This is a genomic window from Gordonia sp. Swx-4 (genome assembly GCF_030316175.1).
Classification (GTDB): Bacteria; Actinomycetota; Actinomycetes; order Mycobacteriales; family Mycobacteriaceae; genus Gordonia; species Gordonia alkanivorans.
In genome coordinates this window covers 1,835,705-1,891,944 of sequence record NZ_CP128197.1, presented here as the reverse complement: position 1 = coordinate 1,891,944, position 56,240 = coordinate 1,835,705, and the positions used below count along the sequence as shown (strand labels likewise).

Here is a 56,240-nt window from a genome sequence, read left to right as displayed (position 1 = left end):
GGTGTCGCCTCCGGGAGAAGGCCTGCTCTACACCGGGATCAAGAGCTACGTGCTGAACATGTCGCAATCGCTCGACATGGAGCTCAAGCCATTCGGAATCCACGTGACAGCACTGTGTCCGGGCTTCACCCACAGCGAATTCCATGACGTCATGGGCACCCGCGACGCCGCAGACCGACTGCCGGGATTCCTGTGGCAGCAACCCGAAGACGTCGTCCGGGAAGGTTGGGCTGCGGTCTCCGCGGGAAAACCCGTCTGCATCCCCGGTGTCGTCAACAAGGTGTCCGCGGCAGCCATGCGCCCCATTCCCGGACGTATCGGCTACTTCCTCGGTCGCACACTCAACCCCTTCAAGTAACCGCGGTGCGCGACTGTCGGCGACCGGACGTGAACGGACCCGCCGGGAGCGTGATTGTCCCGTGACCGCACCGGGTAGTCATCTCGGCATGAGCACTACCGACACCGATGCCACCGTCGCGGCCCTGATGGCGCGCGCCGGACGGACCTACGCCGAGGACGCGGGGATCGCGCTGAAGGACACCCCGTCGCCCCTGTTCGAACTCCTGGTCCTGTCGCTCCTGCTGAGCACGCGGATCTCCGCCGACATCGCCGTCGCCGCAGCTCGCGAGCTGTTCGCCGCCGGGTATCGCACGCCCGAGAAGATGGCTCGGGCGTCGTGGCAGAGCCTCGTCGACGCGTTGGGCCGCGGACACTACAAGCGCTACGACGAGAGCACCGCCACCCGACTCGGGGAGGCCGGCCGGAAGGTCCTCGACGACTACCACGGGGATCTCCGCGAACTCGCCGCGAAGGCCGAGCCCGACTCGGATGCCGCCGCGAAGCTGTTGCAGGAGTTCACCGGCATCGGTCCGGTCGGCGCCGACATCTTCCTGCGCGAGGTGCAGTCCGTGTGGGATTGGGTCGCACCGCATTTCGACGAACGGGCCCGCGCCGCCGCCAAGGACCTGGGGCTGCCCGACGACCCCGGCCGTCTCGCGGATCTCGCCGACGGGAAGCCCGAGGTACTCGCCGCCGCGCTGGTGCGGGCGTCCCTCGACAAGGACCTGCTCGGCGAGGTCCGATCCGCGTAGACGCGGCCTATCCTGGGGTGACGGTCACAGGCGCGCCACGTTTGAGCACTTCCGCTTCCGGATACTCCGGGGAGGATCCGCGCCGTGCCCCGGCCGCGGACCGCGACGAGGAGGAACCCTGGTGTCAGCTGAGGCGATCGCTGCCGATCCGACCACTCCCGGGGTCTTTCGCACCCCGACGCTGCCTCCGGCACGTGGTCCGCTGTCCCAGGCCGTGATCGATCTGCTGAGCAGTGATCCCGAGTCGGCATCGGTCACCGATGTACCCGCGGTGGTGCACGACGCCGATCCGTATGGGGACGACCTCCAGCTGGCCCTGTACATCGCCTACGAGATGCATTACGTCGGTTTCGCCGAGGTGGACGTCGCGTGGGAGTGGCAGCCGGCGTTGCTGTCCCTGCGTGCCGGTCTCGAGCGACGATTCCTCGACGCCCTCCACCGCGACGTACCCGCGGCTGCCGAGAACCAGTCCGTGCAGTCGGAGATGGACGAACTCTGCATCGAGGATCTGGACGGCGACGGCGCGTCGTACTTCCTCCGTGACAACGGGACCTGGGAGCAGTACCGGCAGATGTTCGCCCTGCGATCGCTGTATCACCTCAAGGAGGCCGACCCGCACGCGTGGGCCATCCCACGACTCCGCGGGCAGGCCAAGGCTTCGTTCGTCGCAGTCGAGTTCGACGAGTTCGGCGGCGGCCGCGGCCGCGCGGTCCACCAGGAGCTCTTCGCCGACCTGCTCCGCGCGTCGGACCTGTCCGCCGATTACCTCGGCTACCTCGACACCGTCCCCGCCGCCGCCCTGACGCCGGTGAACCTCATGTCGCTCTTCGGTCTCCACCGTCGCTACCGCGGTGCAGCGGTGGGTCATCTCGCGGCCACCGAGATCACCTCGTCGCCCGGTTCCCAGCGACTCCTCGCCGGACTCGAACGGCTCCACGCGCCCGAGGCGTGCCGGCACTTCTACCGCGAACACGTCGAGGCCGACGCGGTGCACGAGCAGATCCTGCGCACCGACGTCGTCGGCGACCTGGTCCGGCAGGACCCGAGTGCCGAGGCCGACGTGATCTTCGGAATCCGCGCGTTCTTGTTCGTGGAAGACGCGCTCGAGACGCACGTGATGAGTGCGTGGGAACGCGGCGAGAGCGCCTTCCCCGGCGTTTAGGGGAATTCCGAGAGAATCAGTCCGCTGCGCGCCTGCGGCGCTTGCGGTGGCTCGTGTCGCACAGCGGGTAGTTCTTGCTGCGCCCGCACGCGCAGATGGCCACCATGAACCGGTCGGACTGCACGTGACAGCCGTCGGGCAGTTCGATGTCGACCGGTCCTTCGACGAGCACCGGTCCCCCGCGTACCACCCGTACCGCGGTGCGTTCGGCGCCCGCGCCGTTCTCGGTCTGCGCCACGGTGACGTCCTCCAGGGTCATGCCGAATGCTCCGCACCAGCAGTGTGACCCTCTGACCGGCTCCCGTCGACCTTCAGTTCGCCCGGGGCGACGGCAGCGATCCCGACCAGTCGTTCGACGCGGCATCCGCGCTCGAGCAGTCCGCGTTCCTCGAGCCACCCGGCGCGAGCGGTCATGACCGGGCCGAACGGGATGAAGCGTTCCGAGACGACCTCGGCGTGCAGACCGCCGGCCCGAAGACCCCGCAGCGATGCCTCCTCGTCGGCGAACTCGGAGTGCACCAGCAGGAACGTTCCGCCGGGACGCAACAACGTCGGGACGTGCGCGCACAGGAGATCCAGCACGGCCCGTCCGTCGAGGCCCGCGTCCCACGCGTGCGACGGTCCCGCCGGGTGGTACCGGGGATCGTCGACCGGGGGCGTCGGCACGTAGGGCGGATTGCAGGTCACGACGTCGTACTCACCGACGTGGCGCGTCAGATCACCGTGTTCGACGGTGATGGACACCCCTGCCGTCACCGCCGCTCGGCGAGCGTAGGCAACCGCATCGGCGGAGGCGTCGACGGCGGTGACCTCGGCTGCGCCCCGGCGGGCGGCGGCGATCGCTATCGCACCACTACCGGTACACAGGTCGAGGACGCTCTTGCCGTCCACGCCCAGCGAACGCACCATGTCGATGAGTAGTTCGGTGTCCTGCTGTGGCAGATAGACCTCGCCGACCGAAGAGGCGGCGACCCCGGGGGTGGCGAGGGGGGCCCGCGGCGTTGCGGGCGATGCGGATGTCAGCGTCACCAGTGCATCGTTCCCGCGGGCAGCGATCGTGAAACCTCAGCCGGGCGTGGCCGAGGCCCGATTCGGCTCGGTCACGTCGATGTCGGCCTCCCGCCACACGTCGCGAAGAGCGTCGGCGCCCTTGAGCCGCACCCAGGCCGCCTCGTTCGCGGTGATCGGCACCGCCCGGAGCAGACGGACGGGGTCCATCGGGTCGGGCAGCTCGACCTCCCCGAGTTCATCGGCGGACAACAACACCGCGGTGCAGGTGGCACCGTCCCACAGCGGTTCGCCCAGATCGACAAGGGCGTCGGCGTCGAGGATCAGTCCCTCGACCGCCGGCGCGGCCGCCAGCGTCGCCAAGCGCTTGTGCAGGCCCGGGAGCGGCGAGCCCGCGCGCATCCGGACCACGAGTTCGGCCCGCGGCCCTTTCACCGGATCGGCGTGGAGATCGGTCGGGTCCGCCATCGGATGGCGTGCGCAACCGGACGTCACATAGACCAGTTCATCGGGGGCTTCATCGCCGAGCACGAATCGCAGTACATCGATGGGCTCGACGCCGAGGAACGTCACCGACGCCCGCTGTGGTTCGGCGCCCAGCCGATCCCGGAGATGTTTCCCGACGAGGTCGGTCACCGCTTCAGTCACGTCCGACAGGCTACCGAGAAGACTGCGACCGATTTGAGCCCTCGTCTAGCCTGGAGCAATGGTCCGGGTTCTGGCGGTCGCCGACGAGGTGGTGGACTCTCTCACCTACGGCGTCGGAATCGAGGGGCGCCCCGACCTCATCCTCGGCGCCGGCGACCTCCCGTTCGACTATCTCGAGATCCTGTCGTCACTGTGCGACGCACCGTGCGTCTACGTTCCCGGCAACCACGACCGTGAACTGCGGGGCTACCGTCGCGGGCGCACCGGCTGGACCCGCGCGGGCCTCCCCACCGAGGACCCGGGTCCGTGCGGCGGCATCAACGCCGACGGGCGCACGGTGACGGTCGCCGGACTGCGGATCAGCGGACTCGGCGGCAGCCGCTGCTACAACGGCGGGACCAACCAGTACACCGACATCCAGCAGCGTCTGCGATCGATACGCCTGCGCTGCGGGAACATCCTGTCGAAAACGGCCCTGGCGAACCGGGGCGGCACCGACATCCTGCTCACCCACAGCCCCGCACGCGGCGTCGGCGACGGCGACGACACCCCGCATCAGGGTTTCGACTGCTATCACCCGCTCGTCCGCGCATTGCGCCCGACGCTGCTCGTGCACGGGCACGTCCATCCCTACGGCAGCCGCCCGCGCGACCTACCCATCGGCGAGACGACGACGTCGATGAACGTCGTGGGGTTCTGCCAGTTCGACATCGATCCGGCGACCCGGAAGGTGGACATCGTGAGGCGCAGACATGGCGCGTGACACCGGATTCCCCGAGGCCGACGCCGAATACGACTTCGCCCGGCTACGACGCCAGGCCGAACGTGCCCGGCTCGCACAGTGGTTCATGCGGCAGCCGGCGGACGTCAACACCATCCTGCCCTTCGACGAGGTGGTCGCCGCGCTCGGCGCCACGGGCAAGACCGTGATCGGCCTGCAGGTCGTCGAGGTGTCCTCGATCGTCGGAAGCGTCGACCGCACCAAGGATTTCGACCGGTACTTCCGTCCCACCTCGTCGCACATGCGGGAGCGGTGGCAGCGGATCGCCGCCGCCCAGCGTCGCGGCGAGTCGGTGCCGCCGGTACAGCTCTACCGGGTCGGGTCGATGCACTTCGTCATCGACGGCCACCACCGCGTCTCGATCGCCATCGCGCGCAACCTGACCACGATCGACGCCTACGTGACCGAGATCCACACGCGCATCTCACCGGAGGGCATCAACGCACCGTCGGACCTGATCCTCAAGGACCACCGCCGGCTGTTCCTGTCGCGGGTTCCGCTCGAGGGCGCGCAGGCCGAGGCCATCAAGCTGACCGACGCGTTCGACTACGCCGAACTCGCGGAGAACGTGGAGGCGTGGGGTTTTCGGCTCTCCCAGGAGCTCGGCGAGTTCCTGAGTCGCACCGAGGTCGCCCGACGCTGGTTCGGTGAGGAGTTCCTGCCCGTCGTCCGAATGGCCCGCCGGGCCGGCATCCGCGACGACCTGACCAGCGACGCCGAGCTGTACATGTGGGTGGCCTGCGAACGCTATCGCCTGGTGCGCAGGCACGTCTGGGACGAGAAGGTCTTCGACGAACTGCGCGACCACTCCGACCGTAGACGGCGGTAGTGGTCGCGCAGCGACGCGATGCAGACGGAGATCAGCGGCGGCGCAGCGACTCTCCCGAGCTCTGGTCGAAGACCGCCACCTTCGAGGCGTCGTAGAACAGCTCGGCGGTCGAACCGCGGGTGACCTTCGAATCCGGCGACAGGCGGGCGATGAGCTGGCTGCCCCCGAGGTCGGCACCGGAATCGGCGGACAGCTCGGCGAGCGCATCGCTCGACGCCCGGTTCGACCCGTTGCCGATGCTGAAATAGGCGTAGATGTCCGAGCCCATCGACTCGAGGACGTCGATGTTCGCGGTGAACGTCGCACCCTGCCGGCGAGTGGTGTCGTCGACGAGGGAGGCATCCTCGAGGTGCTCTGGGCGGATGCCGATGAGAACCTCGCCGCTGCTTCCGACGTCACCCGCCCGCGAGACCACGGCGCGGTGATCGTCGAGGGCGATCGTGCCGATCGCGGTCTCGATGCCGTCCGTGCCGAGGCGTCCGGACAGGAAGTTCATCGCGGGCGAACCGATGAACCCGGCGACGAACACGTTGGTCGGGTTGTTGTACAGCTCCTGCGGCGTGCCGATCTGCTGGACATGCCCGCCACGCAGCACGACGACGCGGTCGCCGAGGGTCATCGCCTCGGTCTGATCGTGCGTCACGTAGACGGTGGTGGTCCCCAGTCGCTGCTGCAGCTGCGCGATCTCGGTACGCATCTGCACGCGCAGCTTGGCGTCGAGGTTCGACAGCGGCTCGTCCATGAGGAATGCCTTGGGCGAGCGCACGATCGCGCGGCCCATCGCCACACGCTGACGCTGACCGCCGGACAGGTTGGCCGGCTTGCGGTCCAGGTACTGCCCGAGATCGAGGATGCGCGCGGCCTCGTCGACCTTGGCGGCGATCTGATCCTTCGGCAGCTTCTGAAGCGTCAGCGGGAATGCGATGTTGTCGCGCACCGACATGTGCGGGTAGAGCGCGTAGCTCTGGAACACCATCGCGATGTCGCGGTCCTTGGGTGCGCGTTCGTTCACGCGCTCCCCGCCGATCCGCAGCTCGCCGGAGGAGATGTCCTCGAGTCCCGCGATCATGTTGAGCGTCGTCGACTTTCCACATCCCGACGGTCCGACGAGGATGACGAACTCGCCGTCGCCGATCTCGATGTCGACCCCGTGGACCGCGGTGGAGCCGTCCGGGTACTGCTTGGTGACCTTGTCCAGAACGATGTCTGCCATGGGTTATCCCTTCACGGCGCCGGATGTCAGACCGGCCACGATTCGACGTTGGAAGAACAGCACGAAGATGATGATGGGGATGGTGATGACGACCGCGGCGGCCGAGATCGAACCGGTCGGTTCCTCGAACTGCGAGCTGCCGGTGAAGTTCGCGATGGCCACCGGGGCGGTGATCGCTCGTTCGGTCGAGGTCAGCGACAGGGCGAGGAGCAGATCGTTCCAGGCGAAGATGAACACCAGGATCGCGGCGGTCACGACGCCCGGCGCGGCCAGCGGCGCGATCACCTTGCGGAACGCCTGCCAGGGGGTGGCGCCGTCCATCTTGGCCGCCTTCTCCAGCTCCCAGGGGATCTCCCGGAAGAAGGCCGACAGCGTGTAGATCGCCAGCGGCAGCGCGAAGGTGATGTACGGCAGGATCAGGCCCGGCCAGGTGTCGAAGAGTCCCAGTCGACGCTCGATGTTGAACAGTGGTGTCACCAGCGAGATCTGCGGGAACATCGCGATCAGCAGCGCTGCCCCGATGAGGACCTTCTTGCCGGGGAACTCCAGGCGTGCCACGGCGTAGGCGGCCATGGTGCCCAGGATCACCGCGATGAGGGTCGTGATCAGTCCGACGCCGATCGAGTTGATCAGCGCCGAGGTGAAGGCGCTGGTCTCGAAGATGGACTTGTAGTTGTCGAGGGTGAACTCACTCGGGATGAACTTCCCGTCGGTCACGCTCGACGCCGGCTTGAACGACAGGCTGATGATCCACAGCAGCGGGATGAGTGCGTACAGGATCACCAGGATGTTGGCGATCGACCACCACGCCTTGGTTTTTCCGCTCGAATTCACCGGATTACCTCCCCTCGTCGTCGGAACCCGGTGCGGCGGTGCCGAACCCCTTGATGAACACGAACGCGATGATCGCCACGCAGACGAAGATCAGGATCGAGATCGCCGATCCGACGCCCAGATTGAATGCGCCGAACAGATTGTCGTAGCCCAGCATCGACACCGAGTAGGTGTTGTTGGACCCGCTGGTGAGCACGTAGATGTTGTCGAACACGCGGAACGCGTCGAGTGTGCGGAACAGCAGCGCGACGAGGATGGCGGGCTTCATCAGCGGAAGGATGATGCGCCACAGGCGCGTCCACGCACCCGCGCCGTCGACCTGTGCGGCCTTGAGCAGGTCGTCGGGCACCAGGGCCAGACCTGCCAGCAGCAGCAGCGCCATGAACGGCGTGGTCTTCCAGACCTCGGCGAGGACGATGATCGCCAGCGACGGCCACTGCTCGGTGAGTGGCGCGCTGCCGTCGGGCAGCAGGTTCGCCAGGTAACCCGTGCCCGGCGTCCACGCGTAGTACCAGGAGAATGCCGCGGCCACGGTCACGATGCCGTAGGGGATCAGGACCACCGTGCGGATCGTGCCGCGTCCGAAGATGGTGCGGTGCATGACCAGTGCGATGGCCATGCCCAGGACGAGCTCGATGAGCACCGACACGACCGTGATGCCCACGGTGACTCCGAATGCGGTCCACCAGTAGTTGTCGGTCAGCACCGTCGCGTAGTTCGAGAACCACACGAATTCACGCTCGCCGGGCGCCGACAGACTCATCTTGTTCAGCGACAGCCAGACGGCGTAGATGATCGGGTAGCCGGTCACCAGCAGCATCATCAGCGCGGCCGGCGCGACGAGCCAGAACGCGAGTCGCCGCTCGGCGGTCTTGCCCTCACTGCGCTTGCGGGCCTTCGGTGCGGCCTCGGCACGGGGTCGTTCGGCGACCGCGGTGGCGGCGCCCGATGACGGTGCGACGCCGACGGATCCGGGACTCTCCCCCACCGGGTTGGTGTATGTCGACGCCGACGGGTTCGAACCGGAAGATGCCTCGTGGCGGCCTCCGGGAGGAGCCTTCCACAGCTCGTCGGAATGGACCGGAGGGTTGTCACCCACGATCGGTATCGGACCGGTCTGGGCCGGGGCATCGTCGGGCAGCGCGTGACGGCCCGCGCGGAACGTGGACTCGTCCGCGGAGTCGTCCCCGTTCGGCCTGCGCCCGGGTGTGTTGTCGTCGGTCACGGAACCAACCCTTCCCCGTCGATTGCCTTCTGGACGGCCTCGGCGAGTTCGTCCACCAGTGTCTCCGGATCCCACGCCCCGACCGGACTCAGCTTTGCCTGCAGCAGCGTCGAGATCGCCTGGTAGTCAGGTGACTTCGGTCGGACCGCGGCGTGCTCGGGCTGCAGCTGCCGCTTGATCTCCTCCGCCATCGGGTAGGCGAGGCGGAAATCGGCGTCGTCGTAGATGGATTCGATCACCGGCGGCGGACCCGCGTTGAGCGAGAAGCTCTTCTGCGAGGCCTCGCTGGTGATGCACTCGGCGGCCTGCCAGGCCAAGTCCTGCTGCTCGGAGGTGCTGGCGACGGCGATGTTGATGCCACCGAGGGTCGTCTTCGTCGGCAGGCCCTCGAAGCCCGGGTACGGCGCGAAGTCGAAGACCTTCTGCATCTCACGGTTGAGCGGGATCACGTCCCGGTCGGACGGCGGATTCGCGCTGTCGGCGTACAGGTTCGCGTACTTCGTCAGGTCGAGGAACGGCACGGCGCCGGCGACCGCGTTCTCGCGCATACCGGGGAACACGAAGGGCCAGTTGACCTCATAGAGGGCCTTGCCGCTCTCCATGCCCAGGCGGGCCGCCCCCTCGTCGGAGTTGGTCAGCGACGGGTCGGCGCCCGGTGCGGTGGCCACCGCCTTGAGCGTCCGGAGTGCGCGGACCGTGGCGGCGCGATGTTCCGGGGTGTCGTTGAGCGTCACCTGGTCGGGGTTCTCGGGGTCGACGACCTGGCCACCGGCGCTGACGAGCACCGAGTTGAACCAGACCATCAGGCCCTCATATTGCCTGCCCTGCACCATGATGTAGGTCGGTCCGCCGTTGCGGCCGCTGACCAGTGCATCCTCGAGCATCCCGTCCCACGTCGAGGCGGGACGGGAGCGGTCGACCTTGTCCTCCAGGACATCCTTGCGGTACCAGAGCAACTGGGTGTTGGTGGAGAACGGGATCGCGTAGAGGCGTTCGCGCTCATCCTCATCCGTCTTCCACACCGCGGTGTCGAGGGGGCCGCCGAGCGAGCGCGCCGAGACCTCCGCGGCCATCGCGTCGGGCACCGGAACCATCCAGCCCGCGTCGGCGAACTCCGCGGTCCACACCACGTCCATGCCCATCAGGTCGAGCCCGGAGTCGTTGCCCGCGAGGCGACGGGCCAGCTGCAGACGCTGATCGTCGGCGCCCTTGGGCAGCGGGGTCGTGACGACCTTGTAGGCGCCGCCGGAATCGGCCGAGCACTTGTCGCCGATCGCGGCGAAGGTGTCGGCGCCGTCGGCGGGGGGATAGAAATTCAGTACGCCCGCTTCATATCCCGAGCCGCACGCGGACAACACGGGAAGCGCCGCCGCCGCGGCGACGGCCGCCGCGAGGACCTTCCGCCTTACGCGACTTGTGGTTCGAGAACCGGGCGGGCCGCCCTCCGATCGCCGGGAACCCCCCGATCGGCCAGTGCGGCCCGTTCCATCATCAGTGCTGACCCTGCTCCGCACGCAGCCTCCTCGATGTCGTACGCGGCGGACACCCGAGGTGCTCCGCCGTGAGCGTCCGAGGTGCAACGCTATACGGCGCGATTCGTGACATGCAACACATTCGGCATGGGCGTGCCACTCCCCCGCCGATCGTGATCGCCCCGTGTCCCTCTAGGACTCGAGTCTCACATCGTGAGGCGGGCGAGCATGTCGCGCGCTTTCTCTGCACTTTTCGGATCGCACAGGACGTCGTAGCGTCCGGCGACCAGCTGCATCGTCGACGCGAAATCGCGCTGTCCACGGGTCGCCGCGTACGGAATCGTCGCCGAGATCACACCGAAGACCATGCCGCCCACGATGCCGGCGATGATCGGCGCCAGCGGCGAGCCGGTGAAGACCAGCGCGACGAGGCACCCGAAGAAGAAGCCGAGCCAGGCACCGGACACCAGACCGCCGCCGATCACCTTGCCCCACGTGAGGCGTCCGATGACCCGCTCGACCTGCATGAGGTCGACACCCACGATCGTGACGTCCTGGACCGTGAAGTTCTCGTCGGACAGGTAGTCCACCGCACGCTGAGCCTCGGCGTAGGTGCTGTAGGAGCCGATCGGCCAGCCCTTGGGCGGGGTCGGCAGGCCCGGCGTCTCCCGGCTCGGGCGCATGGGATTCGTCATTTTCGGGACCTCCCCTTGTGGAAGTGAATCGACGGGCGTCGCGGCTGATCCACCGTCGCCGACGACGTTCGTCGAACCGTTGGCACTACCCTTACTCCCATGTCGTCGGTGAGCAAGGTGTTCGTGGCCAGATTAGTCGGGTTGGTCGTCCTTGGTCCCGACGGTGAGTCCATCGGGCGGGTCCGTGACGTGGTGATCTCGATCCGATTGTCGGGTCAGCAACCGCGCGCGCTCGGCCTCGCCGTCGAATTGACCACCCGCCGAAGGATTTTCGTTCCGATGCTGCGCGTGACCGGCATCGAGCCGCGCGCGGTGACCCTCAACACCGGAACGGTGAGCCTCCGGAAGCTGCATCTGCGCCCCGGCGAGGCCCTGGCGATCGGCCAGATCCTCGACACGCGGGTTCGCGTGACCGATCCCGACCTCCCGGAACTCGCCGACGCCGATGTGACCGTGGTCGATCTCGGCATCGAACGCACGCGTACCCGGGACTGGGTCGTGTCGCGTGTGGCCGTCCGCGCGGGTCGTCGCGGACTGCGCCGGCGTCACGAGACCCACGTCGTGGAATGGTCCAGCGTCCAGGGCATCACGCAGTCTTCTCTCGACCTCCCGGGACAGGGCGTCGCCCAGGCGCTGATGCAGTTCGAGGGGATGCGTCCGGCGGACGTGGCCAACGCCCTGCGCGAGCTGCCGCCCAAGCGGCGCGGCGAGATCGCCTCCGCGCTCGACGACGAACGGCTCGCCGACGTCCTCCAGGAGCTGCCGTCCGACGACCAGAAGGCGATGCTCACCGCGCTCGGCCGCGACCGGGCGGTCACGATCCTCGAGGAGATGGACCCCGACGACGCCGCCGACCTGCTCGGCGAGCTGCCCGACACCGAGGCCGAGGCCCTGCTCGAGGAGATGGACCCGGAGGAATCCGAACCGGTCCGCCGCCTGCTGTTGCACTCCCCCGACACCGCCGGTGGTGTGATGACCTCCGAGCCGATCATCGTCACCGCGTCGACGACGATCGCCGAGGCACTCGCCCGCGTCCGAAACCCCGACCTCACCCCCGCCGCGGCGAGCATCGTGTTCGTCGTGCGCCCCCCGACGTCGACACCGACCGGCAAGTACCTGGGCTGCGTCCATCTGCAGGCACTCCTGCGGGAACCGCCCGCCCACCTCGTCGGCGGCATCCTGGACACCGACCTCGCCCGGTTGCACCCCGAAGACTCTCTGGAGACGATGACCCGCTACTTCGCGACCTACAACCTCGTCTGCGGCCCGGTGGTCGACGAGGCCGGCCACCTGCTCGGCGCCGTCAGCGTCGACGACCTCCTCGACGAGATCCTGCCGCGCGATTGGCGTGAGACCGAACCCGAGGACATCGACCGGCCGGCCGGCACCAACGCGCAGGTGAGGATCCGATGAGCGAACAGGGCGGGCGCAAACTCGACGTCCCGAGCACGCGGCGCACCATCTCGTTCAATCTCGACTCCGACGTGGTCGGGATGTACAGCGAACGTGTCGCCCGGTTCCTGGGCACCGGGCGGTACCTGCTGATCCAGACCGTCATCGTGATCGTGTGGATCGCGCTGAACCTGGTGGCGGTGACGATCCGGTGGGACCCCTACCCGTTCATCCTGCTCAATCTGGCGTTCTCCACGCAGGCGGCCTACGCCGCCCCGCTGATCCTCCTCGCCCAGAACCGGCAGGAGAACCGCGACCGCGTCGCGCTGGAGGAAGATCGGATGCGGTCGGCCCAGACCAAGGCCGACACCGAGTTCCTCGCGCGCGAGCTGGCCGCGGTCCGCCTGGCCGTCGGCGACACGGTCACGCGCGACTATCTGCGCAAGGAACTCGACGACCTCCTCGACGAGCTGACCGAACGGCTCGCCGCGCGCGCGGCAGACAGCTCGGACGATGCGGACGGCGACGACCGGTTCCACTGAGCGAACCGTCTACCCGGTCCCGTCCAAAGACCGCTCGACATCGCATCGTTATGTCACTCCAGTAACTTCTCTCACATGAGTTTGCCGCTGTAACTTTCCGCATCTCAGCGACGAAGTGAGTGATGTCGAGCAAATGCGGAGTTCGCCATTGGGTCATCAGACCCAATATGTATGGTGGGTCACAGTTCGGCCGGAACCGGATGTCGGTCACACGACACCGACCCGGTCGGGTGTATTCGCTCTCGGCTCCAGGCCGTGTGGCTCGGAGCGGGCAATCACTGCGTCCTCGGGGGCAGACGTGTGGTGTTTTGACAACGGAGTACATGTGATCGTGCAGTCGGGAACGAAGAATCGGATGGCGAGTCATCCGCGGGGACCGGCGGTGGACCGCCGAATGACGGCGGCGGGCCGCCCCGTAAACGGGCGCACAGCACACGACGGTGGCCGTCGGTGAGCCCGCTCAACCTGGTGCGGCGCCGTCGTGGGCCGCAGCGTCCCCTGCACTTCCCCCGCCGGGCCGCGACCATCGTCGTCGGTGGCGCCCTCGTCGGCACCATGGTTTTGGGTACGGCGTCGTCGAGCGCACACGGCGTGCTCGCCGCCGCAACCCCGGAACGATCCGAGGCACCGGTCGTCGTCGCCGACGTCGTGCCGGGTTCACCGGTCACCCTTCTCGGTTTCGCACCTCCGCCGGAGAAGCCGGCCGCCGCACTGCCCGCACCTCAGTTCCGGCTCGCGAACGATCTTCCCTCCGGTCCTCTCGGCATCCCCGGCGTGGTCCTGCAGGCCTACAAACTCGCGGCCAACCGGGTCGGCGCCGAGAGTCCGCAGTGCAAACTGCCCTGGTTTCTCCTCGCCGGTATCGGCCGGATCGAGTCGAACCACGCGAGCAACGGCTCGGTCGACCAGTACGGCACCACGGTCAACACGATCGCCGGTCCCGTCCTCGACGGTTCGCTGGCCGGCAACGCCGTCATCAAGGACACCGACGGTGGCCGCATCGACGGCGACTCCGCACATGACCGCGCCATGGGGCCGATGCAGTTCATCCCCAGCACCTGGGCGTCGTGGGGCTCCGACGCCAACGGCGACGGCAAGGCCGACCCCAACAACGTCTTCGACGCCACCTACTCGGCGGGGCGCTACCTGTGCGCCGGGGTCAGCGACATCATGGGTGAGGGCACCCGCGTCGCCGCGGTCCTGCGGTACAACCGGTCGATGGAGTATGTGGCGAACGTGCTCGGCTGGGCGGGCGCCTACGCCACCGGCGTGATGCCGACCAACCCGATCCCGGAGGCCAAGCGCAAGGCGTCGAGCTCCAAGAGCAAGAGCAAGTCGAGTTCCTCCTCGTCCTCGTCCACGCCGCCGTCGGGACCGTCCTCGTCGTCGCCCTCGGTGCGCAAGCCGGCCCCGCCACCGCAGAACTGCTTCATCGTCTGTCTGCCGACGATCACCCTGCCCGGGCAGGCACCGCCGCCGACCAAGAAGCAGGCACCGATCACCAAGAAGACGCCGCAGCCGCAGTCGCGCGCCGGGGTGCCCGGTCCCGCGACGACACCGGTGCCCGTCCGCTGATCCGTCACCTCGCGGCCGACCCCGGGACCACCACCGGGGTCTGCCGGTGACGCCGGTACGCTGGAGCAGATGACTACAGGAGTTGCGCCCACGGAATCGGCAGTTCGCGCCGCTCTGGGCAAGGTCAAGGATCCGGAGATCGGCAAGCCCATCACCGACATCGGGATGGTCAAGTCGGTCACGATCAACGACGATGCGAGCGTCGACGTCGGGATCTACCTGACGACGTCGGGATGCCCTCTGCGCACCGAGATCACCCAGCGCGTGGAGAAAGCCGTCGCCGATGTCGCCGGTGTCGGCGCGGTCCGCGTCGAACTCGACGTCATGGACGACGAGCAGCGCACCGAGTTGCGCAAGAAGCTGCGCGGGGACAAGGCCGAACCGGTCATCCCCTTCGCCCAGCCCGGGTCCCTGACCCGCGTGTATGCCGTCGCCTCCGGTAAGGGCGGTGTCGGAAAGTCCAGTGTCACGGTCAATCTCGCGACCGCGCTCGCCGAGCGCGGACTCACCGTCGGTGTCCTCGACGCCGACATCTACGGCCATTCCGTCCCACGGATGCTCGGCAGCGACGCCAAGCCCACCCAGGTGGAGCGGATGATCATGCCACCGATGAACCACGGCGTGCGGTTCATCTCCATCGGCCAGTTCACCGACGGCAACACCCCGGTCACCTGGCGCGGGCCGATGCTCCACCGCGCACTGCAACAGTTCCTCGCCGACGTCTACTGGGGCGATCTCGACGTCCTCCTGCTCGACCTGCCGCCGGGCACCGGCGACGTCGCGATCTCCATCGCACAGCTGATCCCCGGTGCGGAGATCCTCGTCGTCACCACCCCGCAGCAGGCCGCCGCCGAGGTCGCCGAGCGCGCCGGTGCGATCGCACTGCAGACCCGCCAGAAGATCCTGGGCGTCGTGGAGAACATGTCCTGGCTCGAGCTGCCCGACGGCACCCGCATGGAACCGTTCGGTTCGGGTGGTGGCGAGAAGGTGGCCGAGCGTCTCACCCGTGCGGTCGGCGCTCCGGTGGAGCTGTTGGGACAGGTGCCGCTGGAGACCGCTCTACGCGAGGGCGGCGACGCCGGGGTCCCGGTGGTGCTGTCGGCCCCCGACTCCCCCGCCGGATCGGCGCTGCGCGCGATCGCCGCGAAGCTCGCCGTGCGCAAGCGCGGACTGGCCGGGATGAGCCTCGGGCTCGATACCGTCCGCCACTCCTGAGAGTTCAGGTCAGGTCGCGTCCCAGTCGGAGACGGCGGGACGGCCACCCGACCGGCGCTGGACCGGCGCGCTGCCCGAGGACGGCTCGGCCGGAGGTGTGTCGGTGTTCTTGTCGAGCGACATCGGCGCCGATACCGGCTTGATCGGCGGCACCGGGGTGGTGCTGCGATCGACGGTCGTGGCGTCCTCACCCAGCCGGAACAGCGAGTCGTCGCCGTCGAGCAGATGCTTGGTGACGATCGAGCGCGGCGTCATCCCCCGCAACTCGTTGAGGTCGGCGAGGGGTTTGCGCAGGTCTTCGAACTCCGGCCCCAGTTCGTCCTTGAGCTGGTTGGTGGCACCGGTCGCGTAGTCGCGGACCTTGCGCAGCGACTGCATCGACCAGGACACCGCGCCGGGGAGCCGTTCGGGTCCGAGGATGACGAGGGCCGCCACGATCAGGATCGCGATCTCACCCCATCCGATACTGCTGAACATCTACCTCGTCCCGGTGTCAGTCGCTCTGCGGCGTGATCGTGCCGTTGAACGTGCGCCCGTCCCGCCAGTACTGGAACGGGACTTCCTCACCGATCTTCGCGGTCCGGACCGCGACATTCAACTCGTCGGCGCTCTCGATGGGCCGTCCGTTGAACGAGGTGACGACGTCGTTCTCGCGGACCCCCGCACGTTCGGCGGGTCCGCCGGACACCACGTTGCGCACCTGCGCGCCCAGGACCCGCTCGTTGCGGACCGAGCTCACGTTGATGCCGATCTGGGCGTGGTTGACCTTGCCGTCGCGGATGAGGGCCTCGACGATGGGCTTGGCCTCGTCGATCGGGATGGCGAAGCCGAGGCCGATGGACCCGCCGCCGGCACCGAGCCGACCAGCGGTGTTGATACCGACCACCTTGGCGTCGGCGTTGACCAGCGGGCCGCCGGAGTTGCCGGGGTTGATGGAGGCGTCGGTCTGGATCGCGTCGATGACCGCATCGGTGTCGGACTCGGCGTCGGGCGTGAGGGCCACCGCACGGTTGGTGGCGCTGACGATGCCGCTCGTCACGGTCCGGTTCAGGCCGAGTGGCGATCCGAAGGCGACGACCTCCTCGCCGATCTGCAGATCGGCGGAACTACCGAGGACCGAGACGGTGGGATTCTTCACGTTCTCGACCTTGAGCACCGCGAGGTCGGTCTTGGGATCACGGCCGACGATACGTGCGGCGACGCGCTGCCGGTCGAAGAAGATGACCTCGAGCTTCGCGCTCTTGTCGTTCGCGGCCATCGAGATCACGTGGTTGTTGGTGAGGATGTACCCCGCCTTGTCGATGACGAAGCCCGAGCCGGTCGAGTAGGCCCCGGACGCGCGCACGTCGATGGCGACGACGGACTTCTCGACGGCCCGCGCCACCTCGGCGACCGACGAACGCGGTGCCGATCCGTCGCCGGAGTCGTCGGTCGACAGCTCCACCGAATCGGTGGTCAGCGGGGCCGCGACCTCGGCGGTCCAGCGTCCCATCAGACCGCCGACGAGAGCGATGAGCAGGGCGATGATCGCGAGCGTCGCGAGCGCGCTCCAACTGATTCGGTTGCCCAGCAACACATCCCGAACACCGAGCTTGGGTCCGGGGTCGGTGGCCGGCGCCGACGACGCGGTCGGCAGTGCCGGGTCGACGAGCCGCGCCGGGCTCTCCGGATCACGCCAGGGGTCGTTGCCCCGCGGCTCGTCCTCGGCCTGGCCGTAGGAGGCGAGCGGGTCGCGCTGCAGTGTCTCGTCGGAACCCGGCGGCCGGCCGAAGGCCTCGGCGAGCACCGGGTCCGGATCGGCGACGTGCGGTTGCGGCGCGGAGTGACTGCTCGGCGTTGTCGCGAATGAGCCGCGCACCCCCGAGGGGCGGCCGAAGACCTGCGCTGTCGACGGCGACACCGGAGAGTGCCTCGGGCGTCCGGGCGTCAGGCGTTGCGTGTTCGGGGGTTCTTCGCGGCGCGCGAACTGCGCGTCACCACCGGGAGTCGAGGTGTCCTCGCCCTGCGGTCCGGTTCCGTCGGCCACGTTCACCGACCCCGACGGCGGAAGTTGCGGCCGCGGCCCGTGTCGCGCATGAGCGGGTTCGCGGGCGGGCGCATCGTGTCGCGGGCGCCGGGGATGCCGTCGGTCGGGGTGTCCGAGCCGAGATCGACCTCGCGGGTCGGGATCTGGGAGAGCGCGCCGAGGAGCGACGCGGGCACCGACACCTGGCCGGACTCGCGGAGTCGGGTGCGGGCCAGGGACTGGGCGTCGACGGCCGCCACGCATTCCGGGCAGAGCGCGAGGTGATGGGAGGCACGCGCGTGCGCCGACATGCCGAGTTCGCCGTCGACGAAGGCGGCAACCGCCTCGGGGGCGAGATGTTCGGTGGGTGCGAATCGGCGTCCGCCGGCGGTACCGGGCGCGCGATAGCCGCGATTGGGCAGGAACGACGAGGGGGCCGGAGTCCAGGAGTCGGCGCTCCACGAGGATCGCCGACGACGAAGATTGGGAGTCGGGGGCTCGACACCGCCGCCCCGGGTCGGACGCCCGCGATCGCCGTCCATCATCGTCGGTCACCCCTCTCCACGACGTGTCCGCCGCAATCCGCTTTCAGCCTTTGCCGAGTCTGTTCGCCACGGTACTCACCGTCGGCGGACCGTGCCGCCACATGTGGCGTGACCGTGCCCGCACGCAACGTCTCAGCTTATCCGAGTCAGACAACGACGCACGTCGACTCGTGGTTCCCCGGCTCCGCGGACGAGTTGTCCGAGGTGAGGCGTCCGACTATCGACCGACGCGGAGCGGCATGTCAGCTGTGCGCCCCGATGGCGACGGAACGGCTGCTGGTGTGCCCCTGGGCGGCGAGGGCGTCGCGGATGCTCTGCCGGCCACGGTGGATGCGGCTGCGGACGGTGCCGAGCTTGACGCCCAGCGTCGCGGCGATCTCTTCGTAGGACAGCCCCTCGATGTCACAGAGGACGACCGCGGCGCGGAAGTCGGGCGCGAGCGAGTCGAGGGCGAGCTGCAGATCGGGATCGAGGTTGGTGGCGTCGAAGATCTGCTGCGGGTCGGGGGTGTCGGCCGGCACGCGGTCGTACTCCTCGGGCAGCGCCTCCATGCGGATCTTGCTGCGGCGGCGGACCATGTCGAGGAACAGGTTGGTGGTGATGCGGTGCAGCCAGCCCTCGAAGGTCCCGGGGCGGTAGTTCGACAGCGATCGGAACACCCGGATGAAGGTCTCCTGGGTGAGGTCCTCGGCGTCGTGCTGGTTTCCCGACAGCCGGTAGGCCAGGCGGTAGACGCGGTCGGCGTGCTCGCGTACCAGTTCGTCCCATGACGGCATCAGCAGTTCGTCGCCGGTGGCGTCGAAACCGGCGGTGCCCGCCGGAACGGCAGGCACGTCGTCGATGGAATCGCGGGAATCGGTCATGGTGGGTGGTCGGTTCCTCTCTCGTGAACACAGCCCGGTGACCCAGAGCACTCACCGTGTGGAACAACGTCGCACCGATCGGGTATTCCCCATTCGGCCGACGTTCACACCGACCTGGAACGGAAATACCGTCAACCGGACGCCCTTACCCTCTCCTACCGGAGTGTGGTCGCCGTATGAGTCGGCTGAGTGTTCCCTGAGGATGTGAAGCGACCCGGATTCGCGCAGGTCGGCGTGCCATGTCCGAGTTGGCCCGACCGGCGGTTAACCTCGACGCGTGACCGAGTCAACCCCGTCCGCCGGCCCCGATCTGATCGCCTACGCCGAGTCGGCGATCGTCGAGGACGATGCCGTCATCGCCGCCCGTGCCCGCGCCGAGGAACTGGGCGCCACGTCCGTGAGCCCTGCGGTCGGTGCGCTGCTCGCGCTTCTGGCCCGTACCGCGGATGCCAAGGCGGTCGCCGAGATCGGGACCGGCACCGGCGTCAGCGGCCTGTGGCTTCTCAACGGCATGGCCGCCGACGGCGTCCTGACCACCATCGACCCCGAGCCCGAACACCACCGCGCCGCGCGGTCGTCGTTCGCCGGGGCCGACATCTCGCCCGGCCGGACACGACTCATCAACGGCACGCCCACCGACGTGCTGCCGCGCCTCTCCGACTCGTCGTACGACCTGGTCTTCATCGACGGCCCGCTGCTGGATCTCCCGCGTTTCGTGACCGAGGCGGTCCGCATGCTGCGCGACGGCGGCGTCGTCGTGGTGCACAACGCGACCGCCGACGGCACGGTGGGCGACCCGTCCCGCACCGACCCGCCCACCGCCGCTGCCCGCGAGGCGGCCCTGCTGATCGCCGACGACGAGCGCCTGCTGCCGGTCGTGATCCCACTCGGGCCCGGCGTGCTGGCCGCCGTCAAGACGCGCTGACCCGGACACGAACCGGGTTCTGGGGCCTCAGACGTCCGTCGAGAAGCGGATTCCGTTGTCGGGGATCTCGATTCCGGGCCACACGCGGGCGCCGCGCAGGAGTTCGCAGCGCGCACCGATGTCCGCGCCGTCGCCGACGACGGTGTCGCGGATCAGTGCCCGCGGGCCGATGCGTGCGCCGAAACCGATGATCGAACGTTCGACGACCGCGCCGGCCTCGATGACCGCGCCGTCGAAGACCACCGCGCCGTCGAGGCGTGCGCGGGGGCCGACTTCGGCACCGCGGCCGACGACGGTGCCGCCGATGAGCAGGGCACCCGGGCCGACGCCCGCACCCTCGTGGACCAGCGACTCACCGCGCCGGTCGCCGAGTGCCGGTGACGGGGCGATGCCGCGAACCAGGTCGGCCGAGCCGCGGACGAAGTCCTCGGGGGTGCCCATGTCGCGCCAGTAGGCGTGGTCGACGTGGGCGTGGACGTGCTTGCCCTCGGTGAGCAGACGCGGGAACACCTCGCGCTCCACCGAGACGGGCACGCCGTACGGGATCGATTCGATGATCTCGCGCTTGAAGACGTAGGTGCCGGCGTTGATCTGGTCGGTCGGCGGGTCCTGCGTCTTCTCCAGGAAGGCTGTGACCCGACCGTCGGCGTCGGTCGGCACGCAGCCGAACGCGCGCGGATCGCTGACCCGCACGAGGTGGATGGTCACGTCGGCGTCGGCCTTGCGGTGGCTGTCGATGACGTCGCGGACGTCGGTGCCGCCGAGTACGTCGCCGTTGAAGACGACGATGGTGTCGGCGGTCAGCTCGTCGAGCACGTTGCGGATGCCGCCGCCCGTGCCGAGCGGCTCGTCCTCGGTGACGTAGCGCAGGCTCAGGCCGAGCTTGGAGCCGTCGCCGTAGTACTCGCTGAACGTCTCGGCTTTGAAGGAGGTGCTGAGGACGACGTCGCGGATGCCGGCGGCGTGGATTCGCGACAGCAGGTGGGTGAGGAAGGGCAGGCCCGCGGTGGGCAGCATCGGCTTGGGCGCCGAGAGGGTGAGCGGACGGAGCCGAGTGCCCTTGCCGCCGACGAGGACGACCGCCTGGACGTCCCCGGCGACCGGACCCGATCCCCCGACGGATTCACTCCCCACCGAGTCGCGCACGGTGTACTGATCCACTTGATCGGTCCCTTCTTCGTGATGATCGGTACTCACTTCAGCACCTATCCGTTGTTTTCGCTCGTCGGGGTGTTCTGAGCCGACAATGCTCGGCGGGCGGCCCGTACCGCGAGGCGGGAGCGCACGGCCAACCCGGCCCGCAGCGCGAGCCGCAGCGGAGCGCGTAGGACGCCGGTGTTGCGGTCGGCCTGGAACCGGTATGCGCTCTCGTGGTGCGCGGGCAGCATCTTCTCCGGGTGCCGGCCCGCGCTGTGGCCCTTGGTGTGCACGATCTCCGCCGAGGGGACGTAGACGTTCTGCCACCCGGCCTTGCCGAGGCGGTCGCCGAGGTCGACGTCCTCCATGTACATGAAGTAGCGCGGGTCGAAACCGCCGACGGCGTCGAAGGCCTTGCGGCGCATCAACAGGCACGAGCCGGAGAGCCAGCCGACGGCACGTTCCGACGGGGCCTCGTCGTCGGCGCGATAGGCCGCGGTCCACGGGTTGGACTTCCACACCGTGCCGAGGATGGCGTGACCGGTACCGGAGACGAGGTCGGGGACGCGACGCGCCGACGGGTAGACGGTGCCGTCGGGTTCGCGGATCAGCGGTCCGAGGGACCCGGCACGCGGCCAGCGGTGCGCGGCGGCGAGCAGCTCGTCGATCGAGCCGGGCTTCCACTCGACGTCGGGGTTGGCGATGAGCACGAACTCGATGCCGGGATCGAGTTCGGCGACCCCGCGGTTCATCGCACGCCCGTAGCCGAGGTTGCCGCCGGTCCGGACCAGCGTGACGGACTCGTAGTCCTGCTCGGCCTTCTCGGGTGCGCCGTCGTCGGAGCCGTTGTCGGCGATGATGACCTGCGGCATCACGTCGGTCACGGCGTCGAGACTGCGAAGGAATGTCGCGAGGTGATCACCGGAGGAGTAGGTCACCGTGACGACGGCTAGCTGAGCGGGCACCGGCTCAGGGTAACGAACCCTCTGACTCGGCGATCGACGCGTGCAGCGCGGCACGCCAGTCCCGCAGCGGGGTCAGCCCTGCCGCGGCCCAGGAACGCCCGGACAGCACCGAGTAGGCCGGGCGCGGTGCCGGGCGCGGGAACTCCGCCGTGGTCGTGGGCAGTACGCGTGACCGTTCGGCGCCGACCTCCTCGAAGACGGCTGCGGCCACGTCGAACCAGGTCGCGCGGCCCGCGTTGGTGGCGTGCAGGACGGCTCCGGCGACCTCGGCGCGGGGCCCGGCGGCCACGAGTTCCCACAACCCGTCGGCGAGGTCGATGCAATAGGTGGGTGAACCGAGCTGGTCGTCGACGACCGACACGGTCTCGCGCGCCTGCTCGAGACGCCGCATCGTCCCCACGAAGTCGCGGCTCTCGGGCCCGCCGGTGTACACCCAGGCGGTGCGCACGACGGTGGCGCGCGGGTCCGCATCGAGGACGGCGCGTTCGCCCGCGAGTTTGGTGGCCCCGTAGACGGTGGCCGGTTCGCCGCTCACGTCGTCGGGTTCGTAGCCATCGGGACGGTCTGAGGCGGGTGCGGCACCCGGGAACACGTAGTCGGTGGAGACGTGGATCAGCCATGCCCCCGCGGCGGCGGTGTGGGCCGCGAGCACGGCGGGACCGGTGGCGTTGACGCGGCGGGCGCCGTCGACGTCCGACTCGGCGCCGTCGACGTCGGTGTAGGCGGCGCAGTTGACGACGACGTCATCGGGCCCGAGGTCGCCGAGCGCGGCCGCAACCGACGGCTCGTCGGCGATGTCGATGTCGGCGGAGGTCAGGGATCGACACACCACGGAGTCGGGCGCCTGGGCCGACCTCCCCTGGAGTGCGGTGCCGAGCTGACCGCCGGCGCCGACGATGTACACGGTGGGGGTGCTGGGCGTGACGCGCATGCGCACCATCGTGCCGCAGACCCTGGTGGGCCACGACTCCACGGTCATCCACGTGACGACCGCTACTCGACTCCTCGGCGTTGCGTTCTCGGATTCCCGAATCACTTCAGTAGCCTGACGACAGCACAACACCAACTTTCACTTCTGCACCGACAATCCCATGGCGCGGACCTACCGGCGCCACCGTCGAGCAGCATGACGAACTCGAAAGGGACCGCTGACCAGTGGATTCACCATCCGACGGCGCACGTGGGCGGCCGCGTCCCCGGCGTGCGGTACCGCCGGAGCCGGGCAGCCGGCGCACTCCGGATGCCGACAACGGCCGACGGCCGGTGCGCGGCGAACGCGCTGGTGAACCGGGGCGGCCTCCCCACGGTGCCCGCCCGCGTCCCGTGGACGCCGAGGCGGCCGGTCCCCGACGCCGCGTGGTTCGGCGTGCTCCCGAGGCACCGACGCGTGCCGATTCCGCGGAGCGGGCGCGACGCCAGCCACCTCCGGAACGTATCCCCGCCCGCGACGCCGAGGGCATGCCCCGACGACGCCCCGGCGAGGAGCGTGATCCTCGCCGGCGTGTCCCACCGCAGGATCCTGCGTCCCCCCGCCGTCCGCGTCGTGCCGACGAGCCTCTCGGTCGACGCTCGTCCGGCGAGATCCACACGCGCTCGAAGCCCGCCGAACGCCGGCGACCCGCACCTGAGGACCCCACACCTCGGGACACCGCCCGCAAGCGTCGACCCCGTCCCGACCCCGGGCAGGCTCCCGCGAAGAAGAGCGCCGCGAAGAAGGCAGCCCCGACGAAGGCAGCCGGACCGCGGAAGGCAGCGTCGCCGAAGTCGCCCGCCCGGAAGGCAGCCTCTCCCAAGGCGACTGCCGGTGAGGGCACGGTCGAGACCGGCTCCCCCGAGAAGGGCGCGCCGAAGTCCGGAACACCGAGGACGGGCGCACCGGCGACGCCGCCGACCGCACCGCCCGGCACCTCGACGCGCCCTCGCGCCGGTTGGGCGTCCGGAGCCGGCTGGGGCCGCGCGCTGATCGCGATCGCATCGGTCGCCGTGCTGCTGTGCACCGGCTACGCCTGGAACACGATGTCCGATCTGGAGACTCGCATCACGCAGCTCGGTGGACTCGGCCTGGGCGGCGCGAAGGACGGCGCCGTCGACATCCTGTTGGTGGGCACCGACTCCCGCACCGACGCGAAGGGCAACCCGCTCTCGCCGGAGGAGATCAAGCTCCTCCGTTCGGGCGAGGAGGTCGCCACCAACACCGACACCATCCTGTTGGTGCGCATCCCCGAAGACGGTTCGTCGGCCACCGCGATCTCGATCCCGCGTGACTCGTACGTCGACGTTCCCGGAATCGGCATGAGCAAGATCAACGCCGCCTACGGCACCACCCGCGAAGGCGTGCGCGCCCGTGCCGTCGAAGCCGGGCAGTCACCTGAGGAAGCGGAGAAGGAAGGCACGCTCGCGGGCCGGAAGGCGTTGGTGGACACCGTCACCAACCTCACCGGCGTCCAGGTCGACCACTACGCGGAGGTCGGTCTGCTCGGTTTCGTCCTGCTGACCAATGCGGTCGGCGGCATCGACGTCTGCCTCAACGCACCGGTTCGGGATCCGTTGAGCGGCGCCCGATTCCGCAAGGGTGTCCAGACGCTCAACGGCCCCCGCGCGCTGAGCTTCGTGCGCCAGCGCCACGGACTCCCCCGCGGCGACCTCGACCGCATCACCCGTCAGCAGGCCTTCATGGCCTCGCTGACCCAGAAGGTGCTGTCCGCAGGCACTCTCACCGACCCGGGCAAGCTCTCCGAGATGCAGAACGCGGTGGCGCGCTCCATCGTGATCGACGACGGCTGGAACATCATCAGCTTCGCCGAGCAGCTGAAGGACCTCAGCGGCGGGCGGGTGAAGTTCGCGACGATCCCGATCGTCACCGAACAGGGCTGGAGCGAGGACGGTCTGCAGTCCGTCGTCGAGGTCGACCCGCAGGCGGTGAAGACCTACACCAGCGATCTCCTCACGCCCAAGCAGACGGGCGGTGACACCCAGCGCGGCGACTTCAAGGTCGACGTCGTCAACGCCGGCACGATCGACGGACTCGGGTCCAATGTGGCGAACATCCTGACCAACAAGGGTTATCAGTCCGGTGAGACCTCCAGCGGCAAGGCCGACACCAAGGACTCGGTGGTCTACGCCAAGGAGAACGGTGACGCCGCCCGCCTGCTCGCCAAGGACCTCGGCGGCGTGAAGGTCGTCGAGGACCCGAAGCTCGCCGACGACCGACTCAAGGTGATCCTCACCAACACCTACGCCGGTCCGGGCGGGCTCGGCGACACCGGTGACCAGACCGACAACACCCCGGCCAGTGAGCGCGTCGGCAACAAGCGGCCGCCGATCACCGCCGGGAACGAGGGGCCGATGTGCGTGAACTGAGCACTCATGACACCGTCGCCGACGCGATCTTCGGTGCGGTGACCGATCATTCGCGTCCGCTGCTGACCTACTACGACGAGGCGACGGGCGAGCGCACCGAGCTGTCGGCGGCCACCCTCGGCAACTGGGCGGCCAAGACCGCCAACTATCTGGTGGACGAGATCGGCGTGGACGCCGGGGATGTCGTCGTGGTGGACCTGCCCGAGCACTGGCAGACCGCCGGAATCCTGCTCGGCGCACTGTGGTCCGGCGCCGATGTCCGCATCCCGGGACCGGACGCCACCGCGGCCGCGTCGGAACCGCTGGTGGTCTTCACCTCTCGCGACCGTCTCGACGACCATCCCGATGCCGACGAGGTCGTGGTGGCATCACTCGATCCGTTCGCGCTGCCCCTGCGGGATCTCCCGCCCGGGATCGGCGACTACGGCAGCGTCGTGCGGGTGCACGGCGACCAGTTCGTCTCGCGGTCCCCCGCCGTCGAGGCGCTCGACGGCACCCCGACGGCCGAGGTGATCTCCGAAGCCCGCACGGTCGCCGAGCGCGACGGCATCGCCGCCGGTACCCGCGTGGTGTCGACGCGCCCCTGGCACACCGCGTCAGGCGTTCTCGCCCACCTGCTCGCACCGATGATCGCCGGAGGCAGTCTCGTGCACGTCGCCAACGCGACCGCGGAGCGGGTGACCGCGATCGCCGAGGTCGAGAAGGCCGGCGTCGTCTTCGCCGAATAGCTGCAAATGCCGCACGGCCCGCAAGATCGGAGCTGATACGGCACAGTGGGGACATGCGACTACCTGACGCACTGGCCCGATTCAACAAGATCGTCACCAATCCGATACAGCGGATGTGGGCACCTCACCTGCCACCGTTCGCCATGGTCGAGCACGTTGGCCGCAAGTCCGGGAAGACGTATTCGATCCCGGTGCTGGCCTGGGTCGACCGGGACAAGCTCACCATCGTTCTCACGTACGGCAGGCACACCGACTGGGTGCGCAACGTGCAGGCGGCCGGTTCCTTCGCCATCGTCCGCAAGGACAAGCGTTATCGGGTCACCGGGCCCCGCGTCGTGCCGTCGGACTCCCCCGACCTCGCCGGCGGCGCCAAGATCTTCGCGATGCCCTTCGAGTCGGCGCTCCTCGGCACCCTCCACAAGGACTGACCCGCGATGGCCGACGATCCGCTCGACGACTTCACCGCGGAGGACGTAGCGCTGCGCGGTGACACCCGCCGCGTCTACCGCAAGGGCACGGGCCCCGCGGTCATCGTGATCGCCGAGATGCCGGGCATCAGCCCGAAGGTCGCGAATGTGGCCCGACGCATCGCAGATCTCGGCGCCACGGCCGTCATGCCGTCGCTGTTCGGCGTCGACGGTCAGGACCCGCGACCGGACAATCTCGGCCGTGTGGGAGCGGTGCGAAACATGCTGGGCACCATCGCCAAGACCTGCATCACCCGCGAATTCACCATCCTCGCAACGGGAAAGACATCACCGGTCGCAGCATGGCTGCGCGAACTCGCCGCCCGCGAGCACGACCGCTGCGGCGGCCCCGGGGTGGGCGCGGTCGGGATGTGTTTCACCGGCGGCTTCGCGCTCGCGATGGCGACCGACGAACGGATGCTGGCGCCGGTGCTCTCGCAGCCGTCGTTGCCGTTCGCGGTGCTTCCCGGGCGCGCCCGCGCGATCGACGTCGACGCCGCCGATCTCGCCAAGGTGCAGGCGCGGTGCGCTCGCGGTCTCGAGGTGATGGGTCTGCGCTTCGCCGGCGATCAACTCTCGCCGCGGTCGCGATTCGCCTATCTCCAAGAGCTTCTCGGCGACTCGTTCATCGGGATCGAACTCCCCGACGACGCGGCGAACCCGGATTCGATGTTCCCCCGGCCGCATTCGGTGCTGACCGAGGACCTCTACGACGAACCCGGACAACCCACCAGGGAGGCGTTCGACCGGGTGCTGCACTTCTTCACCGACAAACTCGGTCTGCAGCCCACCACTCCGGAATCGCCTGCCGGACAGGGCTAGTCGCCGAGCAGTTCCTGCTGCAGGGCGGCATCCTTGTCGAGGACCATCTGCTCGAGGCCCTTCTGGAAGGACACCATCCGTTCCTGCAGGGCGGGGTCGGACGAGGCGAGGATGCGCACGGCGAGCAGACCGGCGTTGCGCGCGCCGCCGACCGAGACGGTCGCGACGGGCACGCCTGCGGGCATCTGCACGATCGACAGCAGCGAGTCGAGTCCGTCGAGGTGACGCAGCGGCACCGGCACACCGATGACCGGGAGCGGGGTCGCCGAGGCGACCATGCCCGGAAGATGCGCTGCCCCACCGGCTCCCGCGATGATGACCTCGATACCGTTGGCGGCGGCGCCGGCGGCGTAGTCGAGCATTCGCTGCGGGGTGCGGTGCGCGGAGACGACACCCACCTGGAACGGCACGTCGAATTCGGCGAGCGCCTCCGCGGCGGCCTTCATCGTCGGCCAGTCGGAGTCGCTGCCCATGATCAGGCCCACGCGGGGACCCCGGAACTCTGCGGTCTCACTCATGAATGCACATCCCATCCGTCGGTCCACGTCGCGTGCGACATCCACTGCGCGGCACGCTCGGCGCGCTCACGCACCGATTCCATCGATTCACCCTGGCGGCCGACGACGTTCACGTGGCCGATCTTCCGGTCGCGACGCTCGCCCTTGCCGTACAGATGCACCTTCGCCTCGGGCATGCGCGCCATCAGGTGGTGAAGACGTTCGTCCATGGACATCTCCGGGGCGGTCGGCGCGCCCAGGATGTTGGCCATCACGGTCAGCGGCGAGGTCGGTGCGGTGTTGCCCAGCGGGTAGTCGAGGACGGCACGCAGATGCTGCTCGAACTGCGAGGTGACCGCGCCGTCCATCGTCCAGTGACCGCTGTTGTGCGGACGCATCGCGAGTTCGTTGACGACGAGCTCGCCGTCGACGGTCTCGAAGAGTTCCATCGCCATGACGCCGACCACACCGAGTTCGTCGGCGAGCCGCAATGCCATCTGCTGTGCCTGCTCGGCGACCGCGTCGGAGAGATCCGGTGCGGGTGCGAGGACGACGGCGCACTGGCCGTGACGCTGGATCGTTTCCACGACCGGCCACGCCGCGCCCTGCCCGAACGGGGACCGGGCGATCATCGCCGACAGTTCGCGCCGCATCGGCACCTTCTGCTCGGCCAGCAGCGCCGGAGCATCGGACGGGTACTCGTCGAAGACCGCGAGCGCCTCGTCGGCGCCGTCGACCAGCCAGACCCCACGGCCGTCGTAGCCGCCACGGACCGCCTTGATGACGATCTCCCAGTTGTTGGCCTCGCCGAACTCGATGAGACGTGCGCGGGCGGCGGCATGGTCGCCGGCGAGATCGGCGAACGCCGGTACCGGCAGACCCAGCTCGGCCAGGCGAACGCGCATGGCCAGCTTGTCCTGGGCGAAGTGCAGCGCCTTCGACGGCGGCAGGACCGCCACCCCGTCGGCTTCGAGTGCCTCCAGGTGGCGCAGCGGCACACCCTCGTGGTCGAAGGTCAGTGCGGCGGCACCCGCGGCCGCGCGGCGGAGGTCGTCGAGTTCGTCGTGCGAGCCGAGGACGATGTCGGCGCTCACCTGTGCGGCGGGATCGGACTCGGATGCGGCCAGGACACGCAGACACTGTCCGAGGGCGATCGCCGCCTGATGGGTCATCCGGGCGAGTTGTCCGCCACCGATCATCGTGACCTTCGGCATACCCGACGCCGCCCCGGCAGTGCGCGCCGTTTCAGGAGTGGGTGGCACCGTGGAATTCGAGGTCACAGGCCCGGGCACAGGCGCTCCATCCGGCTCGCGTGGATTCACGCGAACCATCGTGGCACGTCGGGTCGGTCATCCGCACAACCGCCCGGAGAACTGTCCCCGGTGTTTTGTTTCGTACACTCAGATCTTGTGCCATTGATCGACGAGCTGATCGCTCGCCTCCCAGCGCCGGTCCGACGGCTCGTGATGCGGCACCACGAACTCATCAAGTTCGCGATGGTCGGCGGCACCACGTTCATCTTCGACCTCGCCATCTTCTACAGCCTGAGCCTCACGATCCTCGAGACCAAGCCGGTGATCGCCAAGGTCATCGCCGGTGTGCTGGCGACGATCCTCAGCTACATCCTCAACCGCGAGTGGGCCTTCAAGAACCGCGGCGGCCGGGAACGGCACCACGAGGCGCTGCTGTTCTTCATCATCAGCGGGATCGGCGTCATCCTCCAGGCCGCACCGTTGTTCGTCGGGAACAACGTGTTCGACATGCGGTCCAACCTGAGTGTGTCCGAGGTCGTGGTCGTCGACTTCATCCTCGGTTACGTCATCGGCAACCTGATGCAGATGGCCTTCCGGTTCTGGGCGTTGCGCAAGTTCGCGTTCCCGGAGGAGCTCCTGCGCGGCGGCGATGCCGGGTCCACCGACCTGCACCCGACGCTCGCCGAACTCAACGATGAGGAACTCGGTCACGCGTGACGTCGGTGTCCGAGTCGTCCTGGCCCGGATCCTCCTGCTCGCCCGGCTCCTCGCCGTACCCGCTGGCATACCGGGCCGGGACGACGATCGCGAAGACCGGGGGACGTCGCACGGTGAGTTCCAGTCGTCCTCCGTCGGCCTCGATCAGCGCCCGCGCCAGAGACAGTCCGACGCCGCTGCGACCGGCGCCCGGCCGCTTCCCTGCCGAGAAACCGCGCCGGAAGATGTGCGCGGAGATCTCGTCGGCCACCCCCTCGCCCTCGTCGGCGACCGTGATACGGACCAGTTCGCCGGCCTGCAGCGTGCTCACGTCGATCCGACACATCCCGCGGCCGTGCTGTAGGGCGTTGTCGACCAGCACGCTGACCGCCTCGCGAAGCCGCCCGGACTGCGAGGTGAGTGCCTGCGGCGCCCCGTCGACCTCGACGGTCAGCTGACGGCCCTGTGCCTCGAAGGCGTGGCGGAAATCCTCGACCAGCGTGGTGAGCATCTCCCCGACGTCGATGAAGTGCGGAGCCGGTTCGTCGGCGCGCGAGGCCTCCACCAGTTCGTCGAGTTCGGTGGCGAGTCGTTCGACCTGATCGAGCGCGGCCTCCGCCTCGGTGACCACTGCCGGGTCGTCGTGCAGCGTCAGCTCCTCGAGTCGCAGCTGGATGGCGGTCAGCCGGCTGCGCAGCTGATGCGATGCGTCGCCGGCGATCTCGCGTTCCCGCTCGAGTCGCAGTGCTTGCGCGGTGTTGGCGTCGGCGAGCGCCCGAGACACCCGGTCGAGTTCGGCGATGCCGTACATCTTCCATTCGGTGCGGAAGTCGGCGCGCCCGAGCGTCGCCGCCCGGTCGGCGAGATCGGTCAGGGGGTCGACGATCCGGCCGGCGGTCACCGCGGCCACCACCGAACCGCCGATCACCGAGGTGAGGACGACCAGCAGGACGATCCCCGTCGCGGTCAGCTGGTCGTCGCGGACCTTGTCGCGCGGGATGGACAGGGTCAGCGTGCCGGCAGCGCCCAGGCCGATGGATTCCGACAGCCGGGGACCCCCGATGTCAGCACCCACGACCATCCGCTGACTCGTGCCCTCCAGATCGGGATAGGTGATCGTCAGGCGGCCGTTCGGCGGCAGGAGCAATTCGAACGACTCCCGGTTGACGGAGTCGCGCGGGATACGACCGTCGGCGCCCTCCTCGCGGATGAGCTGATCGGCGATGATCTTGAGCCGGTTGTCCAGATCCTGGTGGGCGTTCTCGGCGACCCACCACCAGGCCACCACGCTCAAGGGAATGCCGAGCAGACAGCCGACCGCGATCAGGACGGCGATCATCGTGGTGAGCAGGCGTCGGCGCATGGAAGCCGGGTGGCGCATCGAAGGCGGTCGGATGGGCATCGGCTCAGGGGTCGAACCGGAAACCGACACCGCGCACCGTCACGATGTGCCGCGGGCGACTGTGACGGTCCTCGCCGATCTTCCGGCGCAGCCACGAGATGTGCATGTCGAGGGTCTTCGACGACCGCAGATCCGCCGACCCCCAGACCTCGGTGAGGATCTCCTCGCGCGTCACGACCTCACCGGCACGCTCCATCAGGAATCGCAGAAGGTCGAATTCGCGGTTCGCCAGGGTGAGGTCCTGTCCGTCGGCGAGAACGCGGCGTGCCCGGGCATCCAGCCGGATCTCACCGCCCTCGAGCACCTCGTCACCGTCGCCGGGCTGGCGGCGCCGCAGTAGGGCGCGTACGCGGGCGAGGAGTTCGGCAAGCCGGAAGGGTTTGCCCACGTAGTCGTCCGCGCCGGCGTCGAGGCCGACGACGAAGTCCACCTCGTCGGTGCGCGCGGTGAGCATGAGGACCGCGAGTGCGGGCCGCTGGGCGCGTACCCGCCGGCAGACCTCGAGTCCGTCGAGGACCGGTAGCCCGAGGTCGAGGATGAGGAGTTCGTAACGGCTGTCGAGCGCCTTCTCGAGCGCGTCGGCGCCGGTGCTCACGACCTCGCACCCGTATCCCTCACGGGTCAGCGCGCGTGCGAGCGGTTCGGCGATCGCGGCGTCGTCCTCGGCGAGCAGCACGTTGGTCAACGCTCCCGCGCCCCTCTGTTCTCGGGACGGTCGGCGGGTCCGTCCGGGTCGCCGTAGCCGTCGTCGGGGTGATCGTCGTCGGCGTACATCTCGAGCACCTCGTGGTAGAGCAGCGAGTGGACCTTCTCCACCTGCGGGATGTCGTCGAAGGACAGCGGTTCGTCGGAGGCCGACTCGATGACCAGCGTGCCGGTCCGCAGCATCCGGTCGATGACGCCGTGGCGGAATTCGACGGTGTTGATGCGCCGGATCGGGATGTCGATCCCGGAGCGCGTGAGGATTCCGTTGCGGAACATCACCCGGCGGTCGGTCAGCACGAAGTGCGTTGTCTTCCAGGACAGCAGCGGCCGGACGAAGTACCAGACGAGGCCGAGCGCCCACGCCACACCGACGACGATCAGCAGCACCGTCCGCGGGGTCGGGCCCAGCGACGATCCGGTGATCACGCCGGCCAGGACACCCGCGGCCGCGGTGATGATCGCGAACAGCAGGAACGGGCCGAGCAGACACTTCCAGTGTGGGTGCCGGTGGAGAACCACACGTTCACCGGGCGCCAGGTTCTCCCGCGGGTAAGCCATGCGGCTCAGCATAATCGGGACGGGCGTGCCCGGGGGGCACGCTGAGTAGACTGCGAGGCACCAGTACCGATCGACTGCCGGGCACGTTGGGGCGGTCGGCGAGGAGAATGTGATGACCTACCAGGACCCGCGGGGCCCGCACCGCGATCCCGATCCCCGGACCGCCCGCTACGAGTCCGGCTACAACCCCGATTCGCGTGCCTACAGCCAGCAGGGTGCGCCCTACGAGGAACCGTATCGCGACCAGTACCCCGCCGAGCCGTACGGCGGCGGGTACGCCGAGCAGCCGCGGCCGGACCGGGCGCCGCGACGCGGACCCGACGTCAACCCGGTGACCTTCGCCGGCGGGGTGGTGATGACCGGTGTGGTCACCGGCCTGGCGGCCTGGCTGGTCGCGTGGATCATCTCGGCCTTCGTCGAGAAGGTGAACGAGTCCGGCAAGCTCGGGGTGTGGAATCCGGTGGCGGCCAGCGAGATCTGGTTCGGCGTCGTCGGATTCCTGTGCGCACTCGCCGCGGGCGCCCTCTGGTACGTGCTGCAGCTGATCACGCCGGCGCCCAACCAGTTCTACCGGTGGATCGTCGGGCTGCTGCTGGTCGCCGCGGTGCTGATCCCGATCCTCACCTATCAGCAGACCTCGGTCGGCATCGAGACCGCGATCCTGCACTTCGTCATCGGCCTGCCACCGCTGACGATCATCCCCGCGATGGGCATCAAGAGCCTGCAACGCTAGGTCCCGCCTGTCGCCGGCTGAGCCCCGTCGAAGTCAGACCGGCCGCAGGTGCGTGACGTCGCCGGCGGCCGCGATCACCTGCCGCCCGTCGGCGTCGACGACGATCCGCCCGGATGCGTCGACGCCGGTCGCGGTGCCGACGACCTCCTCGTCGCCGGGCAGCACCAGACGTACTCGGCGCCCGATGGTGTCGCTGTCCTCCCGATACCGCGCCGCGAGTCCGTCGACGTCGTGCGGCCAGAGGTCGAGGAGCTCCGACAACGCCCGCAGGTACGACGCCGCGAGCTCGGTGAGCGGTATGTCCTTGCCGGTCACCAGCTGCAACGACGTCGCGGTCGGGACCGGCAGTTGGTCCTGCGTCATCGTCGTGTTGAGGCCGGTGCCGATGACCGCCACTCCCCCGTCCCCGCCGCGGGTGTGGGGCGAACGCGTGTACTCCGACAGGATTCCGGCGGTCTTGCGCCCGTCGATCAGGACGTCGTTGGGCCACTTGAGGGTCGGCCGCACGTCCACCGCCTCGCCGATGCCCTGAACGGCGGCGAGCCCGGCCAGCAGCGACAGCCAGCCGAGGTGTTCGGTGTGCTCACCGACCTCCACCGCCGCCGACATCGCCAGCTGGGTCCCGCGCGGTGCGGTCCACGTCCGAGCGTGACGTCCGCGGCCCGCGGTCTGGTCGGTGGTCAGGCGCACCGTTCCGTCGATGGGTTCGGTGGCCGCGCGTGTCACGAGATCGGCGTTGGTCGACCCCGTCGCGTCGACCACCTCGATCCGGTGCCAGCGCGTGTCGGCGAGTCGGGTCCGGAGCAGCTCGGCGTCGAGGGTCATGCCTGAAGAACCTACTGGGTGTTCGGCGTGGTGATGACCGCCGATGTGCGCCCCTCCGTGCCGCAGCCGGGTGAGACGAAACGCGCTGGACACGCGGGCCGATGGCCACGTGCAACCGTGCAGGCCGATCCCCACCGACCGATCGCTCGGGAACCTGAGGGATATCTCACGTTGATCCGGTTGACGTGGCTCACACCCGGGTAGTTAGCATCGACAGTCATGACCACAGCTTCACGCGACGATTCCGCCGCTCCCGACATCCACACGACAGCGGGGAAGCTCGCCGATCTGCGCAATCGCCTCGAAGAGGCGAAGCACCCCGTGGGCGAGGCCGCCGTCGAGAAGACCCATGCGAAGGGCAAGCTGACCGCCCGCGAGCGGATCACCCATCTGCTCGACGAGGGTTCGTTCGTCGAACTCGACGCGTTGGCCAAGCACCGCAGCACCAACTTCGGTCTCGCCGAACGTCGACCGGTCGGAGACGGTGTGGTCACCGGCTACGGCACGATCGACGGCCGCGAGGTCTGCATCTTCTCGCAGGACGCCACCGTCTTCGGCGGCAGCCTCGGTGAGGTCTACGGCGAGAAGATCGTCAAGGTCATGGATCTGGCCATCAAGACCGGCCGCCCGCTGATCGGCATCAACGACGGCGCCGGTGCCCGTATCCAGGAGGGCGTGGTCTCGCTCGGTCTGTACGGCGAGATCTTCCACCGCAACGTCCGCGCCTCGGGTGTCATCCCCCAGATCTCGCTGATCATGGGTGCCGCCGCCGGCGGCCACGTGTACTCGCCCGCGCTGACCGACTTCGTGGTCATGGTCGACAAGACCAGCCAGATGTTCATCACCGGCCCCGACGTGATCAAGACCGTCACCGGTGAAGAGGTCACGCAGGAAGAACTCGGCGGTGCGACCACCCACATGGCGAAGTCGGGCACCGCACACTACGTCGCCTCGGACGAGGAGGACGCGCTCGAGTACGTCAAGGAGCTCCTGAGCTACCTGCCGAGCAACAACCGCGCCGACGCACCTCGCCTGCCGGTCGCGCAGCCGGCCGCCGGGTCGATCGAGGACACTCTGAACGACGAGGACCTCGAACTCGACACGCTCATCCCGGACTCGCCGAACCAGCCGTATGACATGCACGAGGTCATCCGTCGCATCCTCGACGACGACGAGTTCCTCGAGATCCAGGCCGATTACGCGAAGAACATCATCGTCGGCTACGGCCGCGTCGACGGCCGCAGCGTGGGCATCGTCGCCAACCAGCCGACCCAGTTCGCCGGCTGCCTCGACATCGACGCCTCGGAGAAGGCCGCCCGCTTCGTGCGCACCTGCGACGCCTTCAACATCCCGATCGTCACCCTGGTCGACGTCCCCGGCTTCCTGCCCGGCACCGACCAGGAGTACCGCGGCATCATCCGACGCGGCGCCAAGCTGCTCTACGCGTACGGCGAGGCGACGGTCGGCAAGATCACGGTCATCACCCGTAAGGCCTACGGCGGCGCGTACGACGTCATGGGCTCCAAGCACATGGGCGCCGACGTGAATCTCGCGTGGCCGACCGCACAGATCGCCGTCATGGGTGCCTCCGGCGCCGTCGGCTTCGTCTACCGCAACCAGCTCAAGGACGCTGCCGCGAAGGGCGAGGACGTCGACGCACTGCGCCTCGAGCTGCAGCAGGAGTACGAGGACACCCTCGTCAACCCGTACGTCGCCGCGGCCCGCGGTTACGTCGACGCGGTCATCCCGCCGAGCCACACCCGCGGCCAGATCGCGACCGCGCTCAAGCTGCTCGAGCGCAAGATGGTCAACCTGCCGCCGAAGAAGCACGGAAACATCCCGCTGTGAGTGAGAGCGCCGTGAACGAGAGCACCGAGAAGCCGTTCCTGACCGTCGTCAACGGCAATCCGACCGCCGAGGACCTCGCCGTGCTGGTGAGCGTCCTGGCCGGCGCGGGTGCCGGCGGTGGCGAGCCGGAACCGGAGATCCGCAACGACTGGGGTCGCCCCGTCGATCGTCTGCGTCCGCAGTGGGGCGCACCGTCGAGCTTCACCAACCTGCGCTACTGACACGTGCCTGATTCCCTGATCGGGTCGAGTACACACGAGACCGGGCCGGCCACCGCCGGCCCGGTCTTCGTGCTCGGGTCGGCGTCCCCGGCCCGCCTCCGGGTGCTGCGCGCCGCGGGCGTCGAACCGGTGGTCCGTGTCTCGGACGTCGACGAGGACGCGGTGCTTGCCCAGTTGCCGCCCGGCACCCCCGCCGATGCCGTGGTCGCCGCCTTGGCGCGGGCGAAGGCCGAGGCCGTCGCCTCGCTCCCGGAGATCGCCGGTGCGGCCCAGAACGGCGAGACGGTCGTGGTCATCGGCTGTGACTCGATGCTCCTTCTCGGTGACCGGCTCCTCGGCAAACCGCACACCCCCGAACGTGCGCTGGCCCAGTGGGCCGAGATGCGCGGACGCAGCGCCGACCTACTCACCGGCCATCACCTCATCCGGCTGAACCCCACCACCGGGTCCGCCACCGCGACCGGGACCTCCTCCACCACAATCCATTTCACCGACGCCCACGACGACGTGATCGCGCGCTACGTGGACAGCGGCGAACCGTTGCAGGTCGCGGGTGCGTTCACCCTCGACGGGCTCGGCGGCTGGCTCGTCGAGCGCATCGACGGCGACCCGTCGTCGGTGATCGGGATCGGCCTACCGCTGGTGCAACGCCTGCTGACCGAGGTCGGGCTGTCGGTCACCGACTTCTGGCTGCACTGAGCTGATCGACCTCGAAGAACCCCGGCCGGTACCGCCCGGCGTGCTCGCGAAATTCGTCCCCGTGAGCACCCTCGGAGGGCACATTGCCCCCGTAAGCCCCTGAGGGGGACGAGATTTACGCCCCGCCGTGTGCAATCCCCCGAGGCCCGCTGCACGGCGGCCCAGGTTGACGTCGCGCGCGACCTCAACCTGTGGGAACGACGTCGGCCGAGGTCGAACAGCCGGGCCGATGTCGCATGCGATCTCATTCCGCCCGAGCCTCGAAGGGTCAGCTCACCTCGAAGAACTCCGGCCAGTACCGCTGGAGGCAGTCCACCGGCTGCCCCTGCCGATTGAACTGCGGGCCGGTGAGTCCGATGGTCAGCGCCCGCGCCCGTTCGACCGCCGATCCGTGGCCCATCGCGCCGCCGGTGTCACCGATGATCGGAAGAAGCGTCGCGACCTGCAGGATCTCCTTGGGTCCCAACCCGTCACGCTGGTAGGCGGTGGCAGCCCAGTTCGCGGCCAGGCAGTCGGCGAACAGCTCGCTGTTCTTGCCCTGCGGCAGGCGTCGTTCCGGGATGTCGAAGGCCTCGGCCATCCGGAAGACGACGTTGTGCCCGTACTCGTGGGCGACGACGATGGCCGCGGTGAAGTCGCCGACGATCGGCGACGGCACCCCGAAGACGTTCCCGTCCCAGATGGCGGCGAAGGTGTCGACCGGCAGCACGATGCTGCCCTCGGTCTCCTGCCCCTGCCCGTTGGGTTCCTCGTCCACACCGCAGAAGAAGGCGTTGGCCTCGTCGGACGGGATCCGGTTCGACGCCCCGTCCTCGTCGATGCACTCGGTGGCGAACGAGGTGCCCGACTCGATCAGCACGCGTCCCGGTGCGGGGTCACCCCAGCCGAGTTCGCCGAACCATCCGCCCCAGGTCGCATCGAGGTCGTCGAGCAGCGTGGTGAGGTACTTCGGTACCGCGGTGTCGACGTTGGACGAGTTCACCCCGCTGGTCATGAGTTCCGCCGACGGCGTCGCCAGCTCAGGGCAGTCGTCCGGACTGCAGCGAGTGGGGTCGGCGTTGCTCGGCGTCGACGACGGGATCCTCGACCGCGACGGCGAACTCGGGGTCGGCGACCCCGGTGAGGAGGAGGTCGACGCCGACGACGACGGCGCCGGACTCGACGAGTCGTCGGAGGAGATGAGCGAACATCCGCTCGTCGCGGCGAGCACCGCCACCGCCAACGGGACGCCCCACCGCGCCAGTCGCGAGACACTCCGGCGCTCCACGCGAGCCCCACGTCGTTCGATCATTGGGCGAACTTAGCAGGCAACCACCCCATTGACCTGCGGTTTGTCATCCGACCGAAGCACTGCCCGGACGGCCGCCGCAGACCGCAGCCGATCTGCCACCGGGCAGTCCCGCGGAGCGATGCCCTACCCTTTATCTCCGGGACCGGTCACGGTCCGCGCGATGAACGTAGAGACGCCCGAACGCACCAAGCTGGAGAACAGACCGTGAGTGTTGAAACCGACCCGAATCCGGCCTTCGCCGAGTACGCCCACCCCGAGCGGTTGGTGACCACTCAGTGGCTGTCGGCTCACCTGGGCGCGAAGGGCCTCAAGATCATCGAATCCGATGAGGACGTGTTGCTCTACGACATCGGCCACATCCCCACCGCGCAGAAGATCGACTGGCACCTGCACCTCAACGACCCGGTCACCCGCGACTACATCAACGGCGAGCAGTTCGCAGAATTGATGCGCAGCAAGGGAATCGAGCGCGACGACACCATCGTCATCTACGGCGACAAGTCCAACTGGTGGGCGGCTTACGCTCTCTGGGTGTTCACGCTGTTCGGTCACGAGGACGTGCGTCTGCTCGACGGCGGCCGCGACGCGTGGATGGCCGAGGACCGCGACACCTCCTTCGACGTCCCCGAGTACCCGCGGTCGGACTACCCCGTCGTCGAGCGTGACGACACCAAGATCCGCGCCTTCGCCCCGCAGGTTCTCGAGGTGCTCGGCACCGAGCCGCTCGTCGACGTCCGCTCGCCGCAGGAGTACACCGGCGAACGCACCCACATGCCCGACTACCCCGAAGAGGGCGCGCTGCGTGGCGGTCACATCCCCACCGCGGTGTCGATCCCGTGGGCCAAGGCGGCGGCTCCGGACGGCCGATTCCGTTCCCGCGCCGAGCTCGACGAGATCTACGGCGACCTCGACAAGGACACCCCGACCATCGCCTACTGCCGCATCGGCGAGCGGTCCAGCCACACCTGGTTCGTCCTCACGCATCTGTTGGGGTACACCAAGGTTCGCAACTACGACGGATCGTGGACCGAGTGGGGCAACGCGGTTCGCGTACCCATCGCGGTCGGCGACACCCCGGGTGCCGCACCCGGCTCCAAGTGAGCCCTGATCGACGATGAGTTTGCCCCCAGCCCTGGCAGAGATCGTCGACGACTTTGCCGCCCTTGGTGATTCGGACAAGATCACCTTGCTCCTGGAGTTCGCCGACGAACTCCCCGACCTCCCTGAGCATCTGCAGCAGGAGGCGATGGAACCGGTACCCGAGTGCCAGTCGCCGGTGTTCCTGTCCGTCGACGCCGACGATCCGGGATCGGTGCGCCTGTACTTCACCGCACCGCGCGAGGCACCGACCACACGCGGCTTCGCGGCGATCCTGCACCAAGGACTCGACACCGCCTCGGCACAGGAGATCCTCGACGTCCCGTCGGACTTCTACTTCGACCTCGGTCTGGGCAGCGTGGTCAGCATGCTCCGCCTCCGGGGTATGGCTGGCATGCTCGGCCGGATCAAGGCGCAGGTTCGCAATCAGACTTCCGATTCCGGGTCCGACACACCCGGGGCATGAAGTTCATCCAGATCCGCGATGAGCCCATCGCCCCGGGAGGGCTCGTCGAGTGGACTCCCTATGTCCCCGGCGGATTGGGCGCGTGGAACCACGACTCCCGCCTGACCTCGCACAACCACGAGCAGCACCTGCGTGCCGCCTTCGAGTACCGCGTGCAGACGCAGCGGGAGGGCGGGCGGGAGGCGTGGCTGGGACTGTCGATCGAGTTCGACGAGCCGTTGTCGATCCCGGCGATCCGCTCGGTGCTGACCCAGTGGATAGACCGCCACGAGGTGCTGCGCAGCCACGTGGTCATCAAGGGCACCGGTCTGCAGCGGCTCACCACCGACCCGGGCACCGTGAGACTCAAGATGGGCCGGATCGGCTGGTTCCGTGAGTCGGGGCCGCTCGTCGAGCAGCTCGGCGGCTCCTTCGACCGCGCCACCGCGCCGCTGCACTGGCCCGCCTACCTGTTCGCGACGGTGGGACGGGCCGATTCGTTCACCCTGCTGTTCGCCGCGGACCATTCGCTCGTCGACGGCTATTCGCTGATCATGGCCCAGCAGGAGCTCGTCTCGCTGTACCGCGCCGCGAGGGAGCACCGGAGTGCCAACCTGCCCGAGGTCGGCAGCTACGTCGACTTCAGCGCCGAGGAACGCCGACTGTCCGACCAGACCGGCGGCGACCATCCGGCGGTCGCCCTGTGGTCGGAGTTCCTGCGCACGGGCGCCGGCGACATGCCCGCGCTGCTGCGGTCGCACGGCGGTGACGCCGAGGACGCCGATCGGCAGTACGTCGAAGAGACGACGATCCCGCAGGAATCGCTGTGGGGTGTCATCGCCGACGACGAGACGGCCAACCGCTTCACCGCGATCTGCTCGGAGGCCGGCGGCACCCTGACCGCGGGCATCCTCGCCGCGTTCGCGATGGTCCACCACGAGATGACCGGCGACGCGGACTTCCGTTGCGTGCTGCCCCGGCACACCCGCAACGACACCCAGTGGCTCACCGCCCTGGGGTGGTTCGTCGGCGTCGCGCCGTTCTGGGTGGACATGTCCGACTCCCCGACCTTCGACCAGGCGGTCAGCCGATCCACCGCCGTCCTGAAGCGGGGCCGTCAGGGCGCCGCGCTGCCGTTCCTGAGGGTGGCCGAACTCATCGGCCATCGGGGGGAGCCGCGGTTCGTGATCTCGTTCATCGACACCCGGTACGCACCCGGCGCCGGAGCGGCCGATGCCGGCCGCGCGAAAGTGATCCGCAGTCACAGCTACTCACCGCACGAGGTCTACATCTGGATCAACCGGACGCCGTCCGGTTTGCGCTATTCGGCCAGGTTTCCGCGAGAATCCCCGCTCCGCGACTTCGGCGTCGACGAGTCGTCGACCGACATGCCCGCAACCGGAGCGCCGCTGCCTGGTGCGTCACCTTTCCCTCGTGATTCCCAGGCGACCGACATCGATCCGACAGTCGGTCCCGTCCACGCCTACCTGCGCAGTTTCGCCTTACTGGTGCGTCACCTCGGTGACGCGAGCACGTTCTCTCCGGCGTTGTGACCCACGGCTCCACCGAACGATTGCTCGGTGCGTTACTGTATTGGCCGGAAGGTCGCGATGCCGGACTCCCGGTGTCGTCCAACGCCCGAGCCGTCCGCATCCCGGTCGCCGAGCGTGTGCCCCCGTCTTGACCGTTGTCCGACAACCGTGTCGCGCGCTCACCCCGCGCTGCGAACACCTGAGTACGAGTAAGGCCCAGGAGAACAAGTGCCCAGTACCTCTTCCGCAATCAGCAAGGTCCTCATCGCCAATCGTGGCGAGATCGCTGTCCGCGTGATCCGCGCGGCCCGGGATGCGGGCCTCGCGAGCGTCGCCGTATACGCCGAGCCCGACGCGGACGCACTGTTCGTCAAGCTCGCCGACGAGGCCTTCGCGCTGGGCGGCCAGACCTCGGCCGAGTCATACCTGGTGTTCGACAAGATCCTCGACGCCGCCGCCAAGTCCGGCGCCGACGCGATCCACCCCGGCTACGGCTTCCTGTCGGAGAACGCCGACTTCGCCCAGGCCGTCATCGACGCCGGGCTGATCTGGATCGGACCGTCGCCCCAGTCGATCCGCGACCTCGGCGACAAGGTGACCGCCCGCCACATCGCCCTCAAGGCCGACGCCCCGATGGCCCCCGGCACCAAGGACCCGGTCAAGGACGCCGACGAGGTCGTCGCCTTCGCCAAGGAGCACGGTGTGCCGGTCGCCATCAAGGCCGCCTTCGGCGGCGGTGGCCGCGGCATGAAGGTCGCCTACACCATCGAGGAGATCCCCGAGCTGTTCGAGTCGGCGACCCGCGAGGCCGTCGCCGCGTTCGGTCGTGGTGAGTGCTTCGTGGAGCGCTACCTGGACAAGGCCCGCCACGTCGAGGCCCAGGTCATCGCCGACCAGCACGGCAACGTCATCGTCGCCGGCACCCGCGACTGCTCGCTGCAGCGTCGTTTCCAGAAGCTCGTCGAGGAGGCCCCGGCGCCGTTCCTGACCGCCGAGCAGCGCACCAAGATCCACGAGTCCGCCAAGGCCATCTGCCGCGAGGCCGGCTACTACGGCGCGGGCACCGTCGAGTTCCTGGTGGGCAACGACGGCCTGGTCTCGTTCCTCGAGGTCAACACCCGCCTGCAGGTGGAGCACCCGGTCACCGAGGAGACCGCCGGCATCGACCTCGTGCGTCAGCAGTTCCGCATCGCCAACGGCGAGAAGCTCGAGTTCACCGAGGACCCGGCCCCGCGCGGCCACGCCTTCGAGTTCCGCATCAACGGTGAGGACGCCGGCCGCAACTTCCTGCCGGCCCCCGGCCCCGTCACCGTCTACAAGGAGCCGACCGGCCCCGGCGTGCGCGTCGACTCCGGCGTCGTCGAGGGCGACGTCATCGGCGGCCAGTTCGACTCGATGCTGGCCAAGCTGATCGTCACCGGCGAGACCCGCGAGCAGGCGCTCGAGCGTTCGCGTCGCGCACTGGCCGAGTTCCAGGTCGAGGGCCTGGCCACGGTCATCCCGTTCCACCGCCACATCGTCTCCAATCCGGCGTTCATCGGCGACGGCGAGAAGTTCGATGTCTACACCAAGTGGATCGAAACCGATTGGGAGAACCCGATCGAGCCGTACACCGGTGGACAGCCGATCGAGGAAGACGATGCCGCACCGCGCCAGAAGGTCGTGGTCGAGGTCGGCGGACGCCGCGTGGAGGTCTCGCTGCCGGGCGATCTCGCCCTCGGTGGCGGCGGCTCGTCCAACGGTGTCGTCCGCAAGAAGCCGAAGGCCCGCTCGCGCAAGAAGGGCGGTGGCGCTGCCGCCTCCGGTGACGCCGTGGCCGCACCGATGCAGGGCACCGTCGTCAAGGTCGCCGTGGAAGAGGGCCAGGAGGTCGCAGCCGGCGATCTGATCGTGGTCCTCGAGGCCATGAAGATGGAGAACCCGGTCACCGCCCACAAGGACGGCGTGGTCACCGGCCTGTCCGTCGAGGCCGGCGCCGCGGTCACCCAGGGCACCGTGCTGCTCGAGCTGAAGTAAGACTCTCCGCGAGTTCACGACTGTGCAACCAGTCGAGATCAACGCCGGGACGTGGTATCTGCGTTCGCTTCGTGCGGACGACCGGATCACCGACGTCCCGGCGTTGACTCTTCTCGGGATCGACTCCCCTGCCGGCTACGTGGCACAGGCCAACTCCGACTGGGACACCGAGACCCGGTTCGTATGGGCCATCTGCATCCCCACCACCGGTGAACTCATCGCGCTGATCGGCGTGACGCCGGACGGCTCCTCCGGTCAACTGTGGGGTCAGGCTCGCGAGGGTTACGACGAGGCGCTCGACGCGGCGACCGGGCCGGTGACTTGGTTTGCCGAGGGTGCGCTGGATCTCACCGTGGAGCAAGACATCTCCCGCACCATCGGCTGAGGCCCTCCCACCGCCACGAGCGCGGGGAACGGCGACTGCTCGCCGTTCCCCGCGCTCGTGAATTGCGCTGTGACGCTTACGCGGTCGCGTTTGCGAATGCGTCCAGGTTGCCGGTCGCCTCGATGTACTCGGTCACCCAGCGTTCGATAACCGCCGAGGTCTTCTCGACCTTCTTGAATTGCCCGACGACCTGGCCGACGGGGTTGAAGGCGACGTCGATGCTCTCGTCGGGATGCTTGTGCGTCGCGGCGACAGCCATACCGGAGACCATGTACTGCAACGGCATTCCCAGCGGATCGGGGTTCTCGGGGTTTTCCCATGCCTCGGTCCAGTCGTTGCGCAGCATGCGGCACGGCTTACCGGTGAACGAGCGGCTGCGAACGGTGTCGCGGCTCGATGCGTCGATGTAGGTCTGCTGCTGGACGGGGGTGTTCTCCGCCTCCTCGACCATCAGCCACTGCGAACCACTCCACGCACCCTGCGCGCCGAGCGCGAGTGCGGCCGCGATCTGCTCGCCGCTGCCGATACCGCCGGCGGCCAGAACAGGCACGGGGGCAACCTCTTTGACGACCTGGGGCCACAGCACGATCGAGCCGACCTCACCGCAGTGGCCGCCACCCTCGCCGCCCTGGGCAATGATGATGTCGACACCGGCGTCGGCATGCTTGCGCGCCTGCTTCGGCGATCCGCACAGCGCCGCGACCTTGCGTCCCGCGGCCTGGATCTTCTCGATCATGTCCTTCGGCGGCGTGCCGAGCGCGTTGGCGATCAGCGTGACCTTCGGATGCTGCAGCGCGATCTCGACCTGCGGCGTCGCGGTCGCCTCGGTCCAGCCGAGCAGCTGCAGCGAGTTGTCGTCGCCGTCGGCGAGCGGCACGCCGTGGTCGAGGAGCAGTTTGCGGCCGAACTCGAGGGTCTCGTTCGGCACCATCGACTGGAGCATCTTGGTGAGCTCCTCGGCCGACATGTTCGCGTCCATGCCCTCGTATTTGTTGGGGATCACGATGTCGACGCCGTACGGGTGATCGCCGATGTGCTCGTCGATCCAGTTCAGCTCGATCTCGAGCTGCTCCGGCGTGAAGCCCACCGCGCCGAGCACTCCGTAGCCGCCCGCCTTGCTGACCGCGACCACGACGTCACGACAGTGGGTGAACGCGAAGATCGGGAACTCGATACCGAGCTCATCGCAGATCGGGGTGTGCATACAGACTCCTCGCCAGGTCAGAATTAGAACGTGTTCTAATCTGGATACCAGGCCGCGCGTCGTCGGACAAGCGTTCCGCGGAACACTCGTCCCAGGCCGTCGGACCACTGACCGGCGAACCTCGACTCGACTCCCAGACTTCGATCGAGGTCTGGGAGTCGAGTTGAGGTTCGCCGGACGCGCCGTCGCCGACTCTCAGAGCTGGTGAAGATGCATCTGGGCCGTGACAAGAAGTCCCCCGCCTACAAGCGGGTCATCCTGTCGCACCACAAGAACCTGAACAAGGGAGACTTCATCATCGACGACCGGACCATGCGGGGCGTCGATGCCTTCGAGGGCGAACACATCCACTTCAAGCAGGCCGGCTTCGAGAACTGGGAGAAGGTCGTCGCGTACATGCGCATGAAGGTCTGAGCACGGCCGGCGAGGCCGCCGCCGAGCCCTGTTGACCTACTTCGCTTCCCGACGCGCGTACGGCGTCCGCGCGGTCTCGGTGTCGCCGTAGATGATCGCCCGCTCCCGGCGTGAGTCGGTCAGCAGCGTTGCACCCCAGGTCATCACGGTACCCAGCCGGTTGCGGATTCCGGCCAGGAAGGCGATGTGGATGACGCCCCAGGCGACCCAGCCCGGGAACCCCGACATCTGGAACCGACCGGACTGCACGATGGCCCGACGCCGCGCGATGTAGGCGGCGGTGCCGAGGTCGCGGTACTTGAACGGCGACCGTTCCTGCTGTCCTCCTGCACTTTCGGCGATCACGCGGCCGACGTGGTGTCCACCCTGCATGGCGACCTCGGCGACGCCGGCAAGGTCCTTGTACGCCATCATGTCGCCGGCGACGAACACCTCGGGATGTCCGGGGACCGACAGATCCGCCTCCACCGAGATTCGGCCCGCCCGATCCTGTTCGACGCCGAGCGCGGTCGCCAGGGTGGCGGCGAACGGGACCGCCTCGACGCCGGTGGTCCACAGCGTCGTTCGCGCCGGATACCGATCTTTGTGTTTGTCGGCCTTGCGGGTGGTCTCCACGTAGTCGTCGCCGACATCGGTCACGTGCACGCCGAGGTGCGTCTCCACGCCGAGGTCGTCGAGGGTTCGCTGGGCACTGGCCGACAGTCGGACGTTGAACGACGGCAACACCCGATCCCCACCGTGCAGCAGCAGGACCCGGGCGTGTGCCGGATCGATGGCGTCGTATTCGCGTTCCAGAGCACGAGTCGCGAGTTCACGAATCTGGCCCGCGAGTTCCACTCCCGTCGGTCCACCACCCGCGATCGCGAAGGTCAGCCAGGAGCGCTGCTCCTCGGGGTCGGTGATCGTCTCCGCCATCTCGAAGGCGGCCATGATCTTGCGGCGGATCGTCAGCGCGTCGTCGAGGGTCTTCATTCCCGGTGCGTACTTCGCGAACTGGTCGTTGCCGCGGTACGCGGTACGCATCCCGGTCCCCACCACGAGATAGTCGTAGGGCAGGCGGAATGACGACCGGTCGAGACGGTCGACGACGACCTCACGCGTCTCGACGTCGATGTCGGCGGCCTCCCCCAGGACGACGTCGAGATTGCGCTGGCGCCGGGTCAGGTGCCGGATCGGACTCGAGATCGCACCTTCCGACAGCAACCCGGTGGCGCATTGGTAGAGCAGCGGCTGGAAGACGTGGCTGGTGCTGCGATCGACCAGCGTCACGTCGACCGCGGCGTTCCGCAACCGCCGAACGCAATGCATGCCCGCGAATCCTGCTCCGATGACGACGACTCTGGGTCTCGAGGGGGCCATTCCGCCGATTGTTCCAGACGAATACGGAGCCATGGGATTGGTTTGGGCTTCACACCGCCGGGTATCCGCGCCATGTGGAAGCCAGGGTCTCTCTCTCGGTCAACGGTGTGGCACACGACGTCGTGGTCGACACCCGCACCACCCTCCTCGACGGTCTGCGCGATCGCCTGGGCATCTTTTCGCCCAAGAAGGGTTGCGACCACGGCCAGTGCGGCTCGTGCACGGTCCTTGTCGACGGCCGGCGCGTCATCAGTTGCCTGTCGTTCGCCGTCAGCTACGAGGGCTCCGAGATCGTCACGGCGGAAGGACTCGCCGAACCCGGCGACCTCCATCCCCTCCAGCAGGCGTTCATCGACCAGGACGCCTTCCAATGCGGATACTGCACACCGGGCCAGGTGTGCTCGGCGGTCGGCATGCTCGACGAGGCGAAGAACGGGCACCCCAGTCACGCCACCGATGACCTCGACCCCGACGCGGCGGACGAGGCTCTCGGCGACGACGAGATCCGGGAACGGATGAGCGGCAATCTGTGTCGCTGCGCGGCCTACCCCAACATCGTCGCGGCGATCCGGCAGGCGGCGGAACGATGATCCCCTTCGCTTACGAACGCGCCGACGACGTGGCCGGAGCCGTCGACTTCCTCCGCGACCATCCCGGCGCGAAACTGCTCGCCGGCGGCACCAACCTCGTCGACCACATGAAGCTCGGCATCGCCAACCCGCCTGCCCTCGTGGACATCTCGCGCCTACCCCTGGACCAGATCAGCGAGAACCCCGACGGCTCCCTGCGTCTCGGCGCGACCGCGCGCAACTCCGACACCGCCGCCCATCCCCTGGTTCGACGCCGCTATCCGGTCCTCGCGCGCGCCCTGCTCTCGGGCGCGTCACCACAGCTGCGCAACCTGGCGACCAACGCCGGGAATCTGCTGCAGCGGACACGCTGCGTGTACTTCCAGGACGTCACGACGCCGTGCAACAAACGCTCACCCGGTAGCGGATGCTCGGCGATCGGCGGCTACACGCGGTATCACGCCATCCTCGGAGCTCCGGACGCCGACGACCCCGACACGTGCGTGGCCACCCACCCGTCGGACATGGCCGTCGCGCTCACCGCGCTGGACGCACGGATTGTCGTGCAGGGCCCGGACGGCGAACGCGATCTCGACGTGCGCGCGCTGTACCGCCACCCGGGCGAACATCCCGACCGCGACACGGTTCTCGACCCACACGAGGTGATCGTCGCGATCGACCTCCCCGCACCGCCGCCCGGATCGGTGTCGACCTACCGCAAGGTCCGCGACCGCGCGTCGTATGCGTTCGCACTGATCTCGGTCGGCGCCGAGATCACCATGGACGGGGACACGACCGACGGGGGCACGATCGGCGAGGCGCGGATTGCCCTGGGCGGCGTCGCGCACAAACCGTGGCGCGCCGAACGAGCCGAAGCCGTGGTCCGCGGCCGACCACCCTCGCGTGAGCTGTTCGCCGAGGCCGCCGATGCCGAACTCGCCGACGCCCGGCCCCTGGACGGTAACGCTTTCAAGATCCCTCTCGTCCGGCGCACCCTCACTGCCGTTCTCGAGGAGCTGACCCGATGAGCGTCGTCGGATCGTCGCCCGCCCCCATCGGTCACGCGCGGATCGACGGCGTCGAAAAGGTCCGCGGCACAGCGCCGTACGCCTACGAACACCTCACCGACGCGACGTACCTGTGGCCGATCACCGCGACCGTCGCCCGCGGCCGGGTCACCGCGATGGACACCGCCGCAGCGGAATCGACCGAGGGTGTCGTCACGGTCCTCACCATCGACAACGCGCCCCGACTGGCCGACACCTCCGACGGCGATCTCACGATCCTCCAGTCACCGGACATCGCGTATCGCGGCCAGCTCATCGGCGCGGTCGTCGCCGAGTCACCCGAGATCGCCCGGGAGGCAGCCGCATCGGTGACCGTGTCCTACGACAAGGCACCCCACGACACCGAGTTCCGCGTCGACCATCCCAATCGGTACCGGCCGGAGAAGGTCAACGGCGGATTCGAAACCACCTCCGAGAGCGGCGAACCCGACCGGATACTCGACGACCCGCCGGCCGGCACCGTGGTGGTCGACGAGTGGTACTCGACGCCGGAAGAACACAACAACCCGATGGAACCACACACCGTGGTCGCAACGTGGGCGCCCGACGAGGAGCTCCTGACCCTGTACGACTCGACACAGTCGACGCAGGGCGTGGTCTCCGCGTTGGCGCCCGTCCTTGGACTCGAACCCGCACAGATGCGGGTGATCGCTCCGCATGTCGGGGGCGGGTTCGGGTCCAAGGGCTCCCCTCATTCGCACGACGTGCTGGCCGCCATGGCCGCGATGCGCGTGCCCGGCCGGGCGGTGAAGTTCGCGGTGACGCGACAGCACATGTTCGCCTACGTCGGCCATCGCGCGCCGACGCGTTCCCGGCTGCGCATCGCCGCCGATGAGGACGGCAACATCACCGCGTTGATCCACGAGGCTCACGCGCACAGCGCTCACGCGAAGGAGTTCGCCGAGCAGGCCGCCGTCTCGTCACGGATGATGTACGCCGCCCACAATCGGCGCACCGATCACCACGTGGTCCCCCTCGACGTCCCGCCGCCGTTCTGGTTCCGCGCCCCCGGCGAAGCGCCCGGGATGTTCGCCGGTGAGGTCGCGATGGACGAACTCGCCCACGCCGTCGGACTCGATCCGATCGAGCTGCGGATCCGCAACGAACCCGCCGACGACCCGGAGAGCGGGAAGCCGTGGTCGTCTCGCCAGCTCGTCCGATGCCTCCGCGAGGGCGCCGAACGGTTCGGCTGGGACCGTCGCCGCGCCGAGCCCGGCACGAACCGCGACGGGCGGCAGCTGGTCGGATTCGGCGTCGCGTCGTCGACGTACCCGCACATGGTGAACCCCGGCAACGAGGCCTCCGTCTCCTATCGGGACGGCCGTTACGCTGTGCGGATCGCGGCCACCGACATCGGTACCGGCGCCTGGACGGCACTGACGCTCATCGCCGCCGACGCGCTCGCGATCGAGCCGGAACAGGTCGACCTCCAGATCGGTGACAGCTCCCTGCCGAGCGGCTCCGTCGCGGGCGGCTCGTCGGGCACCTCGTCGTGGGGCTCGGCGATCGTCACCGCGGCACAACGATTCCGCACCCGGTTCGGCGACGATCCGGCCGACGGCGCCGAGGTCAGCGCGAAGACCGACGAGAACCCCGATCTGAAGAAGTTCCGGATCGCCTCGTTCGGCGCCCACTTCGTCGAGGTCCGCGTCGACGTCGACACCGGCGAGATCCGCATCCCCCGTATGCTCGGGGTGTTCTCGATCGGACGCGCCATCAATCCGCGCACCGTGCGATCCCAGCTCATCGGTGGGATGACGTTCGGCATCTCGATGGCGCTGCTCGAGGAGAGCGTCCGGGACCCCCGCTTCGGGCATGTCGTCACCCAGGACCTCGCCGAGTACCACGTCCCCGTCCATGCCGACATCGCCGATGTCGACGCCATCTGGCTGGACGACCCCGACGAACATGCGACGCCGATGGGATCGCGCGGTGCCGGCGAGATCGGCATCGTCGGCAGTGCCGCGGCAGTCGTCAACGCGGTCCACAACGCGACGGGTGTCCGCGTCCGGGACCTGCCCGTGCACCTCGACGACCTGCTGGAGGGTCTACCGGACCTCTGACTCAGCCGACGCCCGGATAGGTCGACCAGCCCGGGACCGCCGGCGACACCGGCCACGGCTCGTCGGCCTCGGCCGGAAGCCAATGCGGCATCCCCACCTGTCGCGTTGCCGCGCAGGCTTTCTGGTCGGTCGTCGGGGTGGGATACAGGGCGGAGAAGTCGTACCGCGAGGTGTACCAGGCGCCGAACACGTCTGTCTCCGGCGTGCGCTGACCACCCTGTGGAGCCGCCGGCGGCCGGTCGCCGATGCGCCGGATGTCGATCTCGACGGGGCGGGACGTGTCGTACCCGACCACCCACGTCCCGTCGCGTTCCACCGAGCGGTATCCCTGACGGCACAGTACGATTCGCGTCCAGTCGGCGTCGTCGACGCGGCGTAGCCCGGTATAGAACGCGGTGCCGACCTGACGTCGGGCCTCGGAGACCTCGGACGGGTAGGCGGTCACCATCTGATCGATGTTCGACGGCGAGGCCTCGGCGAACCCCGGGTATCCCCATTCGACCGACGCCCCGGCGTTGGCGATCTCGAACGACTCGACGTAGGCGCGGACAAAGGTCCCCTCATCGGACTGCGGGTCCAGCACCGGCGTGGACGACCAGCGGAAAGTGGTGTCGAAGCCGGGCGGAAGGTGGCCATCCTGGGCGGCGGGCCGCTCGGACGCGGCCTGGTCCGGCGATCCCGCGCACGCGGCCAGTCCGAGGCCCGCGGCCAGCGCGGCGACCAGCGCGACGATTCGACGGCGGTGTCCTCGCGCCACGTGATCACCTTCTTCGCCGGTGATGGTCTTCGACGGGCCCGGTTTTGCGTCGGCTCTGGCTGTACCGACGCGGGCTCTTCTCTGCACCCTATGCACGGACGATCAGCAGAAGCCGGATCCCCGTGCACCGGAACGGCGACGAGAAGGTCTCGAAATGGGCACGCCGGAGGCGGCGGCTCATTCCCTGGTGTCGATGTCCCGGCCCGTGGCCAGGTCGCCACATTCGACGCAAGTCACCTCGTGATCTCGCAGATACCGCTGCGCACCGACATCCCCGTGGATGACCTCGACTGCCGGACCGAGATGATCGGCGCCGATGTACACCGGATGCCCCCGCCGGCCGTCGAAGACCGCACGGACCAGATCCCCGCGCCGCCCTCCGGACGCGTCGACGATGCGACGCACCACCTCGGGTCCGACATCGGGCGTGTCGACCACGGTGAGCACCACGCCACCCACCCCGGGCCGGCGAGAAGCCCAGCCGAGCGCCGCCGATACCGACGCGCCGAGGCCGTCAGCCCAGTCGTCGACAACGAGCGCGGTGACGCCGACGGGTGGCGCGACGATTGCGGCCCCCATCGCGACCGCGATGTCCGCGCACCCACCGGCGCGCAGCGCGTTCGTCGACGCCTTCAGCCAGACGCCGTCGTGGGCAAGGATCTTGGGCATCCCGTACCGGCTACCCGCACCGGCGGCGAGCACCACACCGAGAACCTCACCGATCTCGCTGTCCTCACCTGACGCAGTCACTGTTCCATCTTCCACAATTCCCGGGGCCGCTGGTGACCGCCGGTCCGGACGCCGACCTCCTAGGCTGTACGCGTGCGCCCAGACGAAGACCTCGACCCCGGCGACCGAGGACAGCTCGACCGCTTCAACGTGCTGACCGCCGACGCATGTGTCGAGCGGCTCCTCGCCTGCTGCAGCTCGCCCACCTGGGCACGACGCGTCGCAGAGGAGCGGCCGTTCGCCGATCCACAAGAACTGCTGGATCGCGCCGACGAACTCCTGGTCGAGCTGACCGAGACCGATATCGACCAGGCCCTCGCCGGGCATCCCCGGATCGGGGACCGCCCGGACAATGCCTCGTCCGCCCGCGAACAGTCCGGGGTGTCCGGCGCAGACGCGGCAGTCATCGAGGAACTGAAGAAGTACAACGCGTCGTACGAGGACAAGTTCGGCCACGTCTACCTGGTCTTCGCCAACGGACGGCCGGCCGATGTGCTGCTCGGAATCCTCAAGGAACGCATGGACAACGATCCCGTGACCGAACGCCGCGTGCTGCGGGGAGAGCTGGCGAAGATCAACCGGAGCCGTCTGATCCGTATGCTGATGACACCAGACACCGACGAGGGAGCCTCCGCATGACCGGTCTGTCCACCCATGTCCTCGACGCGACGTCGGGCTCCCCGGCCGTCGGCGTGGAGGTGTTGCTGCAGGACGCATCGGGCACCGAATTGGCTTCGGGTACCACAGATTCGGACGGACGCATCGGCAAGGTCAACACCGAGGCCCTTGTCCCCGGCATCTACCACCTGGTCTTCGACACCGGGAACTGGTTCGCCGACAACGGCATCAAGGCGTTCTACCCGGAGATCGACATCTGCTTCGAGGTCGATGACGCCGACCGCCACTATCACGTCCCGGTACTGCTGAGCCCGTTCGCGTATTCGACATACCGCGGTAGCTGAACACGGATGACCGCCCCCGACGTCGCCGCGCTCCTCGAGACCGCCGACCGCGTGATGGTCGGCATCACCGGCCCGCCGGGAGCAGGAAAGACAACGCTGGCCCGGACCCTCGTCCATGAGTTCTCCACCACGCTGTGCGCCGACGCGGTCGGGTACGTCCCGATGGACGGCTTCCACCTGTCGAACGCGGTACTCGAGCGACTCGGCCGCCGCGACCGCAAGGGCGCGCACGACACCTTCGACGCCGCGGGATTCGTTGCCACACTCGCACGCATCGCCCACGGCGGCGAAACCGTGTACGTCCCCGACTTCGACCACACCACCGGCGAACCGATCGCAGCGTCGCTCATCGTGCCCGCCACCGCGCGGCTCGTGGTCGTCGAGGGCAACTACCTCGGCCTCGACCAACCCGGGTGGCGCCACGTACGCCCCCTCCTCGACCGCCTGGTCTACGTCGACGCCGACGCGGAGGTCCGCCGCGAGCGGCTCCGGAAACGGCACATCGCCGCCGGTAAAACCGACGCCGAGGCGCGCGCCTGGATCGAGGCCGTCGACGAACCCAATGCGGAACTCATCGCCACGACCCGCGCGCGGGCGGACACGATCGTCGACTGACGCTCACGAATTCCGTTCCTGCGTAACCGTTTCCTTACCGCTCGCCTCTTCCTCTCGCGCTGGTGGGACATCACGAGCGAGAAGGAAATGGTGCCGCGTCAACAAATCCGCCGACTGTTCGCCATACGAAATATCTTGCAAATCATGATGATTCGCACCGTTGGTGCACACGAAAAGTGACAGCGATCGAACGTATGTTCCCGTAAAGTGGAGTCATGGCACCGCTGGACCAGATTCTCCACCAACTCATCGAGGTCACCCCACCCGCCGACGACCCGACCGGGGCAAAGACTTTCGCCCAACTCGAGACGATTCGACTGATCCGCAACGCGGCGGACCATCTACTCACCTCGCACACAGCCAATCTCGACGATCTCACAGTGGCGGAGCGACATGGTTCCACCACCGGGAGACTGTTGATCGAGATGGGTTTCCCGCCCGCCGTCGCCACACGCGCTGCCCGTATCGCCGAGAACATCGGCAACCTGGGCAAGGTCGAGGCCTACGCCGCCGACGGGCGCCTCTCAGGTGAAGTCGTCGACGCCATCGTGCGCGGACTCAGCACAATCCAGAAACGCTCACCCACAGCACTTTCCGACCACGATCGAACGATCTACGAAACCGAACCCTCACCCAGGCTCTGTCCGGTGCCACACCCGCCGAGATGCAGAAGCACGCTCGGACGATCGGCAATGCCATCGCCGACGACGATGACGGCATCCCCGCGTCCGACGACAAGTCTCTGGACACGTTGTCGCACCACACCACCGACGACAGCCGCGTCGAGATTCATGCCAACGTGACACAGGCCGTGGGCGAGAAGTTCATCGCCATGATCGACGAACGTGCTACACCACGCCCCGAACCCGACGGCGCCGACGACCGCCGCTCCGTCGATCAACGACGCGTCGACGCCCTCGAGTTCCTCCTCGACCAAGCAGCACAAGGCGCATCCCTGGACAGCATCGGTGCACCACGTACCCAGACCCTGTTGACCATCCCCGCCGACGGTGGTGATCCCGCCTTCCTACCTTGGACCGGGTCGGTTACCCAGGCCACCGCGCAGAAACTCTCCTGCGACGGCACGATCACCGAGATCATCATCGACGGCGAAACCGTGCCCCTGGAGATGGGTCGTGAACGACGCCTGTTCCCGGCACACATCCGCAAAGCCATCATCATCCGGGACAGATGTTGCATCAGTTGCGGTGCGCCGCACTCACATACCCAGGTTCATCACATCGTGCACTGGAGCGATGACGGTGAGACCGAGCTCGACAACGGCTGCCTGCTGTGCCAGCGCTGCCACACCCAGGTCCACCACAACGGGTGGGACATAATGATCGGCTTCGACCGCCACCCCTGGCTCATCCCGCCCGCCGACATCGACCCGCAACGGCGGCCACTACCTGCCTACAACCGACGCACCATGCGACTCGACGACGCCGCCTGACACACCATCAGCCGCGAAACCGCCTCGTTCTTTGACAACTCCACAGTGTGAAAGCGCTGCCGCTCACGAGTTCCGTTCCCGCTCACCCGAATCGGGTGAGCGGGAACGGAGCCGGTGAGCGAAACCCGGATGGGGTGCAGGTCAGCTGATCTCGATGAGCAGATCACCCGGCGACACCTGGGTGACCGGGCCGATCGCGACGCGCGTGACCTTGCCGCCGACGGGTGCGGTGATGGCGGCCTCCATCTTCATCGCCTCGATGGTGCCGATGGTCGCGCCGACGGCGACCTCGTCACCCACGTCGACCGACAGGGACACGACACCGGCGAACGGCGCCCCGACGTGCTTCGGGTTGGCACGGTCGGCCTTCTCTGCGCTGGCGACCGCGGAGTCGATGCTGTGGTCGCGGACCGCGATCGGACGGAGCTGACCGTTGAGCACGCACATCACGGTGCGCATGCCCTTCTCGTCGGGCTCGCTGATGGCCTCGAGACCGATCATCAGCTCAACCCCGGGCTCGAGGTTGACCCGATGCTCCTCGCCATAGCGCAGACCGTAGAAGAACTGGTTCGCCGACAACCGCGAGGTGTCACCGTAGGTCTCGTAGTGCTCCTCGAACTCCTTGGCGGGGCCGGGGAACAGCAGGTGATTGAGACGCACCTGGCGATCGCGGCCGGGCTTGTCCAGGAGCGCCTCGTCATCGGCGGTCAGCTGCTTGACCTCCGGTGCCGGCGCCCGACCCTCGAGCGCGAGGCTGCGCAGCGGCTCCGGCCAGCCACCGGGCGGGTCGCCGAGTTCGCCACGCAGGAACCCGATCACCGAATCGGGAATATCGTAGGAGCCCGGGTCGGCGGCGAAGTCCGACGCGGTGATCCCGCGACCCACCAGCGCCAGCGCCAGGTCACCGACGACCTTCGACGACGGTGTCACCTTGACCAGACGACCCAGCATCGAGTCGGCGGCGGCGTAGGCCTGCTCGACGGCCTCGAAGCGGTTGCCCAATCCCAGCGAGATGGCCTGCTGACGCAGGTTCGACAGCTGACCGCCGGGGATCTCGTGCGAGTACACCCGACCGGTCGGGGCCGGGAGCCCGGACTCGAACGGCGCGTACACCTTTCGCAGCGCCTCCCAGTACGGCTCGAGGTCGCAGACACGGGCCAGGTCGATTCCGCTGTCGCGGTCGGTGTTCGCGGTCGCCGCGACGATCGCCGACAGCGGCGGCTGACTGGTCGTACCGGCCAGCGCGGCACTCGCACCGTCCACCGCGTCCGCACCGGCCTGCCAGGCAGCCATGTAAGTGGCCAGCTGACCACCCGGGGTGTCATGGGTGTGCACATGGATCGGC

Annotated in this window: 59 protein-coding genes and 1 pseudogene (2 of these 60 running past the window's edge); 33 read left to right on the top strand and 27 right to left on the bottom strand. The window is 68.5% G+C overall.

What is annotated here, in order from left to right:
- From PWF70_RS08720 to PWF70_RS08710, 3 genes are all read left to right on the top strand, one after another.
- Positions 1-358, top strand: partial view of an SDR family NAD(P)-dependent oxidoreductase gene (locus tag PWF70_RS08720; RefSeq protein ID WP_006360487.1) — the 3' portion only. 440 nt of this gene lie to the left of the window's left edge; the window shows 358 of its 798 coding nt (coding positions 441-798); the start codon falls outside the window, past its left edge; its stop codon occupies positions 356-358.
- 88 nt (positions 359-446) lie between these two features.
- Positions 447-1,091: an HhH-GDP family DNA glycosylase gene (locus PWF70_RS08715; RefSeq protein WP_006360486.1), complete on the top strand. Its 645-nt coding sequence runs from the start codon at positions 447-449 to the stop codon at positions 1,089-1,091.
- A gap of 121 nt (positions 1,092-1,212) precedes the next feature.
- Positions 1,213-2,253: an iron-containing redox enzyme family protein gene (locus tag PWF70_RS08710; RefSeq protein WP_006360485.1), complete on the top strand. Its 1,041-nt coding sequence runs from the start codon at positions 1,213-1,215 to the stop codon at positions 2,251-2,253.
- Positions 2,254-2,269: 16 nt separating this feature from the next.
- Here PWF70_RS08710 and PWF70_RS08705 read toward each other — a convergent pair whose 3' ends face one another.
- From PWF70_RS08705 to PWF70_RS08695, 3 genes are read right to left on the bottom strand one after another with little or no spacing between them, the layout of a single operon-like run.
- Positions 2,270-2,512 (bottom strand): CDGSH iron-sulfur domain-containing protein, encoded by a 243-nt coding sequence (locus tag PWF70_RS08705; RefSeq protein ID WP_042377586.1) that lies wholly within the window; start codon positions 2,510-2,512, stop codon positions 2,270-2,272.
- Entirely contained in the window at positions 2,509-3,282 is a 774-nt protein-coding gene (locus PWF70_RS08700; protein WP_006360483.1) for a HemK2/MTQ2 family protein methyltransferase, read from the bottom strand. The genes PWF70_RS08705 and PWF70_RS08700 overlap by 4 nt, the downstream gene beginning before the upstream one ends.
- Positions 3,283-3,318: 36 nt before the next feature.
- Positions 3,319-3,909, bottom strand: coding sequence for a suppressor of fused domain protein (locus PWF70_RS08695; protein WP_035750747.1), 591 nt, complete (start codon positions 3,907-3,909; stop codon positions 3,319-3,321).
- A gap of 58 nt (positions 3,910-3,967) precedes the next feature.
- Here PWF70_RS08695 and PWF70_RS08690 point away from each other — a divergent pair, with 58 nt between their 5' ends.
- Both PWF70_RS08690 and PWF70_RS08685 read left to right on the top strand, forming a co-directional pair.
- A complete protein-coding gene (locus PWF70_RS08690; RefSeq protein ID WP_006360481.1) occupies positions 3,968-4,672 on the top strand; it encodes a metallophosphoesterase family protein in 705 nt (234 codons plus the stop codon).
- Entirely contained in the window at positions 4,662-5,519 is an 858-nt protein-coding gene (locus PWF70_RS08685; RefSeq protein WP_006360480.1) for a chromosome partitioning protein ParB, read from the top strand. Before PWF70_RS08690 ends, PWF70_RS08685 begins: the two co-directional genes overlap by 11 nt.
- 31 nt (positions 5,520-5,550) lie before the next feature.
- Here the strand turns inward: PWF70_RS08685 and PWF70_RS08680 are convergent, their stop codons facing one another.
- From PWF70_RS08680 to PWF70_RS08660, 5 genes are all read right to left on the bottom strand, one after another.
- Positions 5,551-6,732 (bottom strand): ABC transporter ATP-binding protein, encoded by a 1,182-nt coding sequence (locus PWF70_RS08680; protein ID WP_006360479.1) that lies wholly within the window; start codon positions 6,730-6,732, stop codon positions 5,551-5,553.
- Positions 6,733-6,735: 3 nt separating this feature from the next.
- Entirely contained in the window at positions 6,736-7,566 is an 831-nt protein-coding gene (locus PWF70_RS08675; RefSeq protein WP_006360478.1) for a carbohydrate ABC transporter permease, read from the bottom strand.
- 4 nt (positions 7,567-7,570) lie between these two features.
- Positions 7,571-8,791 carry a carbohydrate ABC transporter permease gene (locus PWF70_RS08670; protein WP_075862880.1) on the bottom strand — a complete coding sequence of 407 codons (1,221 nt, stop codon included), beginning with the start codon at positions 8,789-8,791 and terminating at the stop codon, positions 7,571-7,573.
- Positions 8,788-10,149: an extracellular solute-binding protein gene (locus PWF70_RS08665; RefSeq protein WP_075862879.1), complete on the bottom strand. Its 1,362-nt coding sequence runs from the start codon at positions 10,147-10,149 to the stop codon at positions 8,788-8,790. The genes PWF70_RS08670 and PWF70_RS08665 overlap by 4 nt, the downstream gene beginning before the upstream one ends.
- Positions 10,150-10,469: 320 nt before the next feature.
- Complete coding sequence (locus PWF70_RS08660) at positions 10,470-10,958, bottom strand: YflT domain-containing protein (RefSeq protein ID WP_006360475.1); 489 nt, start codon at positions 10,956-10,958, stop codon at positions 10,470-10,472.
- A 99-nt stretch (positions 10,959-11,057) separates the two neighbouring features.
- Here PWF70_RS08660 and PWF70_RS08655 point away from each other — a divergent pair, with 99 nt between their 5' ends.
- The 4 genes from PWF70_RS08655 (at position 11,058) to PWF70_RS08640 (ending at position 15,682) form a co-directional block, all read left to right on the top strand.
- The gene (locus PWF70_RS08655) at positions 11,058-12,371 is read left to right on the top strand and encodes a magnesium transporter MgtE N-terminal domain-containing protein (RefSeq protein WP_006360474.1); all 1,314 of its coding nucleotides are present in this window, start codon (positions 11,058-11,060) and stop codon (positions 12,369-12,371) included.
- The gene (locus PWF70_RS08650) at positions 12,368-12,892 is read left to right on the top strand and encodes a DUF1003 domain-containing protein (RefSeq protein ID WP_075862878.1); all 525 of its coding nucleotides are present in this window, start codon (positions 12,368-12,370) and stop codon (positions 12,890-12,892) included. The genes PWF70_RS08655 and PWF70_RS08650 overlap by 4 nt, the downstream gene beginning before the upstream one ends.
- A 450-nt stretch (positions 12,893-13,342) precedes the next feature.
- Entirely contained in the window at positions 13,343-14,467 is a 1,125-nt protein-coding gene (locus PWF70_RS08645; protein ID WP_006360472.1) for a lytic transglycosylase domain-containing protein, read from the top strand.
- A 69-nt stretch (positions 14,468-14,536) separates the two neighbouring features.
- The gene (locus PWF70_RS08640) at positions 14,537-15,682 is read left to right on the top strand and encodes an Mrp/NBP35 family ATP-binding protein (protein WP_006360471.1); all 1,146 of its coding nucleotides are present in this window, start codon (positions 14,537-14,539) and stop codon (positions 15,680-15,682) included.
- Positions 15,683-15,691: 9 nt separating this feature from the next.
- Here the strand turns inward: PWF70_RS08640 and tatB are convergent, their stop codons facing one another.
- The 4 genes from tatB to sigE form a co-directional block, all read right to left on the bottom strand.
- The gene (gene tatB, locus PWF70_RS08635; protein ID WP_035750740.1) at positions 15,692-16,159 is read right to left on the bottom strand and encodes a Sec-independent protein translocase protein TatB; all 468 of its coding nucleotides are present in this window, start codon (positions 16,157-16,159) and stop codon (positions 15,692-15,694) included.
- Between the two features lie 16 nt (positions 16,160-16,175).
- Positions 16,176-17,714 (bottom strand): S1C family serine protease, encoded by a 1,539-nt coding sequence (locus PWF70_RS08630; RefSeq protein ID WP_006360469.1) that lies wholly within the window; start codon positions 17,712-17,714, stop codon positions 16,176-16,178.
- Complete coding sequence (locus PWF70_RS08625; protein ID WP_286352924.1) at positions 17,711-18,232, bottom strand: hypothetical protein; 522 nt, start codon at positions 18,230-18,232, stop codon at positions 17,711-17,713. Before PWF70_RS08625 ends, PWF70_RS08630 begins: the two co-directional genes overlap by 4 nt.
- A gap of 242 nt (positions 18,233-18,474) precedes the next feature.
- Positions 18,475-19,095: an RNA polymerase sigma factor SigE gene (gene sigE / locus PWF70_RS08620; RefSeq protein ID WP_006360467.1), complete on the bottom strand. Its 621-nt coding sequence runs from the start codon at positions 19,093-19,095 to the stop codon at positions 18,475-18,477.
- 277 nt (positions 19,096-19,372) lie between these two features.
- Between sigE and PWF70_RS08615 the strand changes: the two genes are divergently transcribed.
- Positions 19,373-20,020: an O-methyltransferase gene (locus PWF70_RS08615; protein ID WP_286352923.1), complete on the top strand. Its 648-nt coding sequence runs from the start codon at positions 19,373-19,375 to the stop codon at positions 20,018-20,020.
- A gap of 27 nt (positions 20,021-20,047) precedes the next feature.
- Here PWF70_RS08615 and manB read toward each other — a convergent pair whose 3' ends face one another.
- The 3 genes from manB to rfbD are packed head-to-tail and all read right to left on the bottom strand — an operon-like array spanning position 20,048 to position 23,062.
- Positions 20,048-21,181 (bottom strand): mannose-1-phosphate guanylyltransferase, encoded by a 1,134-nt coding sequence (manB, locus tag PWF70_RS08610; RefSeq protein WP_006360465.1) that lies wholly within the window; start codon positions 21,179-21,181, stop codon positions 20,048-20,050.
- 44 nt (positions 21,182-21,225) lie between these two features.
- Positions 21,226-22,122 carry a glycosyltransferase family 2 protein gene (locus tag PWF70_RS08605; RefSeq protein WP_035750734.1) on the bottom strand — a complete coding sequence of 299 codons (897 nt, stop codon included), beginning with the start codon at positions 22,120-22,122 and terminating at the stop codon, positions 21,226-21,228.
- A gap of 4 nt (positions 22,123-22,126) precedes the next feature.
- Positions 22,127-23,062 carry a dTDP-4-dehydrorhamnose reductase gene (gene rfbD, locus PWF70_RS08600; RefSeq protein WP_035750910.1) on the bottom strand — a complete coding sequence of 312 codons (936 nt, stop codon included), beginning with the start codon at positions 23,060-23,062 and terminating at the stop codon, positions 22,127-22,129.
- Positions 23,063-23,277: 215 nt separating this feature from the next.
- On the opposite strand from rfbD, the gene PWF70_RS08595 reads away from it, so the two are divergent.
- The 4 genes from PWF70_RS08595 to PWF70_RS08580 are packed head-to-tail and all read left to right on the top strand — an operon-like array spanning position 23,278 to position 27,499.
- Positions 23,278-25,482 (top strand): LCP family protein, encoded by a 2,205-nt coding sequence (locus PWF70_RS08595; RefSeq protein ID WP_372512868.1) that lies wholly within the window; start codon positions 23,278-23,280, stop codon positions 25,480-25,482.
- A complete protein-coding gene (locus tag PWF70_RS08590; protein WP_035750731.1) occupies positions 25,470-26,210 on the top strand; it encodes a TIGR03089 family protein in 741 nt (246 codons plus the stop codon). Before PWF70_RS08595 ends, PWF70_RS08590 begins: the two co-directional genes overlap by 13 nt.
- Before the next feature lie 53 nt (positions 26,211-26,263).
- Positions 26,264-26,638 (top strand): nitroreductase family deazaflavin-dependent oxidoreductase, encoded by a 375-nt coding sequence (locus PWF70_RS08585; RefSeq protein WP_035750728.1) that lies wholly within the window; start codon positions 26,264-26,266, stop codon positions 26,636-26,638.
- A 6-nt stretch (positions 26,639-26,644) separates the two neighbouring features.
- Positions 26,645-27,499: a dienelactone hydrolase family protein gene (locus PWF70_RS08580; RefSeq protein ID WP_035750727.1), complete on the top strand. Its 855-nt coding sequence runs from the start codon at positions 26,645-26,647 to the stop codon at positions 27,497-27,499.
- On the opposite strand, the gene purE is transcribed toward PWF70_RS08580, so the two are convergent.
- On the bottom strand, positions 27,496-28,017 hold the full coding sequence (gene purE / locus PWF70_RS08575) for a 5-(carboxyamino)imidazole ribonucleotide mutase (protein ID WP_006360458.1): 522 nt from the start codon (positions 28,015-28,017) through the stop codon (positions 27,496-27,498). The two genes, PWF70_RS08580 and purE, sit on opposite strands and share 4 nt — an antisense overlap.
- Positions 28,014-29,327, bottom strand: a complete 1,314-nt coding sequence (locus PWF70_RS08570) for a 5-(carboxyamino)imidazole ribonucleotide synthase (RefSeq protein ID WP_035750725.1) — start codon at positions 29,325-29,327, stop codon at positions 28,014-28,016. Before PWF70_RS08570 ends, purE begins: the two co-directional genes overlap by 4 nt.
- Positions 29,328-29,405: 78 nt before the next feature.
- Here PWF70_RS08570 and PWF70_RS08565 point away from each other — a divergent pair, with 78 nt between their 5' ends.
- Entirely contained in the window at positions 29,406-29,966 is a 561-nt protein-coding gene (locus PWF70_RS08565; protein WP_035750723.1) for a GtrA family protein, read from the top strand.
- On the opposite strand, the gene PWF70_RS08560 is transcribed toward PWF70_RS08565, so the two are convergent.
- The 3 genes from PWF70_RS08560 to PWF70_RS08550 are packed head-to-tail and all read right to left on the bottom strand — an operon-like array spanning position 29,938 to position 32,622.
- Positions 29,938-31,308: a sensor histidine kinase gene (locus PWF70_RS08560; RefSeq protein ID WP_035750722.1), complete on the bottom strand. Its 1,371-nt coding sequence runs from the start codon at positions 31,306-31,308 to the stop codon at positions 29,938-29,940. The two genes, PWF70_RS08565 and PWF70_RS08560, sit on opposite strands and share 29 nt — an antisense overlap.
- Before the next feature lie 43 nt (positions 31,309-31,351).
- Positions 31,352-32,032 carry a response regulator transcription factor gene (locus PWF70_RS08555; RefSeq protein WP_286352922.1) on the bottom strand — a complete coding sequence of 227 codons (681 nt, stop codon included), beginning with the start codon at positions 32,030-32,032 and terminating at the stop codon, positions 31,352-31,354.
- Positions 32,029-32,622 (bottom strand): PH domain-containing protein, encoded by a 594-nt coding sequence (locus PWF70_RS08550; protein ID WP_035750720.1) that lies wholly within the window; start codon positions 32,620-32,622, stop codon positions 32,029-32,031. The genes PWF70_RS08555 and PWF70_RS08550 overlap by 4 nt, the downstream gene beginning before the upstream one ends.
- 100 nt (positions 32,623-32,722) lie before the next feature.
- Here PWF70_RS08550 and PWF70_RS08545 point away from each other — a divergent pair, with 100 nt between their 5' ends.
- A complete protein-coding gene (locus PWF70_RS08545; RefSeq protein ID WP_006359259.1) occupies positions 32,723-33,343 on the top strand; it encodes a hypothetical protein in 621 nt (206 codons plus the stop codon).
- A 33-nt stretch (positions 33,344-33,376) separates the two neighbouring features.
- On the opposite strand, the gene PWF70_RS08540 is transcribed toward PWF70_RS08545, so the two are convergent.
- Positions 33,377-34,168: a biotin--[acetyl-CoA-carboxylase] ligase gene (locus tag PWF70_RS08540; RefSeq protein WP_035750717.1), complete on the bottom strand. Its 792-nt coding sequence runs from the start codon at positions 34,166-34,168 to the stop codon at positions 33,377-33,379.
- Between the two features lie 219 nt (positions 34,169-34,387).
- Between PWF70_RS08540 and PWF70_RS08535 the strand changes: the two genes are divergently transcribed.
- The 3 genes from PWF70_RS08535 to PWF70_RS08525 are packed head-to-tail and all read left to right on the top strand — an operon-like array spanning position 34,388 to position 36,936.
- On the top strand, positions 34,388-36,016 hold the full coding sequence (locus PWF70_RS08535; RefSeq protein WP_005193701.1) for an acyl-CoA carboxylase subunit beta: 1,629 nt from the start codon (positions 34,388-34,390) through the stop codon (positions 36,014-36,016).
- On the top strand, positions 36,013-36,237 hold the full coding sequence (locus PWF70_RS08530; protein WP_035750714.1) for an acyl-CoA carboxylase subunit epsilon: 225 nt from the start codon (positions 36,013-36,015) through the stop codon (positions 36,235-36,237). The genes PWF70_RS08535 and PWF70_RS08530 overlap by 4 nt, the downstream gene beginning before the upstream one ends.
- 3 nt (positions 36,238-36,240) lie before the next feature.
- The gene (locus tag PWF70_RS08525) at positions 36,241-36,936 is read left to right on the top strand and encodes a Maf family protein (protein ID WP_035750711.1); all 696 of its coding nucleotides are present in this window, start codon (positions 36,241-36,243) and stop codon (positions 36,934-36,936) included.
- Between the two features lie 268 nt (positions 36,937-37,204).
- Here PWF70_RS08525 and PWF70_RS08520 read toward each other — a convergent pair whose 3' ends face one another.
- A complete protein-coding gene (locus tag PWF70_RS08520) occupies positions 37,205-37,930 on the bottom strand; it encodes a neutral zinc metallopeptidase (RefSeq protein ID WP_006359254.1) in 726 nt (241 codons plus the stop codon).
- Here PWF70_RS08520 and PWF70_RS08515 point away from each other — a divergent pair.
- From PWF70_RS08515 to PWF70_RS08490, 6 genes are all read left to right on the top strand, one after another.
- A complete protein-coding gene (locus tag PWF70_RS08515; RefSeq protein WP_042377591.1) occupies positions 37,929-38,240 on the top strand; it encodes a hypothetical protein in 312 nt (103 codons plus the stop codon). The genes PWF70_RS08520 and PWF70_RS08515 overlap by 2 nt on opposite strands.
- Before the next feature lie 191 nt (positions 38,241-38,431).
- On the top strand, positions 38,432-39,328 hold the full coding sequence (locus PWF70_RS08510) for a sulfurtransferase (RefSeq protein ID WP_035750705.1): 897 nt from the start codon (positions 38,432-38,434) through the stop codon (positions 39,326-39,328).
- A 13-nt stretch (positions 39,329-39,341) separates the two neighbouring features.
- On the top strand, positions 39,342-39,791 hold the full coding sequence (locus PWF70_RS08505; RefSeq protein ID WP_035750702.1) for a SufE family protein: 450 nt from the start codon (positions 39,342-39,344) through the stop codon (positions 39,789-39,791).
- Positions 39,788-41,323, top strand: coding sequence for a condensation domain-containing protein (locus PWF70_RS08500; protein ID WP_035750699.1), 1,536 nt, complete (start codon positions 39,788-39,790; stop codon positions 41,321-41,323). The genes PWF70_RS08505 and PWF70_RS08500 overlap by 4 nt, the downstream gene beginning before the upstream one ends.
- Before the next feature lie 207 nt (positions 41,324-41,530).
- On the top strand, positions 41,531-43,318 hold the full coding sequence (locus tag PWF70_RS08495; protein ID WP_006359249.1) for an acetyl/propionyl/methylcrotonyl-CoA carboxylase subunit alpha: 1,788 nt from the start codon (positions 41,531-41,533) through the stop codon (positions 43,316-43,318).
- A gap of 22 nt (positions 43,319-43,340) precedes the next feature.
- Complete coding sequence (locus PWF70_RS08490) at positions 43,341-43,703, top strand: hypothetical protein (protein WP_241549000.1); 363 nt, start codon at positions 43,341-43,343, stop codon at positions 43,701-43,703.
- Positions 43,704-43,779: 76 nt separating this feature from the next.
- Here PWF70_RS08490 and PWF70_RS08485 read toward each other — a convergent pair whose 3' ends face one another.
- Positions 43,780-44,907: a nitronate monooxygenase gene (locus PWF70_RS08485; protein ID WP_006359247.1), complete on the bottom strand. Its 1,128-nt coding sequence runs from the start codon at positions 44,905-44,907 to the stop codon at positions 43,780-43,782.
- Between the two features lie 204 nt (positions 44,908-45,111).
- Between PWF70_RS08485 and PWF70_RS08480 the strand changes: the two genes are divergently transcribed.
- Positions 45,112-45,321 (top strand): hypothetical protein, encoded by a 210-nt coding sequence (locus PWF70_RS08480; RefSeq protein WP_006359246.1) that lies wholly within the window; start codon positions 45,112-45,114, stop codon positions 45,319-45,321.
- Positions 45,322-45,357: 36 nt separating this feature from the next.
- Here the strand turns inward: PWF70_RS08480 and PWF70_RS08475 are convergent, their stop codons facing one another.
- Positions 45,358-46,680: an NAD(P)/FAD-dependent oxidoreductase gene (locus PWF70_RS08475; protein WP_035750690.1), complete on the bottom strand. Its 1,323-nt coding sequence runs from the start codon at positions 46,678-46,680 to the stop codon at positions 45,358-45,360.
- A gap of 74 nt (positions 46,681-46,754) precedes the next feature.
- Here PWF70_RS08475 and PWF70_RS08470 point away from each other — a divergent pair, with 74 nt between their 5' ends.
- The 3 genes from PWF70_RS08470 to PWF70_RS08460 are packed head-to-tail and all read left to right on the top strand — an operon-like array spanning position 46,755 to position 50,379.
- The gene (locus PWF70_RS08470; protein WP_035750687.1) at positions 46,755-47,270 is read left to right on the top strand and encodes a (2Fe-2S)-binding protein; all 516 of its coding nucleotides are present in this window, start codon (positions 46,755-46,757) and stop codon (positions 47,268-47,270) included.
- Positions 47,267-48,277: an FAD binding domain-containing protein gene (locus PWF70_RS08465; protein ID WP_035750684.1), complete on the top strand. Its 1,011-nt coding sequence runs from the start codon at positions 47,267-47,269 to the stop codon at positions 48,275-48,277. Before PWF70_RS08470 ends, PWF70_RS08465 begins: the two co-directional genes overlap by 4 nt.
- Positions 48,274-50,379, top strand: a complete 2,106-nt coding sequence (locus PWF70_RS08460; RefSeq protein WP_035750682.1) for a xanthine dehydrogenase family protein molybdopterin-binding subunit — start codon at positions 48,274-48,276, stop codon at positions 50,377-50,379. The genes PWF70_RS08465 and PWF70_RS08460 overlap by 4 nt, the downstream gene beginning before the upstream one ends.
- Position 50,380: 1 nt before the next feature.
- Here PWF70_RS08460 and PWF70_RS08455 read toward each other — a convergent pair whose 3' ends face one another.
- Positions 50,381-51,103 carry a hypothetical protein gene (locus PWF70_RS08455; RefSeq protein ID WP_035750907.1) on the bottom strand — a complete coding sequence of 241 codons (723 nt, stop codon included), beginning with the start codon at positions 51,101-51,103 and terminating at the stop codon, positions 50,381-50,383.
- A gap of 210 nt (positions 51,104-51,313) precedes the next feature.
- On the bottom strand, positions 51,314-51,886 hold the full coding sequence (locus PWF70_RS08450) for a nucleotidyltransferase family protein (protein WP_006359240.1): 573 nt from the start codon (positions 51,884-51,886) through the stop codon (positions 51,314-51,316).
- Positions 51,887-51,958: 72 nt separating this feature from the next.
- On the opposite strand from PWF70_RS08450, the gene uraD reads away from it, so the two are divergent.
- The 4 genes and pseudogenes from uraD to PWF70_RS08430 all read left to right on the top strand — a co-directional run bounded on the left by uraD (position 51,959) and on the right by PWF70_RS08430 (position 54,895).
- Positions 51,959-52,504: a 2-oxo-4-hydroxy-4-carboxy-5-ureidoimidazoline decarboxylase gene (uraD, locus tag PWF70_RS08445; protein ID WP_035750679.1), complete on the top strand. Its 546-nt coding sequence runs from the start codon at positions 51,959-51,961 to the stop codon at positions 52,502-52,504.
- Positions 52,501-52,827: a hydroxyisourate hydrolase gene (gene uraH, locus PWF70_RS08440; protein WP_035750676.1), complete on the top strand. Its 327-nt coding sequence runs from the start codon at positions 52,501-52,503 to the stop codon at positions 52,825-52,827. The genes uraD and uraH overlap by 4 nt, the downstream gene beginning before the upstream one ends.
- A gap of 6 nt (positions 52,828-52,833) precedes the next feature.
- The gene (locus PWF70_RS08435; protein WP_006359237.1) at positions 52,834-53,442 is read left to right on the top strand and encodes a nucleoside/nucleotide kinase family protein; all 609 of its coding nucleotides are present in this window, start codon (positions 52,834-52,836) and stop codon (positions 53,440-53,442) included.
- Positions 53,443-53,657: 215 nt separating this feature from the next.
- Positions 53,658-54,895 (top strand): annotated as a pseudogene (locus tag PWF70_RS08430) (HNH endonuclease).
- A gap of 141 nt (positions 54,896-55,036) precedes the next feature.
- Here PWF70_RS08430 and PWF70_RS08425 read toward each other — a convergent pair.
- Positions 55,037-56,240, bottom strand: partial view of a pyruvate carboxylase gene (locus PWF70_RS08425; RefSeq protein ID WP_286352921.1) — the end only. Its footprint extends 2,186 nt past the window's final position; the window shows 1,204 of its 3,390 coding nt (coding positions 2,187-3,390); its start codon lies off the right edge, out of view; the stop codon is at positions 55,037-55,039.

Excerpts from the sequence above, each read along its gene's own strand:
- PWF70_RS08640 (WP_006360471.1), top strand. The coding sequence starts at position 14,537 with ATGACTACAGGAGTTGCGCCCACGGAATCGGCAGTTCGCGCCGCTCTG.
- PWF70_RS08485 (WP_006359247.1), bottom strand. The coding sequence starts at position 44,907 with ATGCACACCCCGATCTGCGATGAGCTCGGTATCGAGTTCCCGATCTTC.
- PWF70_RS08560 (WP_035750722.1), bottom strand. The coding sequence starts at position 31,308 with ATGCGCCGACGCCTGCTCACCACGATGATCGCCGTCCTGATCGCGGTC.
- PWF70_RS08465 (WP_035750684.1), top strand. The coding sequence starts at position 47,267 with ATGATCCCCTTCGCTTACGAACGCGCCGACGACGTGGCCGGAGCCGTC.
- PWF70_RS08520 (WP_006359254.1), bottom strand. The coding sequence starts at position 37,930 with ATGACCAGCGGGGTGAACTCGTCCAACGTCGACACCGCGGTACCGAAG.
- purE (WP_006360458.1), bottom strand. The coding sequence starts at position 28,017 with ATGAGTGAGACCGCAGAGTTCCGGGGTCCCCGCGTGGGCCTGATCATG.
- PWF70_RS08550 (WP_035750720.1), bottom strand. The coding sequence starts at position 32,622 with ATGCTGAGCCGCATGGCTTACCCGCGGGAGAACCTGGCGCCCGGTGAA.
- PWF70_RS08680 (WP_006360479.1), bottom strand. The coding sequence starts at position 6,732 with ATGGCAGACATCGTTCTGGACAAGGTCACCAAGCAGTACCCGGACGGC.
- PWF70_RS08535 (WP_005193701.1), top strand. The coding sequence starts at position 34,388 with ATGACCACAGCTTCACGCGACGATTCCGCCGCTCCCGACATCCACACG.
- PWF70_RS08540 (WP_035750717.1), bottom strand. The coding sequence starts at position 34,168 with ATGACCCTCGACGCCGAGCTGCTCCGGACCCGACTCGCCGACACGCGC.
- PWF70_RS08515 (WP_042377591.1), top strand. The coding sequence starts at position 37,929 with ATGAGTTCCGCCGACGGCGTCGCCAGCTCAGGGCAGTCGTCCGGACTG.
- PWF70_RS08685 (WP_006360480.1), top strand. The coding sequence starts at position 4,662 with ATGGCGCGTGACACCGGATTCCCCGAGGCCGACGCCGAATACGACTTC.
- PWF70_RS08475 (WP_035750690.1), bottom strand. The coding sequence starts at position 46,680 with ATGGCCCCCTCGAGACCCAGAGTCGTCGTCATCGGAGCAGGATTCGCG.
- PWF70_RS08655 (WP_006360474.1), top strand. The coding sequence starts at position 11,058 with ATGTCGTCGGTGAGCAAGGTGTTCGTGGCCAGATTAGTCGGGTTGGTC.
- PWF70_RS08660 (WP_006360475.1), bottom strand. The coding sequence starts at position 10,958 with ATGACGAATCCCATGCGCCCGAGCCGGGAGACGCCGGGCCTGCCGACC.
- PWF70_RS08690 (WP_006360481.1), top strand. The coding sequence starts at position 3,968 with ATGGTCCGGGTTCTGGCGGTCGCCGACGAGGTGGTGGACTCTCTCACC.
- PWF70_RS08505 (WP_035750702.1), top strand. The coding sequence starts at position 39,342 with ATGAGTTTGCCCCCAGCCCTGGCAGAGATCGTCGACGACTTTGCCGCC.
- PWF70_RS08435 (WP_006359237.1), top strand. The coding sequence starts at position 52,834 with ATGACCGCCCCCGACGTCGCCGCGCTCCTCGAGACCGCCGACCGCGTG.
- rfbD (WP_035750910.1), bottom strand. The coding sequence starts at position 23,062 with ATGGTGCGCATGCGCGTCACGCCCAGCACCCCCACCGTGTACATCGTC.
- PWF70_RS08625 (WP_286352924.1), bottom strand. The coding sequence starts at position 18,232 with ATGATGGACGGCGATCGCGGGCGTCCGACCCGGGGCGGCGGTGTCGAG.
- PWF70_RS08705 (WP_042377586.1), bottom strand. The coding sequence starts at position 2,512 with ATGACCCTGGAGGACGTCACCGTGGCGCAGACCGAGAACGGCGCGGGC.
- PWF70_RS08715 (WP_006360486.1), top strand. The coding sequence starts at position 447 with ATGAGCACTACCGACACCGATGCCACCGTCGCGGCCCTGATGGCGCGC.
- tatB (WP_035750740.1), bottom strand. The coding sequence starts at position 16,159 with ATGTTCAGCAGTATCGGATGGGGTGAGATCGCGATCCTGATCGTGGCG.
- PWF70_RS08460 (WP_035750682.1), top strand. The coding sequence starts at position 48,274 with ATGAGCGTCGTCGGATCGTCGCCCGCCCCCATCGGTCACGCGCGGATC.
- sigE (WP_006360467.1), bottom strand. The coding sequence starts at position 19,095 with ATGACCGATTCCCGCGATTCCATCGACGACGTGCCTGCCGTTCCGGCG.
- uraH (WP_035750676.1), top strand. The coding sequence starts at position 52,501 with ATGACCGGTCTGTCCACCCATGTCCTCGACGCGACGTCGGGCTCCCCG.
- PWF70_RS08500 (WP_035750699.1), top strand. The coding sequence starts at position 39,788 with ATGAAGTTCATCCAGATCCGCGATGAGCCCATCGCCCCGGGAGGGCTC.
- PWF70_RS08650 (WP_075862878.1), top strand. The coding sequence starts at position 12,368 with ATGAGCGAACAGGGCGGGCGCAAACTCGACGTCCCGAGCACGCGGCGC.
- PWF70_RS08585 (WP_035750728.1), top strand. The coding sequence starts at position 26,264 with ATGCGACTACCTGACGCACTGGCCCGATTCAACAAGATCGTCACCAAT.
- PWF70_RS08545 (WP_006359259.1), top strand. The coding sequence starts at position 32,723 with ATGACCTACCAGGACCCGCGGGGCCCGCACCGCGATCCCGATCCCCGG.
- PWF70_RS08580 (WP_035750727.1), top strand. The coding sequence starts at position 26,645 with ATGGCCGACGATCCGCTCGACGACTTCACCGCGGAGGACGTAGCGCTG.
- PWF70_RS08570 (WP_035750725.1), bottom strand. The coding sequence starts at position 29,327 with ATGGTTCGCGTGAATCCACGCGAGCCGGATGGAGCGCCTGTGCCCGGG.